Here is a 48,770-nt window from a genome sequence, read left to right on the forward strand (position 1 = left end):
CTGCTCAAGGAGAGCCAAACCACCAGCAGCACCAGGCCTATGGCGATCGATGCGCCGATGGCGAGCCTAAGCCGCAGCGAACGGATCATGCCGGCCCGTCCGGCAAAACGTAGCCGAAGCCGCGCCGGGTTTCGATTGCGCCGCTTTCGGTCTTCTTGCGCAGACGGGCGATCATCGCCTCGACGGCGTTCTTGGCCGTATCGTCATCGCGGCCCTGGACATGGCTCGCCAGTTCCAGCGGCGTAACCACCTGGCCCTTGCGGTCGAAAAAGAGCGCGACCATGCGGTACTCGAGAGGACTGAGTTCGAGCGGCGCTCCATCGAAGGTCACGCGTCGCGTCGCCTCGTCGAGGGTGAAACGTCCGGCGGCCCGCACCGATGTGACGCGCGGGCCGGCACGCCGCAACAGGGCCCTCAGTCGCGCCAGCAGCTCCTCGGCCCGAAAAGGCTTCGGCAGATAATCATCAGCGCCGGCATCGAACCCGTCGACGCGCTCCATCCAGGAGCCACGCGCCGTCAGCACGAGGACGGGCGTCTCCAGCCCCGCCTGTCGCCAGCGCTTGAGGATCGACAGCCCGTCCATGCCCGGCAGACCGAGGTCGAGGATGATTGCAGCATAGTTGCCGCTTTCCCCTCGCTCCCAGATGTCCGGCCCCAGCGCAAGCGTATCGACGCCATAGCCTTCCGCCTCGAGCCTGCTTGTCACGTGGGCTGCGATATTGGGATCGTCCTCCGCCAGAAGAATGCGCATTCCGCCCCTCAGAAACCGAAGATGTTCATGAATTTTCCGGTGCGCGCGTTGATGCGCAGGTTTCGGATCGTCCCTTGCCGGTCACGCGTGCGCAGCCGGTAGACCTCGCTGCTGCCGGAGTGCCTGAGATCAACCGCGATGACCGTGCCGTATTTGTCCTCGTCGACCAGTCGCAGAACATCCTTCAACGGCAGGATATCGCCTCTTTCGACGGCGTCGCGCGCACGCTCCTGGTCGCTGCGGCGACCGCTGCCGCCGCCGCTTGCGTCGTCATCGTCGTCGTCATCATCGCCGTCGTTGCCACCGCCGTCGTTGCCGCGATCGTCGTCGTGGTCGTCATCACCGCCACCGTGGCCGCTGCCACTGTTGTCGCCGCCGCCACCGTGTGAACCGCCGCCACCGCCGGATTCGCCATCCTTTGCCAGAGCCGCAAAGCGATCGGGCTGCGGCGTCAACGAAAGCAGGAGCGAGCAGCAGAAGAGCGCTATCAGGTCTCGTCGTGTCATCGCCATGGCGTCATCCGGTCGCGGTTGCCTCTTCGGTTTGGTTTCAGCGTTCATTTCCTCACCGCGCGCGGGCCCTGCCGTCAAGGCGCAAGCCTACGCCAGGCGCGACCACAACGCCAGCAACGCGCATACCCCCAGCGCCGCTTTGGCACGGGGGCATGCGCTAGCCGGATCGAGCCGCCGGGCGGGCTGATGGCGGTCGACCTTCGCTCCGACGCATCGTGCGGGGGTAATGCGTCGGGCATTTCTGGACAGATTAGGGCGCCGGCCTGATGGAGACGGTGGTAATCGGTCCCGGGTTGCGGCGGAAGTCGCCGCGGTGCGGCTCGACCTTCACGACACGCACACCATGTTCGAATTCCACTTCGACCTCCAGCACACGCCCGAGATCGTCGACGGCGATCAGCGACCCGTCGCGCAGACCGCGAAGGCTTTCCTCGGAAACGCGGAGCTCGATCTCGGGACGGTCGCGGGCATCCCGGAAGTCGTCGTCATCGCGATCGTCATCGTCGTCATCGCGATGGCGGTCGCCGTGGTGACCGCCCTGATCGTTATCGTCGCGGTCGTCGTTGTCCCGACCACCTCGGTCGTCGTTGTCGCGATCATCTCGGCCATCGTGACCGCGACCATCGCGGTCGCCACCGCCATGATCGTCGCCGTCATCGTCATCCGCGAGGGCCGCGGCCGAGAACGGATGCGCAGGACCATTGGCGATGACAGACAGGCCGATCGGCGCGGATACGAGGCCGCAGAGGCCGACGGTGGTAACAAGCAGGGCTTTTCGCAGCGCGGAAGTCATGATCTCCGATCCTTCTCCGGTTGCCGATGCACAGACAATGGCATCCGCCCCCTGACAGATCGCTGAGGCAGGTTGTCAGCATTCTGTCAGGAACGTGCCGGCACGAGCCCGCAACGAAAAAAGCCGCCCAGCAGGCGGCTTTCATCAGGTCTCTTGATCGACGGTAGCGCGGCTTAGCGCGGCGCCAGAACCATCATCATCTGACGGCCTTCGAGCTTCGGCTCGGCCTCCACCTTGGCGATCGCCTGGGTGTCGTCCTTGACCTGAAGCAGGAGCTTCATGCCCAGTTCCTGGTGGGCCATTTCGCGGCCGCGGAACTTCAGCGTGACCTTGACCTTGTCGCCGTCCTCGAAGAACCGGTTCATCGCCTTCATCTTCACGTCATAGTCATGCGTGTCGATGTTCGGGCGCATCTTGATTTCTTTGATTTCGACGATCTTCTGCTTCTTGCGCGCTTCGGCCGCCTTCTTCTGGTTGGCGTATTTCAGCTTGCCGAGATCGAGGATCTTGCATACCGGCGGTTCGGAGTTCGGTGCGATCTCTACCAGATCAAGACCGGCCTCTTCCGCCATGCGGAGCGCCTGGTCGATCGGGACGGCACCGATATTCTGGCCTTCGGCATCGATAAGCTGAACCCGGGGAACCCGGATTTCCTTGTTTGAGCGCGGTCCCTCCTTGACGGGGGCGTCCGTTTTGAACGGTCTGCGAATGGTCGTACTCTCCTCGAGCTGTTTACGGAATATAGTTTAATTCGATCATCGGCGCGATCACATATGAAGCGCCTGAATCTGTCACCGACGGCAATGTGTGAATTGCGACGGGAGAGTCAATAGCACGGCTTGCAAGGAAAATCACCACCTGTCGATACCAAGGCGAATCTGTTTTAGAAAGAAAATCGCCAGCGAAACCGGCCTTTGGAGAGAAATTGCATGCAGGATACGCCATCCGAGACGGAAATCAGCTTCATCGACGTCGGTGCGCCTGCGGCTGAGCGCAGGATCGCGATGCGCGTGCGCCACCCGGAAAAGCCTTCGGAACAGCCGACGCTCGTCTGGCTCGGCGGCTACCGTTCGGACATGACCGGCACCAAGGCGGTCGAGGTCGAGCGTTACGCCATGGAGCGAGGTGCGGCCTGTGTGCGCTTCGATTACTCCGGCCACGGCTCCTCCGGCGGCGCCTTCACCGACGGCACTATCTCGCGTTGGCTCGAAGAGAGCCTTGCCGTCATTGATCAGGCGGCGCCGGGGCGCGTCGTGCTGGTCGGCTCGTCGATGGGCTGCTGGATCGCGCTGCGGGTTGTCCAGGAACTCAGGCGGCGTGGCGACGGATCGCGTGTCGCCGGCCTCGTCCTGATCGCTCCGGCGCCGGACTTCACGGCGGAACTGATCGAACCCAACCTGACGGAAGCGGAGAGGTTCTCGCTTGCCGAACGCGGCTATTTCGAGGAACCTTCCGAGTATAGCCCGGAGCCGAACATCTTCACCCGCGCGCTGATCGAAGACGGGCGCCTCAACCGGGTGCTCGACGGCACGATCACCACCGGCTGCCCGGTACACATCCTGCAGGGCATGCGCGACCCCGACGTTCCCTATACCCACGCGTTGCGACTGATGGAGCACCTGCCGTCGGACGATGTCGTCATGACGCTCATCCGCGATGGCGATCATCGCCTTTCGCGTGAAGAAGATATTGCTAAAATGAAACAGGCCATCGGCACGATGCTCGCCTGATGCCGGGCGGGGACAAGCCCCGCCCCTTCCACCACAACGCGAACCGAAACACGCCCTGCACCGTGGACCGCCTGCGGTGCAACGGTTTGCGTGCGCTCCGCCGCGCTTTTAACCATAAAACCCGATGTCCCGATTCCGACGATTGACTCTGCAGCGCCGACGCTATTAACTCTTTATTAACGATTAGAGCAGCAGCGGGGACGAACCTAAAGAAGCTGCCTTCAACTCAGGATTGCGCGAATACGTCCGGACAGAGAGCGTCCGGCATACCGCGCCGCAGGGGACTTGTATGGCGTCTTGGACTGGGGTTAAGGGAAGTATCGCAGCGCTTTGCGCACTTTTCATTTCAGCAAACACGGCAATTCCTGCACAGGCAGGATCTTCTCCATGGATGCAGACCGGCTCCGCCACTTCTCAGCCGATCGGTCACTATGAGTTCTGCCAGAAGTACAAGAGCGAATGCAATGTACGTTCCAAGGGAACGGTCGCTGTGCGCGTGACTGAACGCGGTTGGGCGACGATCCGGCAGGTGAATGCCGCGGTCAATCGCGAGATCATACCGGTCACCGATCTGGAACTGCATGGCAGAGACGAAGTCTGGTCCTATCCGGACAAGGCCGGTGACTGCGAGGATTTCGTACTCGAAAAGCGCAAGCGCCTGATGAGCAAGGGTTTCTCGGCCAGCGATCTCTTGATCACCGTCGTTCGCAAGCCCGATGGCGAAGGCCACGCTGTGCTGACCGTGCGCACGTCGCAGGGCGACTTCATTCTCGACAATCTCGAAAACGGCGTAAAGCTCTGGACCAACACGCCTTACCGCTATCTGAAGCGCCAGGCCTCGAACCACAGCGGCCGCTGGGTCACCATCCAGAATGGCGCGGAAGTCGTCGTCGGCTCGGTCGGCAACTGATCCAGGGCAAAGCAAAGAGTTTCAAAAGGGCCGGTCACACCGGCCCTTTTTCGTATCTGCCGCTCGCCCGTCACGCGTTGCCGATCAGGATGCCGGCCGCCAGCACCAGGCCGCCACCGAGCACGACCTGAAATGCGGCCCTGAGGAACGGCGTTTCCATGTAGCGGTTCTGGATGAAGGCGATCGCCCAGAGTTCGAAGAAGACGATTACGGCCGCGGTGGCGGTCGCCGTCCAGAAATGCGGGATCAGATAGGGCAATGCGTGGCCGAGACCGCCGAGTGCAGTCATGATGCCGGAGGCCAGGCCCCGCTTGATCGGCGAGCCGCGACCGGAGAGCTTTCCGTCATCGTGGGCGGCTTCGGTGAAGCCCATGGAGATGCCGGCGCCGACGGAGGCCGAGAGGCCGACGAGAAAGGTCTGCCAGGTGTCCTGGGTCGCGAAGGCCGCGGCGAAGATCGGTGCCAGTGTCGAAACCGAGCCATCCATCAGGCCGGCGAGCCCGGGCTGAACGTAAGTCAGGATGAACTGCCGGCGTGCGGTCTGGTCCTCCTCGGCGCGCACGTCCTCGGGCGTGTGCTGTTCGCCAAGCCGGCGGGCGAGCGATTCATGGGTTTTTTCGGCGATCGCGAGATCGCCGAGCAGCTTGCGGGTGGCCGCATCCTGGGTTCGCGCCGCGGCCTCAACATAGAACCGGTGCGCTGCCTCCTCCATTGCTTCGGCTTCCTCGCGCGCCTTTTCGATCGGCATTTCGGCAATCAGCCAGTCCGGCTTGCGCTCGGGGAAGTCACGCACGTGTTCGCGCCGGATCAGCGGAATACGGCTGCCGAAGCGCTGGACATGCAGATCGATCAACCACTGCCGGTGGTGGCTTTCCTCCTCCGCCATTTCCTCGAACACTTTTGCCGAGTGCGGATACTGCTGCCGCAGCGCGTCGGCGTAGGCGAGATAGATACGCCCGTCGTCCTCTTCCGAGGAGATGGCGAGCGCCAGGATTTCCTGTTCGCTTAGGGAAAGAAAGGGCCGTTTGGATCGGGAGAAAAGGCGCGAAAACATCGGAATGAAACCTTCTTTAGAATAATTCTAAAATAGAAATCGAAGAATGCGTCGTCAAGGCCAAAGCCATGCAATCATGCGACAATCTCTCGACAGGGCGTCGCGGCTGAGCCACGATGAAGGCTCCTGCGAATCCCCTTCATTCCCGGAGCGATCGCCTCGATGAGGACCATCTATCCGCTTTCCGAAAGCAAGGACACGTTTCTGGATCGTCTCGGCGCAAGGGTTGCCGCGCGGCTGCAAGCGCAGACATCCGGCTACGAGCCTTATACTCCTTCCGATCAGGAAACCCTGGCGCGCACGCTCCGCCCGGGCGACGTTCTCTTGATCGAAGGCAACCAGAAGGTTTCGGCCGCGATCAAGTATCTGACGCAATCGACCTGGTCGCACGCCGCCTTCTTTGCCGGCGACCAGATGCCGCTGACGCTCGATCAGGCGACATTGCCGGTGATCGAACGGCCGCAGCTCATCGAGGTCAATATCGGCGAGGGCTGCGTCGCGGTGCCGCTGAAGAAATATGCATCCTTCAACACGCGGATTTGCCGGCCGATCGCGTTGACGCCGGATGATCGCACGGCGCTCGTCGGCTTCATGATCTCGCGGCTGGGGATGAAGTATGACCTGAAGAACATTCTCGACATGCTGCGCTACTTCATGCCGACACCGCCGGTGCCGGTGCGCTGGCGCCGCCGCCTGCTAGCCTTCGGCTCGGGCGATCCGACGCGGGCGATCTGCTCGACGCTGATTGCGGCCGCCTTCGAGCAGATCCGCTATCCGATCCTTCCCGAAGTCACGCGCGCGCCCGGGCGGGCCGCGGCCACCTCGACCTATTCCCGCGAGGAGATCCTGCACATCCGGCACCACTCGCTCTACACGCCGCGCGATTTCGACCTCTCGCCGTTCTTCGCGATCGTCAAGCCGACGCTGGAGTTCGGCTTCGACTACAAGCGGCTGCGCTGGTATGCCGCCGATGAGAGCAATCCCAGGAAAAGCGTGTAGCGGTTTTCCTGGGATTGCTCCTTTCTAAAGATTGAGCGCGAGCGCCTGTTCGCGGGCCATGAAGTCGCGCTGACGATCGGTGATGTAGTCGCGCACGATCGGAGCGGCATCGCGCGAGCGCGAGAGCTGCATGTGGAAGACAAGCTGGCTGCCGGTGCGGAACATCATCTCGGCGCTGATCAGGTAGAACTCCCACATGCGGGCAAAGCGCTCGTCGTAAAGGGCGATCACCTTGTCGCGGTTCGCCTCGAAGCGCGCACCCCAGTGCGCAAGCGTCGTAGCGTAGTGCACCCGCAGGAATTCGAGATCGCTAACCCAGAGGCTGTTGCGCTCGACGACCTCGAAGACCTCCGAAAGCGCCGGCGAATAGGCGCCGGGGAAGATGTACTTGCGAAGCCACGAACTGGCCATGCCGGGCGGGCTCATGTGTCCGATCGAATGCAGCACCGCCAGGCCATCATCCGGCATCAGCGCGTTGAGCTTCTTGAAGAACTCGTCATAGTGGTGGACGCCGACATGCTCGAACATGCCGACCGAGACGATGCGGTCGAACGGCCCCTGCACATCGCGATAGTCCTTGAGCTCGAAGCGCACCCGGTCCGACAGGCCCGCCTTGCGCGCCCGTTCGGTAGCAAGCGCCTGCTGCTCCTTGGAAAGCGTCACGCCGAGCACCTGAACATCGGCGAGCTGCGCGAGGTACATCGCAAGATCGCCCCAGCCGCAGCCGATGTCCAGCACCTTCATGCCGGGCTCCAGGCAAAGTTTGGAGGCAAGCAGCCTCAGCTTGTTGCGCTGCGCCGTCTCCAGCGTTTCATTGGGCTCGCGAAAGTAGGCGCAGGAGTAAAGCATGTTCTCGTCGAGGAACAACTTGTAGAATTCGTTGCCGAGATCGTAGTGATGCGCGACGTTCTGCTGCGCCTTGCCCTTGGGATTTGCCTGCTGACGCTTGCGGAAGCGCATCTTCACCGCGCGCAGGAGCTTCTGGATCGGGTAAGAGCCGAGCGACAGCCGGTTGATCGAAAACAGCGTCAGGAAATCCCTGAGGGTCGAGCCCTCTTCGAAGCGCATGGTGCCGTCCATATAGGCTTCGCCGGCGGCGAGCTCCGCATTGAAGACGAGGCTGCGGTAGAGCTTCTTGTCGGTGAGGCGCATCGTCACCTCGGGCCCAGGCGTCCCGGAAAAGACGTGGCGCTTGCCGTCAGCGTCGATCACCGTCAGGCGACCCTTGCGAATGAAAGACTTCATCATATGCGACAGTGGGAACATGCAGGCCCTCTCGTGACACGAAGCAGTGTGACGGCGGCATCCTAGCACCCGTTTTTCGAAATGCGCTCCCTAAATTTGTGGTTGCTGATCGAAGCTGCCGATACGAAAACGGGGACGGCAACTGTCGCTACCGTCCCCGTTCCAAATTGACCTGGCTTATGCCTCAGTCCTTGGCGCGCTCGACGTAGGAGCCGTCTTCCGTCGCGATGACGACGCGGGTGCCGGCCTGGATATGCGGCGGAACGAGCGTGCGAACGCCGTTCGACAGGACAGCCGGCTTGTAGGACGACGAGGCCGTCTGGCCCTTGACGACCGGCTCGGTCTCGGTGATTTCGAGGATCACGTGGCGCGGCAGGTCGATGGCGATTGCCAGGCCTTCGTGGACCGAGAGAATGCAGGCCATGCCTTCCTGCAGGTAGGCCTTGAGATCGCCGATATCGTCCGTGCTCATGACCAGCTGGTCATAGCTTTCCGGGTTCATGAAGTGGAAGCCTTCGGCATCTTCATAAAGGAAGGTGTGTTCGCGGTCTTCGACGAAGGCGCGCTCGACCTGTTCGGTCGTGCGGTAGCGCTCGGAGACCTTCACGCCGTCGGAGATGCGGCGCATGTCGACCTGGGTGACCGGCGTGCCCTTGCCCGGGTGGAAGTTCTGGGCGGTAAGCACGACATAGAGCTTGCCGTCGACGTCGAGAACGTTGCCCTTACGGACAGATGAAGCGATGACCTTGACCATTAGTCTTCCTTGTAACAGAGGTATGCGCGACACCGCGGGCCGGAAACACTGGCCCTGAAGGACGCGAAAATAAGGATTTCGCGCCGCCACTACCCTAATTTCGTGCAAATAGCCAGCCTGAGCCGGCATCTGCGCGAAGAAAGCCTGGACTGAACCGATCATGTCGCATGCCTCACCCTGGTGGACACCCGATGTCCATGCCGACCGGCGCCCGTTTCTTCTCGGCCGCAACCGGATCCAATCGGCATTGCGCCGGTTCTTCGAGACGCGCGATTTCATCGAGGTCGATACCGCGACGCTGCAGGTCTCGCCCGGCAACGAGGCGCATCTGCACGCCTTCGCGACAGAGGCGCTCGATCATGACGGCTCCGGCCACCCGCTCTACCTGCACACTTCGCCGGAATTTGCCTGCAAGAAGCTGCTGGCGGCCGGTGAACAGCGCATCGCCTGCTTTGCCCATGTCTACCGCAACCGCGAGCGCGGCCCGCTGCATCATCCTGAGTTCACCATGCTCGAATGGTATCGCGCCGGCGAGGGTTACGAGGCGCTGATGCGCGACTGCGCCGAGATCCTGGCGCTCGCCGCAGAGACCACCGGGACCAGACAATTCGCCTTCCAGGGCCACATCTGCGATCCCTTCGCCACGCCCGAGCGGCTGAGCGTCGCAGAAGCTTTCGCGCGCTTTGCCGGCATCGACCTGCTGGCCTCGATCGCCGCCGACGGCGAAACCGACCGCGAGAAACTCGCCGCGGAGATGACCGCGGCCGGCCTTCGGGTCGCCCATGACGACACCTGGGCGGATCTCTTCAGCCGCGTGCTCGTGGAAAAGGTCGAGCCGCATCTCGGCTTCGGCCGCGCGACGATCCTCGACGAATATCCGACCGCCGAGGCAGCGCTGGCGCGGCCAGCGGCGCGCGACCGGCGCGTCGCCGAACGCTTCGAGCTCTATGCCTGCGGTGTGGAGCTCGCCAATGCCTTTGGCGAACTGACTGACGCGGCGGAACAGCGCCGGCGCTTCGAGATGGAAATGGCCGAGAAGGCGCGCGTCTACGGCGAGACCTATCCGCTCGACGAAGATTTCCTGGCAGCGCTCGCCATCATGCCCGAGGCAAGCGGTATCGCTCTCGGCTTCGACCGGCTGGCGATGCTGGCAACCGGTGCGTCGCGCATCGACCAGGTGCTCTGGGCGCCGGTGCCGGAGACGCGATCATGAACGTCCATCGCCCGATCAAAACCGCGCGCGAGCTGGTTGATGCCGGCCTTATCGACAGAGCCGAGGAGGCGGCGGTGGCCACCGTCGCCGAGCGCTATGCCGTTGCGATCAGCCCCGTGATCGCCGGCCTGATCGACCCCAGCGATCCCCATGATCCGATCGCCCGGCAGTTCGTGCCCGATGCCGCCGAGCTGACGCTGCTGCCTGAGGAACGCGAGGACCCGATCGGCGACAAGCCGCATAGCCCGGTCACCGGCATCGTCCACCGCTATCCGGACCGCGTCCTGTTGAAGGCCGTGCATGTCTGCCCGGTCTATTGCCGCTTCTGCTTTCGCCGCGAGATGGTGGGGCCGCACGGCCTCGGCACGCTGACACCGGCCGAGCTCGACGCCGCGATCGCCTATATCGCTGCGCATGAAGAAATCTGGGAGGTGATCCTCACCGGCGGCGATCCGCTGATCCTGTCGCCACGGCGGCTCGGCGAACTGATGGAACGGCTGAAGCCGATCCCGCATGTGAAAATCGTTCGTTTCCACACGCGCGTCCCCGTCGTCGAGCCGGCGCGCATCGACGCCGACCTGATCGAGGCGCTGAGGGCCAGTGGCAAGGCGACCTATGTCGCGCTTCACGCCAACCACCCGCGCGAACTGACGGACGAGGCGCGCGCTGCTTCGGCGCGGCTGATCGATGCCGGCATCGTCATGGTCAGCCAGTCGGTGCTCTTGAAGGGCGTCAACGACGATCCGGACGTGCTCGCCGGCCTGATGCGTGCCTTCGTCGAGACGCGGATCAAGCCCTACTATCTGCACCACCCGGACCTCGCCCCCGGCACCAGCCACTTCCGCCTGTCTATCGAGGAAGGCCAGGCGCTCGTCGCCACGTTACGCGGTCGTGTTTCCGGTCTCTGCCAGCCGGCCTATATCCTCGACATTCCCGGCGGACACGGAAAGGCAGTGATCAGCGCCGCGGCGATCGCGGCCGATGGCGGCGGCTGCTACACGGTCACGGATTTTCGCGGCGGCGAGCACAGCTACCCACCGAAAGCCGGATGACCGCGAGAAATCGCGACTCTCAAATTATTGAAACTTCTTCAAAATATTCAGCTCATGCATTTTTCTTCGCGTCCTGCGAGAAAATTCATGGAGCCGCGTCACAGCTGTGCGGCGTCGATCGTCAATTGGTCATAGGCAACACGACAACGATGGAGTTGAGACCATGACCGATACCAAAGCCGTCCGCTACGAACAGGAAATCCCGGATGTACTCGGCGCGCTCGCCGATGTGCACAAGGCCATGGACCTGCACGGGCTCGACCGGACGATCCACAATCTCGTGCAATTGCGCGCCTCGCAGATCAACCGCTGCGGCTTCTGCGTGAAGATGCACACCAAGGAATCCCGCGCCGAGGGCGAGAGCAACGAGCGGCTCGACCGCATCATCGTCTGGGACCAGGTCAATGATTTCTCGCCGCGCGAGAAGGCAGCACTTGCCTGGACCGAGGCGCTGACCGAACTTGAGCCCCGCACCGATTTTTCGCCGCTCCGCGCCGAGCTGCGCCAGCACTTCAGCGAGAAGGAAATCAGCGTCATCACCTCGACGGTGGCGATGATCAACCTTTGGAACCGCATCCAGATTTCGAGGCACTGACATGAACGACAGGCAGCACATGCAGATCTTCGAGGAGGCGCGTCCGCGCCTTCTCGGCCTCGCCTACCGCATTCTCGGCTCGCGCGCCGATGCGGAAGATGCGGTGCAGGACACCTTCCTGAAATGGCAGGAGGTCGATCGGGCATCGATCGACACGCCGGCGGCCTGGCTGACCACTGCCTGCACCCGGCGCTGCCTGGATCTCCTGAAGGCCGCACACCGCAAGCGCGTCGACTATGTCGGCGCCTGGCTGCCAGAACCGATCCACACGGCAGCCGAAGACAATGCCGAAGAAAAGCTGGCGCTCACTTCTTCGCTCACAACCGCGTTCCTGCTGATGCTCGAGCGACTGACCCCGAAGGAGCGCGCGGCCTACCTGTTGCACGAGATCTTCGGCCAGCCCTATGACGAGGTCGCCGAAACCCTGGACATGCAGGAGACCGCCGCCCGCAAGCTGGTCTCGCGCGCCAAGACAAACATCGGGCTCGAAAAGGCCCGTCACCAGACGCCGCGGGAACGCCAGGACGCGTTACTCTCGGCCTTTCACCAGGCGATCCACGGCGGCAGTGTCGCCGGTCTCTCGGCGCTGCTTTCCGCCGACGTGAAGCTGACGGCCGACGGCGGCGGCAAAGTTGCGACCGTGCTCGGCGTGCTCGCCGGCAAGGAGACGGTGCTCGCCTTCATCATCGATCGGCTTACCGAATACTGGGCGCACTACGTCTGGGAGATCGGCGACATCAATGGCGGCCGCGGCATCGTGCTTCGGGACGAAGCGAAAAACGAGATCGCCGCAACCGTCGCCTTCGGCTATGACGGCGACGGAAACGTCAACGACATCTTCATCATGCGCAACCCGGACAAGCTCACGCATTTTGGCGAGGCTGCGCTCCACTGACATAGCGGCACCGCCGAAGCGAGCGCGATTACCCGAAACCGGATCGACCGGTGCGCGTTCGCCGTGGTGTCCCGCGTGAGGTACTGACATGCTTGAAAAAACACCCGCCCCCCAACAGGAAACCGGCTGGCGCGCGCTGCTGACAGGCGATAACGCCGTGCATTCGCTCGTGCTCAGCGGCGGCGTCGCGCTGCACGCGCTCAACGTCTATGTGGTGACGACGATCATGCCGTCGATCGTGCGCGAGATCGGCGGGCTCGAATATTATGCCTGGAGCACGACGGTCTTCGTCGCGGCCTCGATCCTCGGCGCCGCACTGTCGGCACGGCTGCTTGGTGCCGTCGGCGCCGGCCGCGCCTATGCGATCGGCGCACTTGTCTTCGGCCTGGGTACGCTGTTTTGCGCCACGGCCCCCTCCATGACCATCCTGCTTGCCGGCCGTGCGATCCAGGGTTTTGGCGGCGGCCTGCTCTATGCGCTGGCCTATGGCGTGATCCGGCTGGTCTTCCGGCCCGAACTCTGGACCCGCGCCATTGGCCTGATCTCGGCAACCTGGGGAACGGCGACTTTGATCGGGCCTGCGATCGGCGGCATGTTTGCCGAGTTTTCCACCTGGCGCGTCGCCTTCTGGTCACTGCTGCCGCTGACGGCGCTGCTTGCGGCACTCGCCTTCTCCACGCTTCCGCGCAAGGCGGCGAACGATGAAGGGCGTACGCCGCTTCCCCTGCTGCAACTCCTGTTTCTCGTCGGCATCGTGCTCGCGCTATCGGTTGCAAGCACGCGCACCGTCGCCTTCGAGCAGATTGCCTGCGTTGGCGCGGCGGTCCTCCTGTTCCTGAGCCTGCTGTTGGTCGAGCGTCGCGCGGCGGGCAATCTCTTGCCCTCCGGCAGCTTCACCCTCACCTCCCCGCTGGCCGCCCTTTATGCTACGATCACGCTGCTGATGGTGGGCCTGCAGCCGGAAATCTATGTGCCGTATCTGCTGCAGGAACTGCATGGGTTGTCACCGCTGGTGGCCGGCTATATCGCAGCGCTGATGTCGATCGGCTGGACGGCGGGATCGATGACGAGTGCCCATTGGCACGGAGAACGGGCGAAGCAGACGATCTTTGCCGGTCCGGCCCTCGGCTTCGTCGGCCTGGCCCTGATCGCCTTGTTCATGCCGATGGCGGGCGCGGAGTTCCTGGTCATCGCGGCGCCACTCTGCGCAGGCATTGTCGCGGTCGGCTTCGGAATGGGCTTTGCCTGGCCGCATATCGTTACCGCTGTCTACGAGTTCGCGCCGGAGGGCGAAGCGGAGAAGGCCTCGAGTTCGATCACCACTGTCCAGCTCTTTGCCGCCGCACTCGGCGCAGCGCTGGCCGGACTGACGGCCAACCTCGCCGGGATCGAGTCATCGGCAGAAGGCGGCGTGGCGCTGGCGACGACCTGGCTCTTCGGCCTGTTTGCGCTGCTGCCGGCGCTGGCGCTGCTGACGGCCAGGCGTGTACGGCGCGCAAGACGAACGACGGCCTAGGCCATCGACTAATGCGGCCCGCCGAAAACCACGGCGGGTCGCTGCCAGACACAGCGGCACCGCTAGCGCGTTCGACGTGGCGCCGCCGGGAGGGAACGATGGAAGCCGAGGGCATCGGCCTTCATGGCGTGCGGGAAACGCTGCTGATCACGCTCCGGGCGAAGGCTGCGGAAAGCGCGCTGCCCGATTCTCTCCTGCACGACCGCTTCGCCGCCGAGCTGATGCGACGCCTCGACGGCAAGGCGAAGGCGCCCGATGTCGGTCACGACATGACGATCGGCATCGCGATGCGCGCCTATCTGCTCGACCGCTGGACCCGCGCTTTCATCGAGAGCCATCCGGATGCGGTCGTGCTCAACCTCGGCTGCGGCCTCGATACGCGGATCCTGCGGCTCGATCCGCCCTCCTCCGTCGCCTGGTTCGACGTCGACTTTCCCGACGTGATCGCCTTGCGCCAGCAGCTCTTCGCCGATCGTGTCGGCTGCACTACGATCGCCTCATCCATTACCGAGCGGGACTGGATCGACCGCATCCCTGACGACCGGCCGGCGATTATCGTCGCCGAGGGGGTACTGCCCTATCTTCACGACCAGGAAGTGCGCGATCTCATGCGGCGGGTCGTCACCTGCCTTGCCGGTGGCGAGATCGTCTTCGACGCCTATAGCCATCTCGGTATCGAGCTTCTGCGTTTCAACCCGTCTTTGCGCGCGACGGGTGCGGAGTTGCGCTGGGGGATAGAGGACGCAGGGGCGCTGGAACGGGACGTGCCGGGGCTGACGCTGCTCGAAGACATCCACGACTACGATGCCGCGCAGATCGCGCGCATGTCGCCGATGGCGCGAATTGCGGTCCAGTTCGTCAGTGTGATTCCCATGCTGCGCCGCATGGGGCGCCTGCTGCGCTACAGTTTCAAGCAAGCATGAAAAAGGCCGCGCCTTGCGGCGCGACCCTTCGATTGCAGGCGGTCGATCTCGGCCAATCAGGCCTTGATCGGCGCGATCGAGATTTCGACGCGGCGGTTCTGCGCGCGGCCGGCTTCGCTCGAATTGGAAGCGATCGGGCGCTCCTTGCCGTAGCCCATCGCCGACATGCGGCGCTGGTCGACGCCCTGGCCAGCCAGATAGTTGGCAACCGAAGCGGCGCGGCGCTCGGAGAGGCCCTGGTTGTACGAGGCGCTGCCGGTGGCGTCGGTGTGACCGTCGACGTCGATCATCGTCTTGTTGAACTTGCGCAGCACGATCGCCACCGAGTTCAGGGTGTCGTAGAAGGCCGGGATCACCTGGTCGCGGTCGGTCGCGAACGTGATGTTGGACGGCATGTTGAGGATGATGCGGTCGCCGGCGCGGGTGACCGAGACGCCGGTGCCCTGAAGCTGGGCGCGCAGTTCCGCTTCCTGGTTGTCCATGTAGTTGCCGATCAGGCCGCCACCGAGACCGCCGATCGCGGCGCCGACGAGCGCGGAGTCGCGCCGGCCTGCGGCACTGCCGCCGACGAGCAGACCGGTCGCAGCACCGAGACCCGCGCCGATCAGCGCGCCGCCGGCCGTGTTCGACATCTTCTGCTCACCCGTATAGGGATCGGTGGTTGTGCATCCCGAAAGATAGATGGCCGCGACAGCCAGAATGGCGCATTTCTTGATCATGGAATCAGTTGTCCCCATTGGTGCTCGAAAGTGCTTCATACTAGCGATTGCGGCAGGAAGATGAAGAGGCGTCCCAATCACGCCATGGTTTACCGGCAATTGCCGTGTTGCGCGGATTCGGTGTGCCAGTCGGGCCACACTATAACCGATCCTTCACATGCCCTTGATAGGACGGACATCCAGGCGACCAAAACATATAAGCGGCCTTCAGACGCCGCCCATTGATAAGAACGAGGCAATATTTGATGGCAATCGAGTTCGGCGACACGCAACGCAGTCTCAGCGACACGCTCAACGGCATGATTGCCTCTATTCGCGGCGAGACGATCACGCTGCGCGAGCTGATGACCGAGATCGGCGAACAGGGGTTCCTGCTGCTGTGTGCCCTTCTGACGCTGCCGTTCCTGTTGCCGGTGTCGATCCCGGGTGTCAGCACCGTTTTCGGCGCGGCAATCATCCTGATCTCCGTATCGATCACGCTCAACCGGCTGCCCTGGGTGCCACGGCGCATTCTCGACCGCAAGATCGAGACCGAGAAGCTGGTTCCGACCCTGCAGAAGGGGGCAAGCATCGTCTCCAAGCTCGACCGCTATGTGCGGCCGCGCCTGGGCTTCCTGACGCAGGGCATCATGATGAACCGCTTCAACGGCCTGATGATCATGGCCGGCGGCATCCTCCTGATGTTCCCGCTCGGGCTCATTCCGCTGTCGAACACCCTGCCGGGGATCGCGATCCTGCTGCTCTCGCTCGGCATCATCCAGCGCGATGGGCTGATGGTGGCGGGCGGCTATCTCTTCCTGATCGCGACGACCGTCTATTTCACCGTGCTTGCCTATATGGCCTTTGCCGCCGGCCAAGGCCTGTCGACGTTCTTCGTTTCCTGACGCGCGTTCGCACAGACTGCATGAACAGGCCCGGCTGACTGCCTGGCCTTTTCCTTCTTAGGCAGCCAACCCGCCGAAAGCCCGGTAGCTGGCGAAGTCCGTACGGATGCCAAGCGTCTTCATTAGCGCTTCGCGATCGAGACCGAGCTGGCGGTCGAATTCGATGAGCGCGGCTGCGACCTTGGGCGCGACGTCAGCACTCGCGAATTCGATCATGGTGATGAAATCGAACTGGCCGGGACCGGCGTGCTGTTCCAGGAACAGGTCTTTCACATAACCGTCCTGCTTGCGGATGACAGCCAACGTCTTGTCGACCAGTTCGGCGAATTGCTGCCGTGCTTCCACCGGCACGGTGTATTTGTTGATGCGGTAAAGTGGCGCCACGCGATTTGACTGATTGCTCATAGCTCTTTTCCTCTCATCTCTTTTTGAACGAGAGCAGTCGTACGACCTCAAGTAAGGTTGAGGTCAATAGCGGTAAACGCATTTTCCGATTGCCTGATCCCTAGCTGGAAATGCCAGTCAGCACATTGGCGACGTTGAGGCCGATTTCCGGCACGCCGTAACCGCCCTCCATGCAGACGACGACCGGCAGGCCGGCACGCTTCAACGCTTCGCCCATGCGCAGATAATCGTCAGACTTCAGCCGAAAGAACGAAATCGGGTCGCGCTCGAAGGTATCGACGCCGAGCGAGACGACCAGGGCCTCGGCACCGAACGCCTCGATGCGGGACAGCGCGTCGGCCATCGCCGCCGACCAGGCGTCAAACCGCGTGCCGCGCGGCAGCGGATAGTTCCGGGTCGTGCCCAGCCCCTCGCCGGCGCCTTCCTCATCGGCAAATCCGAGGAAATGCGGGAAGGCTTCGACCGGGTCGCCATGCAGCGAGGCGAAGTAGACGTCGCCGCGCTCGTAGAAGATATCCTGGGTGCCATTGCCATGGTGGAAATCGACGTCGAGCACGGCGACCTTCTGCGCGCCGTGATCCCTTAGGCGTTGGGCGGCGCAAGCAGCGTTGTTGATGAAGGAATAGCCGCCATAGAGATCGATCGCCGCATGATGCCCGGGCGGGCGGCAGAGCGCGAAGGCGGCATGGTTGCCGGCGTGGATGTGGTCGGCGGCCGAGATGGCGCAATCCACCGCCGCACGGGCGGCGGCATAGGTCCCCTCGGTGATCGCCGTTTCCGCCGCAAAGGAATAATAACCGAGCGCACCGTCGATATCTCTCGGTGGATGCTGGCGCATACGCCGCGCCGGGAAACAGGCCGGGATCGCCTCGCCGCGGTAACCGTCGGCAACCCAACGGGACCAGGCGGTTTGGAGAAACGCGAGATAGTCAGGCGCATGCAGTTTGAGCGCGACCTCGAGATCGTGGCGCTCGGGTGCTGCAACATCGTGGAAGCCCGCTTCCTTTACTGCTGCCAGGATCCACTCGGCGCGAAACGGCGCTTCGAAGGGCGGTACGAGTTCACCGCCGAAAAGCTCGGTCTTGGCGTCGCGGAGCTTGTGGTCCTCTGTGTAAAAGATGCGCATGGGGGGTATCCTGAAGAGGCAACAGATGGGTGCCGGTACCCTACCCCAGGTTTTAGGGTTGGCAACCGGCCCTCGTCCGGCCTGCCGGCCACCTTCTCGCCGCAGAGCCGGGGCGAAGGAGCGGTGACCGCTCGCCTCGACAACAGGACCGTTGAAGGGCCATAGCTCCGCTCGGCAGCGTTGCGAACGGGCACGTCCCCTCTCCCCGCGAGCGGGGAGAGGGTTAGGGTGAGGGGCATCGTGAGACGCAATAGATGCCGCTAAGCCGCAATGCGCTTGTAAAAGAACGTGGTGGCGCAGAGGCCGCCTTCCGGCCACATCGCATAGTCGGGGATAACGCCGACGCGCTCCCAACCCAGGCGCGGATAGATCGCCTCGGCATCGCTTCCCGTCGCCGTATCGAGCACCAGCAGCGTCTTGCCGCGCGATGCGGCCTCGCGCTCGACCGCCTCCATCAGCCCGCGCGCCAGGCCCTTGCCACGCGCGTCGCGATGCACGAGCAGTTTCTTCAGGTCGCCGCGGTGCGGCTGGTTCGGCATCTGCGCGACACCCACCTGCACGGTGCCGAGGATGCGGCCGGCCTCCTCCGCCACCATCAGCAGCGTTTCGTTCGCAGCGACGGCCTCAACGACACCGCGCCAGTAGGCAAGCGCGCTTTCCGGCGGATAGGGCTGCATGAAGCCGACCGATGCGCCGCCCTCGACGCAATCGGAAAGCACCTCGGCAAGCGCCGGCATGGACTCGCGGGCTTGGGCTTCATCGAGCAGACGGATCTGAATATCGGACATGGTCAAACCTTGGTGCGGCAGAGGACGACGGCATAGTGAGCCGGCTCATCGTGGGGGTTGTGGAAGATGTGGCCGTGTTCCAGCCCCATGAACAGGCAGTCGCCTGGCCCAAGGGAATGGGAGCCGGATTCGGTCGTCATTTCGAGTCGCCCGGAGAACAGCCAGAGATGCTGGGTGATGCCCCGGTCCGATGGCTGCCGCTCGAATACCACGCGGGCGCCCGGCGGAAACTCGACCTCGACGATATCGACAGGCGAGCCGAGACCGTCCGGCGAAACGGAGCGACGCAGATAGCCGGATTCCGGATCGCGCCAGAGTCGTTGTTCCGCACGCCTTGCAAGCGGCGACGCCTCCTGCGTTTCGAAGGCGAAAAGCGCGGAGAGCGTGGTTGAGAGCGCGCTGCAGAGCTTGGCGAGAAGCTGGGCTGTCGGGCTCGCCTCGCCGCGCTCGATGCGCGAGATCATAGCCCGACTGACGCCGGAACTGGCGGCGAGCTCGTCCAGCGTCAGGTTCTGTTGGTTGCGCAGAGTGCGAATGCGCTCGCCGATGGCATGTTCGAGGGGGTCGATAGCGTTTTCCATTATTTGAGATTGCATTTCTCATATAATGGAGTCAAGACGCAGACAGACTGAAAATACGGGCATGCGATGCCGCTTTGGCGACAGCGCGACACAGGGCTTTCGGCTATCGTGGCTGTTTCGCGAGCACAAACGAGAAAAGCTTACACTTCAATACTTTAGATAGTTCTCATCGATCACGCCCAGTGCACCTATCCCGTGCGCCTCCATCGACAGGTTGGACATGACTAAGCAGCCCTCCTCGCTGACCTCGATCGCCAGCATCGTCGCCTCGATGACGGCGGTGGCGATCGGCAACGGCATGATGCTCGCCTATGTGCCCTTTGCGCTGACGCGTTCCGACGCACCGGACTGGGTACCAGGTGCCGCCGTGACGATGATCGCCTTCGGTGGATTGGTCGGCTGTGTCATCGCCGGACCGATGATCCGTCGCGTCGGCCATGCCCGCGCCTTCTCCTGCTCGATGGCACTCGTCATCCTGTCGGCCCTGACGATCGCGCTCGGCATGCATCCGCTTTTGTGGGTGCTTGCCCGCGGCCTTTATGGCGCGTCCGGCAACACCAACTTCATCATCGCCCAGAGCTGGCTCAACCATGCGAGCGAGAACCACTGGCGCGGTAAGGCCATGGCTCTGTTCTACATGGCCTATGTCATCGGGCTCGGCACCGGTGCCTGGCTGTTCGGGCAGATTCCGGCCGATGGCAACCTGCCACCGCTCGTCACCATCTTCTTCACGGCACTCGCGCTCTTGCCGATCGGGCTGACGCGGCTGCCGACGCCACCGGCCCCCGCCAAGGTCAGCATCGACATCCCCATGGTCTGGCGCAATTCCCCCGTCGCCTTCATCGGCGTGCTCGCCGCCGGCGGCCTTTCGATGGTGGTACAGGGCTTCACGCCGATCTATGCGGCCGCCAACGACGTCAGCCAGAGCGACGTCGCCAACCTGATGTTCGTCATGCAGTTCGGCCTGATCGCCATCCAATATCCGATGGGAACGCTGTCGGACCGGATCGACCGCCGCCTGGTGCTGATCGGCACCTGCCTGCTGATCCTTACCGCCGGCTTCTTCGCGCTTTCGGCGTCGTTCAGCAATCTGATCCTCTTGATGCTGGTCTTTGCGCTGTTCGCCGGGGCGGTCGAGACCGTCTATTCGATCGCCAATGCGCATGCCAACGATCGCACGGATCCCGCCGATTTCGTGCCGCTTGCCAGCACCATGCTGGTCGCCTGGTCGATCGCCGCGACCGTCGTGCCGATGCTGGTAACGCTGCTGACACCGGTCTTCGGACAGCGCACTTTCATCTATGCGGCGATGGTCGTTGCCGCCCTTTATGCGTTCTTCGTGCTCTTGAGACTGAGGAAACGTGACGAGGTGCCGGCGGCCGAGCGCGAGAGCTTCGAGATCAGGAGCGCGCAGGTGCCGAATGCCGGCGCGCTCGTCGATGCGGAAGCGAGCGCCGAATAGGCCGATTTATAGTGAACGAAGCCTTCATTTCCCGCTTTGCGGCGGTTGAAGGCACTGCTATATGCGGCCCATGAGCACAACATCTTCGAAAACGCCCCTTTCGCATATCCGCAACTTCTCGATCGTGGCCCACATCGACCACGGCAAGTCGACGCTTGCCGACCGGCTGATCCAGTCCACCGGCGGTCTCGCCGAACGCGAGATGTCCGAGCAGGTGCTCGACAGCATGGATATCGAGCGCGAGCGCGGCATCACCATCAAGGCCCAGACGGTGCGCCTGCACTACAAGGCCAATGATGGCGAGACCTATGTGCTGAACCTCATCGACACCCCCGGCCACGTCGACTTCGCCTACGAAGTCTCGCGCTCGCTGTCGGCCTGCGAAGGCTCGCTGCTCGTCGTCGACGCGTCCCAGGGCGTGGAAGCCCAGACGCTCGCCAACGTCTACCAGGCGATCGACAACAATCACGAGCTCGTCACCGTGCTCAACAAGATCGACCTGCCGGCGGCCGAACCCGACCGCATCAAGGAGCAGATCGAGGAAGTGATCGGCATCGACGCTTCGGACGCGGTTTTGATTTCGGCAAAGACCGGCCTCGGCATTCCCGATGTGCTCGAAGCTATCGTCACCAAGCTGCCGGCGCCGAAGAGCGAGGGCGGCGACGCGGCGCCGTTGAAGGCACTGCTCGTCGACAGCTGGTACGACACCTATCTCGGCGTCATGGTTCTCGTGCGCATCATCGACGGTACGCTCAAGAAGGGCATGACCATCCGCATGATGGGCACCGACGCCAAGTACACGATCGAGCGCGTCGGCGTGCTGACGCCGAAGATGGTGGCGATGGATGCGCTCGGCCCGGGCGAGATCGGCTTCATCACCGCCTCGATCAAGGAAGTGGCCGACACCCGCGTCGGCGATACCATCACCGAGGACAAGCGCCCGACCGCCAAAGCCCTGCCGGGCTTCAAGCCGGCCCAGCCTGTCGTGTTCTGCGGCCTCTTCCCGGTCGATGCCGCCGACTTCGAGGACCTGCGCTCGGCCATGGGCAAGCTGCGCCTCAACGACGCGTCGTTCTCGTTCGAAATGGAATCCTCGGCAGCGCTCGGCTTCGGCTTCCGCTGCGGCTTCCTCGGGCTGCTGCACCTCGAAATCATCCAGGAACGCCTGGAGCGCGAGTTCGACCTCGACCTGATCGCGACGGCCCCTTCGGTGGTCTACAAGCTGTTCATGACCGACGGCTCGGAGCGCGAGCTGCACAACCCGGCCGACATGCCCGACGTCGTCAAGATCGCGGAAATCCACGAGCCGTGGATCCGCGCGACGATCCTGACGCCCGACGACTATCTCGGCGGCATCCTGAAGCTCTGCCAGGACCGTCGCGGCATCCAGATCGAGCTGACTTACGTTGGCACCCGCGCGATGCTGACCTACGACCTGCCGCTCAACGAAGTCGTCTTCGATTTCTACGACCGACTGAAGTCAATCTCCAAGGGTTATGCCTCGTTCGACTACCAGATCACCGAGCACAAGGAAGGCAATCTTGTGAAGATGTCGATCCTCGTCAACGGCGAGCCGGTCGATGCGCTGTCGATGATGGTGCACCGGATGGCGGCGGAAAAGCGCGGCCGCGAAATGTGCGAGAAGCTCAAGGAGCTTATCCCGAAGCACATGTTCAAGATCCCGATCCAGGCGGCGATCGGCGGCAACGTCATTGCCCGCGAAACCATCTCGGCGCTCCGCAAGGACGTGACCGCCAAGTGCTACGGCGGCGACGCCACCCGCAAGCGCAAGCTTCTGGAAAAGCAGAAGGCCGGCAAGAAACGCATGCGCCAGTTCGGCAAGGTGGAGATCCCGCAGGAAGCCTTCATCGCCGCGCTCAAGATGGGCGACGAATAAGCGCCGGAGCACACCTCTACGTTTGAAAGGGCGGCCCTCGGGTCGCCCTTTTTGGTTTGGGTTTGCGTTGCATATCGCTTTGCGGTCGACGAAGGCCCGCCCTGCCGTACCAGACAATGCCCGCCGACTGCCTGGGGGCGGCGTTCAAATACCGGGGCGTCGTTGCCCGGTCCGGGATTGGATCCTCCGATCAAGCCTGACAATAGCAACTGGGTGGAGGTGACGCGTCAGCGAGTGCTTGCGCGCCCGTCAAAGCACATATTGCTTCGAGATTCGATCCACCGGCCGGCCATCGGCCAGCGGCACGGCCTTGTCGACCTTGTAGTCGGTGAACCCCATCTTGCCATAGTAGGTGAGGCCGCCCGTATTGTCGGCGCGGATGGTGGCGTTGAGCGCCTTGAGGCCGATCGAACGGGCGTAGTCGCAAGTGGCTTCGAAGAGCGCGGTGCCGGCGCCGCGCACCTTGTTGCCGGGGCGCGAGAAGGTGCCGATGTCGGCCCAGTCCGCGGGTATGCCGTCCCAGCGGTCCAGCGCCTGGAAGGCGCAGGGCGCGCCGGTTTCATCCTCGGCGACGAAGCAGGAAACGAAGCCTGGGCCGGCGAGATAGTGCGCCACGAAGCTCTCCGGCGTGAACGGCGTCTGATGGGCAGTGGTGCCGCCGATCTCGATGATCTCGTTCAGGAAGGCTGTGAGCGCCGGCGCATCGTCGGGCCGCGCCGGGCGGACATGGATCGCTCTCGTCGCATCGGCCATATGAGAAATACTCCTTGAAAAGGTCTAAAGCATTGAGTTCGCTGCCCGCGGCAGCAGGCGGGCCGGATTGCCGGCAACGACGGCGCCGGCCGCCACGTCCTTCGTCACCACCGAGCCCGCACCGACGATCGCGCCATCGCCGATCGTCACGCCGCCGAGGATGATGGCGCCGCCGCCTATCCAGACATCGGCGCCGATCGTCACCGCCTTGGCAACCTCGAGGCCCTGGCTGCGAAGCACCGCATCCCTGTGGTGATCGGCGCAGTAGATTTGCACGTTCGGACCCAGCATGGTGCCGTCGCCGATCGCCACGCGGCCGCTGTCGAGAATCGTGCAACCGGCGTTGAGATAGACGCGGGCGCCGAGGCTTGTGTTGATGCCGTAGGAACAATGGAACGGCGCCTCGATGAAGACATCATCGGCAACCGCGCCGAACAGCGCGCGCAGCGCCGGCGCCATGCTTCCGCGCTCGGCTGGCGCCACGGTGTTGTGCTGGTGCACCGCGACACGCGCGATCAACCGCAGCGCCTCCAGTTCGGCGTCGAGGCACGAATACCATTGCCCGGCCGCCATCTTGTCGCGTTCGCTCGCGGTCACGCCCCAGCCCTTGCTTCTGCCGCTTCTCGCCGCGCCAGGCTTTCGGCCGGCCACATCGTCTTCATGTCGTAATAGATCTCGAAGGCCGGGGCGCCGCCTTCGAGCGACAGCCACTTAACCTTGGAGCGGGTGAAGATATGGGCGTCCGGCGGGAAATCCGATGGGCGGTCAAGGCTCGCGATGCGGAGGAAGGAGAGCCAGCCACGGCGGCCATAATCGCTCCAGAGCGCCGTCTGGCAGGCGGCACAGCGATAGACGTCGTGCGGGCGGCCACTGTCGGTGGGGAGCGTGACGACGACTGGCTCGCCCTCGACAAGCTCGATGTTGTCGCGCTCGATGACGCCGTTGACGACGAAGGCGCTGCCGACCTGGCGCTGGCAATCGCTGCAGTGGCAGCAATTGACGAACATCGGCGCCGCCTTCAGCCGGTAGCGAATCCTGCCGCAGAAGCAGCCGCCGTTGAATGCTTCGCTCATCCGTCCATCTCCTCCAGTACCGGATCCGCGGTCCTCGATGCGCCATCCTGGCGGACGATCGTCGCGACCCAGGCGCGCGCCAACGCCAGGCCCGCGGCATCGGCCTCCCGGCCGTGGCGGGCGGCGTGCTCGCGATAGCGGGCTAGCCAGGTGGGGTCGAGCCGGTTGATCGTGTCCGGGAAGGCCCGGTTCCAGTCCTCGACGAGGTGCGTGTCCGCCTCGAAATGAAACTGGGTGCCATAGGCGGCGCGGCCGATGCGGAAGGCCTGATGCGTGGTGACGGCGTTTTCGGCGAGATGAACGGCGCCCTCGGGCAGGGTGAAGGTATCTCCGTGCCACTGGAAAATCGGGAAGCTGTCGCCGACGCTGGAAAGCACCGGGTCCTCAGCGCCTTCGCGGCGCACCTCCACCCGGCACCAGCCGAACTCCTTGGCGGCGCCCAGCAGGTTTTCCGCGCCATAGGCGCGCGCAAGAAGTTGGCTTCCGAGGCAGATGCCGAGCACCGAGCGCCCACTTTCGCCGAAGGCGCGCATCAATGCGGCGAGATCGGGCAGATAGGGATAGGCGGCATCGTCGAGCGCGCTCTGTTCGCCGCCAAGCACGACGAGCCCATCGTAGCCGTCAGGCGTTTCAGGCACGGGATCACCCAGATAGGCGCGGTGGATCTCGATCTGCGCCTTGACTTCGCGAAGTGCCGTGCCGACCTGGCCGAGTTCGGTCTTCGCCATGTTTTCAACCACCAATACGCGCATCGTCACCTTCCCATTGCCGTCGCAAATCGAGATTGACCACGAGCGCGGCCGTCGTTCAAGAGGCGCGATGATCCGCCCTGCGCTTTGCCGCGTCCGCCGCGGGTCTTGACTTCCCGGCCAAACTTTCCGACTTTCGGGGCATCATGATGTCGACGACTTCTTCATATCACTGCTTCCGGGTGTGCCCGATCGCAGGAACCTGACCCCAGCCCGGACGTGTGCGCTCTCCGGGTAAGGGGAGCCTTTCGCGTCCGCAGAAGAAATTTCTGAACGCGGCTGAACGAGCGCCGAATTCCCAGACAATCTATTCCGAGTGCGCCCGTGGGCGCCACGGCCGAACACGGCCGAACACGGCAGGTCACATCATGACGGCATCCCGCAAGAAACTTCCCTCCATCATCATCAACGCTGAGGACCACAAGCGGCTGACGGCGCTGGCTTCCTCCGCGCTCGACCGCGTGCCGGACGTGGCCGAAGCGCTGCTCTCCGAGCTCGACCGGGCCCGCACCGGCGCGCCGGACGCACTGCCCGCCGACAGCGTGCAGATGGGCTCCACCGTCGCCTTCGAGGCGGACAATGGCTTTGCCAAGCAGGTAACGCTCGTCTACCCCGGCGAGGCCGATATCGAGGCCGGACGTATTTCGGTTCTGACGCCCGTTGGCGCGGCGCTGATCGGCCTTTCCGTCGGCCAGTCGATCGACTGGCAGGACCGGTCGGGCAAGGTCCATCGCATGACTATCCGCAGCGTGACGGCGAAGGAAAGCGCCTGAAGACAGGCCGGCGGCGTGGGCATACCATGGCGCAATACAAAACGGGGAGGCCGGTTTCCACCGCCTCCCCGTTTCCCTGACAATCGTTCGATCGATCAGAACTGCTTGCCAAGCTTGGCGTCGACCGACTGGCTGTTGGCGCCGCGGATGGCGAAGAAAAACAGGATCGCCGCCCAGAGAATGGACTTCTCGGCGCCGAAAAGCCCCTCACCCTGCACGATGCCGTGGAAGTAGACGGTGACGAGCAGAACGATCATACCGGCAAAGGCAGCCGGGCGCGTCAGCAGGCCGATCGCAATCAGAATGCCGCCGAAGAATTCTGTCGCGGCGAGCAGCGGCGACCAGAAGACGCCAGGATAGAAGCCGAGGCCCTCGACCATGCCGATCGCACCAAAGGGATCGGTGATCTTGCCGAACCCGTGAACCGCAAGCAGCACACCGGCAAGCACACGCAGCAGCGTTTCGGCTGATGTGTCGAGCGGCAGATAGATCTTTTCCAGAGCCGGCAGGATGGAACGCGGGCGGGAACTGGAAGCGGTGACGTCGGTCATGAATGGCCTCTCCGGCGGTTGGGTGCGACAATTTGTGCAATGCCGCATTCTCTCGCCGCGGCGCGTTCTCAAAGCAAGCTGCAGGCCGATAAAAACATGACTAAATAAGTTGACAATTATGTGAGTACGGCGTGAGCGCGTGAGGCGCGACGACGCAGTTGTTTCCGCCCGGCGCCGCCGGTATGGTCGCCGCCCGACACACGTCCGAGACCAATCCGATGGACCAGAAGCCGCGCATCACCATCCTCTATTGCACCCAGTGCAACTGGCTCCTGCGCGCCGGCTGGATGGCGCAGGAACTGCTGCAGACCTTCGGGCAGTCGCTCGGCGAAGTGGCGCTCATTCCCGGCACCGGCGGCAACTTCGAGATCCGCGTCGATGGCGCGCTCATCTGGGAACGCAAGCGCGACGGCGGTTTCCCCGGCCCCAAGGAACTGAAGCAGCGCATCCGCGACATCATCGAGCCGGAGCGCGATCTCGGCCATACGGACAGGAGCTGATCCTGGATTTCGGAATTCTTGCCGGCGTTTTTTCCGCCGCATTCCTGTCAGCGACGCTGCTCTTCGGCATGTCGGAAGCCGCAGTCGTTGCTGCCGCCTTGCACGGAGAGACCGGTCGCCCCGCGCTCTTCGTTGCGGCGACACTCGGCAACGTGCTCGGTGCCGTCGTCAATTTCGCGCTGGGGCGCTTTCTCATCCGGTTCGAAGGGCGGCGCTGGTTTCCGGTTTCCGCAGCAAACCGTCAGAAAGCGGAGGCGCTTTTTGCCCGCTACGGCCAACCGGTGCTGCTGCTCTCCTGGCTGCCCGTCATCGGCGATCCGCTAACGCTGGTCGCGGGCCTGTTGCGCATGTCGCTGCCGCTGTTCCTACTGTTCGTCACGATCGGCAAGGCGGCGCGTTATGCCGTCGTTCTGTACATCACGCCCTGACACCCGCGCGAGCCGAGGCCAAGCGAAGCCATCACGAAATCGCGCTCACGGACTAGCTGTGAGCGAAGATGTCCGTCTCGTCCCAGCCAAGCAGGTCGAGCTTGCAACGCGTCGGCAGGAAAGCGAAACAGGCATCGGCGTGCTCCATGCGACCATCGCGGATCAGGCGTGCCGTCAGCTTGTCGCGCAGCGCGTGCAGGTGCAGGACATCGGAAGCCGCATATTCGAGCTGCGCCGGCGACAGGATATCCGCCGCCCAGTCGGACGACTGCTGCTGCTTGGAAATGTCGACGTCGAGCATTTCCTTGAGATTGTCCTTGAGGCCGTGGCGGTCGGTATAGGTCCGCGTCAGCCGCGAGGCGATCTTGGTGCAGAAGACCGGAGTCGTCGTCACCCCGAAGGTGTGGAACAGCACGGCAATATCGAAGCGGCCGAAATGGAAGATCTTCTGGCGGGCCGGATCGGCGAGCATGGCGACGAGGTTCGGTGCCTCCTTCTGCCCGGCGGCGATGCGGATCACATCGGCCGTGCCGTCGCCCGGCGAAAGCTGCACCACACAGAGACGGTCACGGCGGGGGATGAGACCAAGCGTTTCGGTGTCGATGGCGATCGCGCCTCGATAGCGCGCGGCATCGGCTGCGGAAATGTCGCCTTCATGGACCCGTATTGCATTCGGCATCGAAAATCCCCAGATCAAACGAAGTGGTGTGGCCTATAGCGCAAGTTTGGCGCCGGCGATACCGTTACCGTATCCCGCCCGACGGTCGCCCGTTCGAAAGTCCTGCAATGACCTCTCTTCGCCCCGCCCTCGCCCTTTCGGCCCTCACGCTGACACTGGGGCTCTCCGCCATCCCGGCACCGGCACAGAGCTACCGGGACCTGCCCGGCGTGCGCCAGATGGATCCGTTGAATGGCGGCAACGACCAGACGGTCTGCGAACAGACCTTCGTCGACCGCAACTATCCGTTCGAATCGTCAGCGCGCGGCGGTCCCGTCTACGACACGATCTACAATTGCCGCCGAGGCGATGGTCCGGTCTTCCAGGGCAGCGGTCTGCCGCCGTCGCTCTACCGCCAGAAACGCGGTCTCGGCTATTGAAGAGGCGCGCCAAGGCGCCTGGCGGGCTCCTCGCGAGCCTGCCGCCTTGAGGACCATGCCGCCTGGCGAGACGCGAACTTGTTCCCAGTCTGACCGTACAAGCGGAGGGGCCTCCGACCATAGCGCCGCGTGACGTGCTCAGGCGTGCAAAGGTTGCTGCAGCACCTTGAATTGCTGCGTGTCTTTATCCTTTGATCGGCTAGGATTGAGGGAAACACGCCGTGGGAGGAACCATGCCCGATACGAGACCGCTTGCCATCAGCGCGCCCGCGCCACGCACGCTCGACCTCATCTTCACGCCGGAAGCACTGAAGGAGTTGCACCAGCGCTACCGGATCGTCGAAGCCGACCCGGACGATATCGCCGGGGTCGGCGACGCGGTTCTGGCTGAAGCGCGCTACATCATCGGCCAGCCGCCGCTCGATCACGCTACGCTCCAGCGCATGGGCCAGCTCAGGGCGATCCTCAATGTCGAGAGCAACCTGATCAACAACATGCCCTACGAGGTGCTGTTCGAACGCGGCATCCATGTGGTGACCACGGGCCAGGTCTTTGCCGAGCCGGTCGCCGAACTCGGCCTTGCCATGGCGCTCAACATCGCCCGCGGTGTCGTCGACGCCGACCTTGCCTTCCGCGAGGGGCACGAACTCTGGGGCGGCGACGGCAACCGCTCGGCGCGGCTCCTCTCCGGCTCAGACATCGGCATCATCGGCTTCGGTGATCTCGGCAAGGCGCTGAACCGCGTGCTCTCCGGTTTCCGTGCCAGGATCCGCGTCTTCGATCCCTGGATGCCGGCCTCGATCCTGAGGGACAACGGCGTCGAGCCCGCGTCGCTCGATACGGTTCTCGGCGACAGCGACTTCGTCTTCGTCGTCGCCGCGGTCACCAGCGAGAACGAAGGCTTCCTCGGCGAAAAGGCCTTTGCCCGCATGCGCCCTGGCGCCGCCTTCATCCTCCTGAGCCGGGCCGGCGTCGTCGATTTCGATGCACTGATGGCAGCCGTCGCACGCGGCCATATCGTGGCGGCCAGCGACGTCTTTCCGCAAGAGCCGCTGCCGCTCGACCACCCGGTTCGCCGCCTGCCGGGCTTTCTGCGTTCGGCCCATCGCGCCGGCGCGCTCGACAGCGCCTTCAAGAAGATGGGCGAGATGGTGCTCGAGGACATGGATCTGATGGACCGCAACCTGCCGCCGATGCGCTGCAAGCGGGCCGAGCGAGAAACCGTCGCGCGCATGCGCTCAAAGCCTGTGACGGTGAACTGAGCCACCGATTTTTTGCGGCGGATGTCGGCGGGGCGTGCATCCCGCCGATTAACGTGTTTTATGGGATTCGCATTTAACTTTCCTTGCACATGCGACCATCCTTGCACGTTAAGGTCGTCGTCAGTTGATCGGTACGGACCAGAGAACCGCAATGGCAGACACGACGCCCGACACTCGACGAAGCAGAACGCGCGAAGGCTGGAACAGCTCGCTGCGATCGCTGTTCAGCCTGGTCATTGTTGCCATGCTGATCGTCGTCTCCGCCACGCTCGTCGGGCTTGACTATCATCGCTCGCGCAACGCCGCGATCGCCGACGCCGAGGCCAATATGCGCGGTTTCATGAACCGCCTCGTCGACCGGCTGGGCGTGCTCTCCGGCGATACCTCGGCCCTCGTCAACCTCGTCTCCTCGGTCGCCAATTCCTTCCTGGTGCCGCCACCAGAGCGCATGAACGACAAGGTGGCGGTCCTGCGCGAGGGCATCACCCGCTCGCCGCATATCGACGGTGTCTATGTCGGCTATCCCAACGGCGCGTTCTTTCAGGTGGTCGACCTCAAGCAGATCGCCTGGCGCATGGCACTCGACGCGCCGCGTGGTGCTGCCATTGCCGTGCGCTCGATGGAAAAGGATGCAAACGGCAAGCCTCTTCAGCGCGTGCTCTTCCTGGACAAGGACGGGACGCAATTTTCCGAGCGGCGGCTTCCGCCTTCCAGCTTCGATCCGCGGACCCGTCCGTGGTACCGGGCGGCCGTCAACGGAAAGGCCGCGGTCTCGACCGGCCCTTATGAAAGTGCCACGACCGAAACGCTTGGGATGACAATCTCGCAGGCGCATCGCGGCAATCCTCAGATCGTCATCGGCGCGGACGTCATTCTCGATACTATCACCGATTTTCTTGCCCGCGAGCGGCTGACGACCGGTTCCGTCTCGTTCATCCTCGATGCCGTCGGGCGTCCGATCATCCATTCGGACCGGGTGATGATGCGTCGCATCATGGCGGCGAAGGGCAAGGATAGCCCGATCGTGCAGGCCGATAGCGACCCGCTGATCCAGAGTATCCGCCTCCATCCGCCCGAGCCCGGCAAGGCAGACTTCGTCGAGGTCGGAGACCGAACCTATCTCGTCATGGTGACGCCGCTCGAATCCGCACTGCTTCTCTCCGGCAACCGCGCCGTGGTGGCTGCACCGCTCGACGAACTGATGGCAGAGGCGAACCAGACGCTCGTGCAGGGGCTGGCGATTTCCGGTTCGGTCGTGGCCCTCGCGGTGCTTGCTTCGCTGGTGCTCGCGCACCTGATCACAAAGGGGCTCAACCAGCTGACCGCCAGCGCCAACCGGCTGCAGGATCTCGACTTCACCACGCCCATCGACGTCTCCTCGCATGTCAGCGAGATCTCCACACTCGGTGGAGCCATGAACCGGGCACGGGACGCGATCTTCACCTTCGCTCTCTACGTGCCCAAGGAACTGGTTCGCAAAGGCATCGAGTCCGGCCAGTTCAGCGGCCGCTCCGCCTGGCGACAGGAGGTGACGGCGGTCTTCACCGACATCTACGATTTCACCACGCTCAGCGAGAAGTATCCGCCCGAAGAGGTCGTTGCGATGCTGTCGGAGTATTTCGACATCTTCAGCGAGACGGTGGGAGAACACGACGGAACGATCATCCAGTTCCTCGGCGATTCGGTCTTTGCGATGTGGAACGCGCCGGCGCCGGACGAAAGACATGCCGAACATGCCTGTCGGTGCGCGCTGGCGGTCGAGGAGCGCTTGCGCGTCTTCAACGAAGCCCAGCGCCAAAAGGGGCTTCCGGAGTTTCGCACCCGTTTCGGCATCCACACCGGTACCGCCGTCGTCGGCAATGTCGGCGCCAGGGAGCGGCTGCAATATACGGCAATGGGCGACACCGTGAACGTCGCCTCCCGCCTGGAAGGCATGAACAAGAACTACGACACCACGATCATGGCAAGCGGCGCGGTCGTCGCCCAGGCCGGCAAGACCATCCGTTTCCGGCCGCTCGGTTCGGCGCAGGCCAAGGGCCGCGCCTCTGCGCTCGAGATCTACGAGGTGCTGGGCGCCGAGCCGGAAGAACCGGCGTCGGCGGATTCTCGGCCGACAATGCCCGACAATGCTTCCGGTGGCGCGAAGGACCGCGTGTAGGGCTCAGGACCGGAGGCCGCGCTTCTGACGCGTTACCCAGCGAATGCCACCCACCACGGCAAAGGCGAGCAGTGGCCAAACGGCCCAGAACACGCCGCGCCAGGTCAACAGATTGATGGTGAGAAGCACCAGCCCGGAAAGCGCCAGCACGCCGATACCGCGGTCCACCCACCGGTTGGTTCTGAGCCACGCAAGGCCCGCCAGGATGCCAAGGCCGAGCAACGGCCAGACGGCCCACAGCACGCCGTTCCAGGTGAGCAGGTTAAGAGCGACCAGCCCGGCAGCGATGACGGCCAGGACGGGAAGCGATCCTGTCTTGATCGCGGCAATCAAGCCGCCCTGGTCTGGCTTGGGATGGGCGCGCCCGTCGTCCGAAGCTGCCCCGTCGCCGGGACGCCCAAAGGTTTCGCTCCTGAACGCCGGGCGGGTATCCGCCATGCCGATGCGCACCGCATAGCTCGGCACGCCGCCATCGATGTTCTTCACCTCCAACGGCCCAAGAAAATCGAAACCGACGGCGACCTTGTTGCGCACCTGGTCGTAGACTGTATTCGAAATGACGATGCCGCCCGCAGGAGCGGAAGCCTGCAGGCGTGCTGCGACATTGACGCCGTCGCCGTAGAGGTCGTCGCCCTCGGCGATCACGTCGCCGAGATTGATGCCGATGCGAAACAGCATCTGTTCGTCGGAGGGGCAGTTCTCGTTGCAGCCTGCCAGTTCGTTCTGCACGTCGACCGCGGTGCGCACGGCTTCAACGACGCTCGGGAATTCCGCGATGAGGCCGTCGCCCCAGGTGTTGACCACGCGGCCCTCATGCGCCTCGATGAGCCGCCCCATGGAATCGCGATAGCGCTTCAGAGTGGCGAGCGTGCCCTCCTCGTCGGCACGCATCATCCGGGTGTAGTCCTGGACATCCGCGGATAGGATTGTCGTCAGCTTGCGACGCGTCTCAGACATCGCCTCATCCTCGCTCAAGTTCCGCCATTCCGGCGGACGATTGCATGGTGCCGCGTTCGCACGGTCCGCACGCCCCCTGCGTTGCGGATAGAATATCAATGCTGGAGATCGAAGCTTCAAGGCACGTCGCGCGAAAATAACGACGGCGCGCAACCATTTTAAAGCAAGCGTGCGTGCCGCTCGGCGGAAAATCGTGTCGAATTCCGGCCAAAATCCAGAAACGAAAAAACCCCGGCAAGCCGGGGTTTTTCAAAACCAAATCAACGATTTGGCTTGGGAATTTGGTGCCCAGAAGAGGACTCGAACCTCCACACCCTTTCGAGTACCAGCACCTGAAGCTGGCGCGTCTACCAATTCCGCCATCTGGGCGACGAGCGGGGGTGTAAAAGGCCCGGGCTAAAGTGTCAACAGGCTTTTTGAAGTTTTCGTGTCGGATTGCAAAAAACTCAACTCGAAGCGGTTTCCGTCCAACGGCGGATTGTGGATAGACCTCTTGAGAGCAGCATTTCGGCAGCTTCCGGCGTCTCCGCTTCGACATAGCACCGCATCTCGGGCGCATTACCCGACGGCCGGAAATGGATGATTCGGCCATCGTCGAGCGTCACGCGCAGCCCGTCAATGTCACTGACCGCAGCGACGCCGCCGATCGGCGCCAGGAATTGCGCAAGATTTGCTTCGTCTGCGCGCAGAAATGTCATCAGCCGGGCGCTCGTTTCGACCGGGAAGTTTTCGAGCCGATCACTGAGCGCCACCGGAAGCCGGTAGGACGCGGCGAGCGCAGAAAGCGACAGCTTGGCCTCAGCGGCCGCTGCCAGCGCCGCAACGATCGGCAGAAAGCTATCGCGCGTGGGCAGCGCTTCGAGCGTTGCGCCATTGACCGCGAAGGCGCTCGCAGTCAGCGTGCCGCCATTGGCCTCGAAGCCGGCGACCTTCTGCGCGCCGTCCTTCAATGCCTGCTGCATGCCCGCGATCACGAAGGGCGAGCCCACGCGAGTGCGCTGGACAGCGAGCCCTTCCCTGCCGTCCAGGCCGGAGTTGGAGGTTACCGGAGTGACGGCAAGTCTTGCGCCGAGAAAACCACAGGCCATCAGGCCGAGCAGATCGCCGCGCAAGGGCAGCCCGTTCTCGTCGGCGACCAGGGGCCGGTCGCCGTCGCCATCCGCCGACACGATCGCATCGAGGCGGTGTTCGCGCGCCCATTCCTGAAGCCGCTCGATCGTCTCCGCCGATACCGCTTCGGTATCGACCGGAATGAACTGTTCGGACCGCCCCAGGGCCTCGACGTCGGCGCCAAAGTAAGCCAGCAGTTCGGCAATCAGGTCGCGCGCCACGGTGCTGTGCTGGTACACGCCCACCTTGAGGCCGGACAACGCGCCGGCGGACAGCAATTGCCGGTTCCTTGCCATGAAGAGTGCGGCGACCCGGGTTGCGTGGTCTTCCCCGATCCCGGCATCGGCGACTGGCGCGATCTGGTGCGCAATCCCGTCGGCGATGCCGCTGATCGCCACCTCATCCTCCTTGTCGATCTCGCCGTCGGGACGATAGAACTTGATGCCGTTGCGGTCGGCCGGAATATGGGAACCGGTGACCATCAAGGCCGCGGCCTTGTTGGCGAGGCCATAAAGCGCCAGCGCCGGGGTCGGCACCGCACCGCAATCGAAAACGCGCAGCCCCTCGCGCGCCAGCGCAGCGGCGCAAACGGCCGCAATCTCAGGGCTCGAATCGCGAAAATCGCGAGCGATGAGAATGGCGTCACCGGGCCGGCTGTGGCCGGACGCCACGAGGTGTCGGGCAAAGGCCGTCGCATAGCGCGCGGATGGCTCACCCTTCAGTTCCTCGGAGAGGCCGCGCAAGCCACTGGTGCCAAACTTCAATTGCATCGCGTACCTCGCTGACGGGGGGGAAGGATCGGAAAAGAACCGCAGTGACACGACCGAAGGATAGGCGCATCGTACAGTAGAGGGCAACGGGCGGAAATCCAGCGGTTCCCGCAACTGCGCAAAGCGCCCGGCGCCATGAATAAACCAAGAAACACAAACGTAATACAGGCAGGGACACAACCGGAAGGCATGGCCTTCTGAAAGTGAGGAAAAAATGACGGGATTTCGCGATTTCGTTATCGGCTGCAGCTTGGCCGCCACCTCCCTGATCACCCCCATCGGGCCTGTCCAGGCAATGCCTATCCAGGCACCCGATCTCCAGATCAAGGCACAGGGCGACGTCCAAAATGTGCAGTACTACCACCGGCGCTACTGGGGCGGCGGGTGGGGCCACGGATGGGGTGGACCCTACTACCGTCACGGTTGGGGCGGACCGTACTACGGCTCGGGGCTGAGCTTCTCTTTCGGCTCGGGCGGCTACTATGGTGGCGGCTACTATGGTGGCGGCTATTATGGCGGCTACTACCCCCGCTATGGCGGCTACTACCCCCGCTACGGTTACTACCCCCGCTACGGCTATTACCCGCGTCGCTACTATGGCGGTAACTACTACTATCGCGACCGATATGTTCACGGCGGCTCACATGTTAGCTGGTGCATGTCGCGCTACCGCTCTTACAATCCGGCAACCAACCGGTTCTTGAGCTATGGCGGCGCCTACAAGGTCTGCTATTCGCCCTACCGATAGGCGAGACCTGCTGCGCGACGCCGTATGAAGGCAAAGGCGCCTCATGTTTCTCCGCGCGCAAGCGTGGAGATGGCGTTCCGTGTGTCCGATCGGTCCCGACTTGTGGGAGACTTCGGTTAAGCCGGCATTAACCGCGACGGCCTACCGTTCCGGAAAGCGCCACGATGCTGTCCGGGGATGAAACATGCTGCTTCCGACTCAGCAATCGACTGCCACCGCAACGACCAGCCTGGTCGGCTCGATCCTCAAGGACATCGAAAAGCGGCAGGCGGAAGAAGAGGAAAAGGCCAAGGGCACAAAGGACGACAAGGTCCTGAAGGCGCAGGTCCAGTCCGATGGCGCCCGCAAGGCGGCCAACGACAAGATCAACGCCCATTTCTTCGACCGCACCCACAACGACCCCAACAGCAATCGCGCCGCGCTCATCCGTCAGGTCGGAGCGTTCTTCGAGCTCGACCGCGAGGCGTTCAAGTCTGATGCCGCTTTCGCACGGGCCGTCGACAACCAGATCAAGGCGCTTGAGCCAGGGGACGTCGCCAAGGTCGAAGAGCGGCTTGGGCTGGACAAGCTCGGCGTTACGCTCGCCGAATTGACCCAGGCGCTCAAAAATCCGGGCGGCCGGGAGAACCAGATACTGAAGGCGGCGCTCGGCGAGAAGAGCGACAAGAGCGCTCAAAGCCAGGCACAGGCTGCAAAGGCGGTGGATCGCCTGAAATCGGCGACGGAATCCGGATCGGCCGAGGAGGCCCAGGTCGACAGTCTACGCAACGATCCGACGCGCAGCACCGACAAGCAGTCGCTCGACGAGCAGGAGGAACGCGTGCGCGGACTCCAGCTCAAGGACGAGTTGGAGTCCATCGCCGACCAGCAGGAGGCGCGACAGGCAAAGCTCATCCGCTTCGACGAGATCGGCCTTTACAGCCTCGCCAGCCAGAGCTTTGGCTGATCATTTCTTGCGCACGATACCCAGGCGCGCCATGACCTCCTTGGGGATGCCATAACGAAGAACGGCGTCGCGGCTGTCCCGCAGCCCGCAAATCTCGCGCTGAATGAAGAACGCCCAGACAGCGTCGGAGGCGTCATCGAGTAGTCGCTCGCGCAGATCGGAGGTGGCTTCCGGCTTGAGCGCCGCGAGCGCGGCAAGCGCCTTTTCCACCTTTAGGCCATGGCGGCCGAGCGCATCGGCCCGCTCGGACATCAATTCGTATTCGAGCACACTGAAGGCGCCGTTGGTCGAGAAGGTCGGGCTCAGGGCTTTTGGGGGACGAACGGTCATCCGGAACTCCTCGGAAGCCCTGAAGATGGCGCTGCGGTGGGCGGCAGGCAAGGGGCGCGGATCGTTGCCGCCATCGAAACATGGTTAAGATTTCATAAACCTCTTTCACCTAACCTCGGACATCATGCCGATTCCCCTATCCGCGACGGTGTCGCGGCTGTCCGGCCATTGGCCGAGACGCGCATGAGGCGCCAACCCGTATGTAGCGAAGCGAACTATCCGCACGCGAGCCGGAAATCGGTCCGTGCCCTAGCGTGCACCCGCGTTTCGTCGGTCAACGACGACTGGTCAACCCGAGGTCAAGCGAGATGGAGACCAGAATGCTGATACCCATCCAGACGGCCCGAGCCGCGGCCGCTACCGCAGAAGACACGAGCGCCAAAGCGCAGCCGCAGACAGCCTTGTTGCCCGCCGGCCAACGCGGCGAAGCCATCCAGAAGATCCTGGACGCACTGACCCGGCATCTCTCGGGCCGTGAAATCCTCTCCAAGGACGCACTGGTGCGGCTGATGGAGGATCTGGCGCGTATCCTGAAGTTCCCTCCCCTGCCCCAGGAAGGTGGACGGGATTTCGTACGCCGCCTCGTGGCCTTCCTCGAATCGATGCCAGCGTCCGATCGCCTGTTGCTCGAACGCCAGCTCGGCGGGCGCAACCTTTCCATCCGGGTTGGCTTGCTTGCCGACCTACCGGCGATCCGCAACGGCGCGAACGCGCCGAGCAGCACGGCAACACCGATGCCTGCCCAGGCGCGCGACGTCATCCTGCGCAATCCCTCCCTCCAGCCGGCCATGCCGTTCAACCCGGGCGCTACGCGCTTGCCTGCCGCCGGCGAGGTCGCGCTGTTGCAAGCGGTGCTGCGAAAAACCTTCGGGGCCGGCGGCGACAGCGACCTGCTCGAGCCGCAGGGCGACGACCTCGACCAGGGCGGAACGACCGAGGCGCCTTCGAAAGGTCGGACCGGCGTACCGGCCGAGCGAAACGAAACGCGCGCAAGCACGGGGAAGCCCGCTGCAGCAGACGGCACGCCGATCCAAAGTGCCGCTGCCCTTCTCACCGGCGAAGGCGAAGTCGAGGAAGCAGCGCCGCAGCCCCCGCTCGGGCCCGAACCCGAAGAAACCGCCAATAGCGGGCATGTCGAAATCGAGGCATCGACCAGCGAGGGCACAGCGGTACCGGTCGATGCCGAATCCACCGAGGATGTGGACCCAGACGGCACCTATGGCCCGATGCCCGATGCCGAGGAGGAGAGCGACACCAAGACCACCGCCGCGGCCAGTCGCGCCAATCCGGAAGCCAGGCCTATGCGGGTGCTCTTCGAGGCGATCAAGACGCTCATTCGCGACAGCGTGGTCCCGCCTGGAACTGCCGGCACCGAGACCAAGCCGACCACCGCGCACGCCGATGGAGCGGACGCGTCAGCACCGGTCCCGGACAAAGAAACCGCCATGCCAGCGCGCGCGACCGACGCCGCAGCACGTATGCGTGAGACGCCGGATGGCGGCAACACCCTGCCGTCCCTGCTTGACGACAAGTCCGAGGACGCGAAAGCGGCCCAACGCATGCCGGCAGACATGCGGCCGCAACGGGCAGCCGACGAACAGACGATGCAGCAGGTCATCGCCAGGCTGGTGGAAAACGGCCTTCCGCGCGAAGCCATTCCCTTTGCCATGATCCCCTACCCGCCGGTCGCCAACGATGCGGTGGAGACCGAAAACCTCAGTCACGAAATGCCTGGCGGATCGGAAGACGAAGCATCGGACGAAGACCAAAGCACAGACGAAGGCGAAGACCAGGGCCAAGGGGACGGAACAGAGCCAACGGACGACGCCGTGCCCGAGGACACGACGCCGGACGCACCCGACGCCTATGATCTCTACCGCAGACTTGGCGGCCTTGGCTGAGGCGGCGAGACGGACACTATTCGACCAAAGAAAAACCCGCGGAGATCGCTCTCCGCGGGTTTTCCAGTTCAGATGTCAGGCAACGATTACTCGTTGTTCTGGCGGTTCTTCAGAGCCGCGCCGAGGATGTCGCCGAGCGAAGCGCCCGAGTCGGACGAACCGAACTGAGCAACGGCTTCCTTCTCTTCAGCGATTTCCAGAGCCTTGATCGACAGCTGGATCTTGCGGTCCTTCTTGGAGAAGTTGGTGACGCGAGCGTCGACAACCTGACCAACCGAGAAACGCTCCGGACGCTGTTCGTCGCGGTCACGCGCGAGGTCAGCGCGGCGGATGAACGAGGTGATGTCTTCGTGGTTGACGAGCTTCACTTCGATGCCACCATCGTTGATCGCGATGATTTCGGCCGAAACAACGGCGTTCTTGCGCAGTTCGCCGGAAGCGGCGGCATCGCCGACTGCATCCTTGCCGAGCTGCTTGATACCGAGCGAGATGCGCTCCTTGTCGACGTCGACGTCGAGAACAACAGCGCGAACGACGTCGCCCTTGTTGAACTCTTCGATGACCTGCTCGCCCGGACGGTTCCAGTCGAGGTCGGAAAGGTGCACCATGCCGTCAACGTCGCCGTCGAGGCCGATGAACAGGCCGAATTCGGTCTTGTTCTTGACTTCGCCTTCAACTTCGGTGCCAGCCGGGTGGCTATGCGCGAATGCCTGCCACGGGTTCTCGAGCGTCTGCTTGAGGCCGAGCGAGATACGACGCTTGGTCGGATCGACTTCGAGAACGACAACGTCGACTTCCTGGCTCGTGGACAGGATCTTGCCGGGGTGTACGTTCTTCTTGGTCCAGGACATTTCGGAGATGTGGATCAGGCCTTCGATGCCCGGCTCCAGCTCGACGAACGCACCGTAGTCGGTGATGTTCGTGACGGTACCGGAGATCTTCTTGCCGACCGGGTACTTCGCACCGATGCCATCCCACGGATCCGACTCGAGCTGCTTCATGCCGAGCGAGATGCGGTGGGTTTCCTGGTTGATGCGGATGATCTGAACCTTGACCTGCTGGCCGATGTTCAGGATCTCCGACGGATGGTTCACGCGGCGCCATGCCATGTCGGTGACATGGAGCAGACCGTCGATGCCGCCGAGGTCGACGAACGCACCGTAATCGGTGATGTTCTTGACGACGCCTTCGACAACCTGGCCTTCTTCAAGGTTCTGAACGATTTCAGAACGCTGCTCGGCGCGGGACTCTTCGAGAACCGTACGACGCGACACGACGATGTTACCGCGGCGCTTGTCCATCTTGAGGATTTCGAAGGGCTGCGGGTTGTGCATCAGCGGAGTGACGTCGCGGATCGGACGGATGTCGACCTGCGAGCGCGGAAGGAAGGCAACGGCGCCGTCGAGATCGACGGTGAAGCCACCCTTGACCTGGTTGAAGATGATGCCTTCGACGCGTTCGCCGGCTTCGAACTTCACTTCCAGGCGCTGCCAGCTCTCTTCGCGGCGAGCCTTCTCGCGCGACAGAACAGCTTCGCCGAGCGCGTTTTCGATGCGCTCAACGTAGACTTCGACTTCGTCGCCAACCTTGAGCGAGCCGTCCTTGGCCTTCGCGCCGAATTCCTTCAGAGCGATGCGGCCTTCGACCTTCAGACCGACGTCGACAACGGCGACGTCCTTTTCGATGGCCGTAACGATGCCCTTGGCAACATAGCCTTCGGCGAGATCGGTCTTCGCGAAGGATTCTTCGAGAAGGGCGGCGAAATCGTCACGGGTAGGATTGGTAGCAGACATGGAATCTCCTGCATGCATCTCATACGAGACGCACATGCGCCGGGGGCTGGTGTTGAACAGGCCTGAACCCAGTCCGCCCCACCAAAGGGGCAATCCGGCGCGTGGACGGAATTTCAGGCTTATGCAAGAAGAGCGATCCTGACCAAGTCGGGGATGGGCTCTTCTTCAGATCTTCTTCATCAGAGCCGCATCGATCAAAGTCTTCGCGGCCTGAAACGCCGCCTCTATACTCATTTCAGACGTATCAAGCAAGTGCGCGTCTTCGGCGGGACGCAAGGGACTGTCGGAGCGACCCATGTCGCGTTCGTCGCGCTTCTTCACGTCCTCGAAGATGGCCGCATAATCAGCCGGTTGGCCATTGCCGACGATCTCGTCGTAGCGGCGCTTCGCCCGCACTTCCGGCGAGGCGGTCACGTAGAGCTTCACTGGCGCATCCGGGCAGACGACCGTGCCGATGTCGCGGCCGTCGAGGACGGTTCCGGGTTCGCGCTGCGAAAAGGCGCGCTGCGCCTCGACCAGCGCCCGACGCACCGCCGGTATGACGGCGATCTTCGACGCCGCCTCGCCGATTGCGTGGGCGGAAAGCACCGAACGGTCGAGTCCGGCCAGCTCGACATCGTGGGCCATCTTCTCGGCGACCGCCTCGTCGTCGAGCGGCAGGCCGCTATCCAGCAACGCCTTGGCGGTGGCCCGATAGGTCAGGCCCGTATCGAGATGATGAAAGCCGTATTCCTCGGCGATCTGGCGCGACAGCGTACCCTTGCCGGCTGCGGCCGGCCCGTCGATGGCGATGGTGAACGTCATTTTCCAACCTGCATATGTAAATGGTCGTCGTGCCTGGCGGCTCTGCAACCCTGAAACCTAATGGACTCCGCCTGAACGCCAAGTCTTTGCGCCAGATGCGGCTCCACGAATATCTTCTCGATACCGAAACTGCTCCCCTCCCCGGAGAGCCAGCGCAGCGCCTCCCCGGTGCGACTTTCCTCCAGCGGCAAGGGCGGCCACAACGACTGCAAGAAGTCCAAGTCCCATCGCAAGGTCAAGAGATCTTCGCGATCCCGGCACGGAAGAATACTATCCGGCCGAGGCTGCTCGAAGGCGAAATAGCCGATCGGCGAGCGAGTCGTCTCATCCAGATAGCTGCCATCGGCATTCTGATAGAAAAACGCGACATCCAGCTTGCGGCCGTCCGAATGGGACAGATGCGGGAACAGTGGAAAGCCGCTGAAAAAAGGAAAATTGGCGTCGAGCGCCAAGGTCGTCGTTCCGGGGAACGCCTGATCCATGTGCCTCGACAAGGCGAGAGCCGCTTCCTTCAGTTCCGGAACGACATATTGGCGGTTCAGGACGCAGAAGAAAGGCGACTGCATCTTGAGCCGCGATGTGCCGTCGTCGAAACAGGGAAGCGAAACCCGGCCGAAGATCGGTGCCACCGTGTAACCAAGCGCACTACCGGCGGCATAAATGCCAAGAAAAAGTGCAAGATAACCGCAAGCACCTGTTTTGCATCGGCGAGCAAGACCGACAGCAACGAGCCAGACTACTCCACCAATCTGCGTCAGTAGCGTCAGGAGAACTACGACTGCAATCGTGGGCAGCCATCTCATGCTTACCGCGAGTGCCGTGATCTTCACACGATCCTCGCACCAAGCTCTGTCATCAAATCCATGAACGCTGGAAAGCTCGTTGCAATCAATCCCACGTCGTCAACCTGAACCGGATGTTCCGAAGCAAGTCCCATCACGAGAAAGCCCATGGCAATCCGATGATCGAGATGGGTCTTCACAGCGGCACCGGAAGCATTTCCAAGGTCCCTTCCACCGGGACGCCCGCGCACCACCAGCGAGGACTTGCCCTCATCGCAATCGACACCGTTGAGTTTCAGGCCTGCCGCGGTGGCGGCGAGGCGATCGGATTCCTTTACGCGCAGCTCGTCGAGGCCGCTCATCACGGTCGCGCCTTCGGCAAAGGCGGCGGCGATGGCGAGAGCGGGATACTCGTCGATCATCGAGGCCGCCCGCCCTTCCGGGACCGTCATACCTTTCAGTTCGGAATGGCGCACCCTCAGATCCGCCACGTCTTCTCCGCCGACCTGCCTGATGTCGACCGTCTCGATATCGCCGCCCATCTCCTGCAATGTTAGGATCAACCCAGAGCGGGTCGGGTTCATCAGCACGTTGCGGATCGTGACGTCCGAGCCCGGAACGACGAGCGCCGCAACCAAGGGGAAAGCCGCCGAGGACGGATCGCCGGGCACGTCGATCTCCTGGCCGACGAGCCTGCCGCGCCCTTCGAGCCGGATGGTTCGGACACCGGTGGCATCGGTCTCCATCGAGAGTTCGGCGCCGAACCCGCGGAGCATGCGCTCCGTGTGGTCACGGGTCATCACCGGTTCGATGACCGTGGTAATGCCCGGCGCATTGAGACCGGCAAGCAGAACGGCGGACTTCACCTGCGCGGATGCGACCGGCACTCGATAGGTGATCGGCGTCGGCGTCTTTGGTCCACGCAGCGTCACCGGCAGCCGGTCACCGGTAGCGGCCTTCGCCTGCACACCCATTTCGCGCAAGGGATCGAGCACCCGCGCCATCGGCCGTCGATTGAGCGAGGCATCCCCGATGAAGGTCGTTTCGAAATCATAGACGCCGACGAGACCCATGGTGAGGCGGCAACCGGTGCCGGCATTGCCGAAATCGAGCGGCGCTTCCGGCGCGAGCAAAGCACCATTGCCGACGCCATTGACGATCCAGGTGTCGCCTTCCTTGCGAATCCTGGCGCCCATGGCCTGGATGGCCCGGCCGGTCGCAATCACGTCCGCGCTTTCGAGCAGGCCGACGATCCGCGTCTCGCCGGCAGCAAGGCCACCCAGCATCAACGACCGGTGCGAGATCGACTTGTCGCCGGGAATGCGGACCGTGCCCTTGAGGCCGTCGGATTTGCGGGCAGTGGCAGGGCTTTGGCCCGCTCCATGGGACATGCGGTATCCTCGAACCGTGACAGTGGCGGGCGCATTTTGAAACGCGCCAAGGTCGCTTTAGCACTTTGGACGGCTGTCTGTTTCCATTCTTAGATCGGATGGGATCCAAGAAAGTCCTGCAGCCGCCCCCAGGGCATCCTAGCGGGCCGGCACCCGCTTTCAGCGACACCCCTACCACAACCCCTGCTGCATGCTCCCATAAATCGTCACCGGAAGGCATTCCTGCGAGCGCGGGAACGCCCGCGACACAGGGGCTTGCACGTTTTGTCTTTGACAGATGCTATCAAGATGATTATGGGGACCGGCTAATCATCATAAGCTTGATACCCTTTCCACCCGCCGGTTTTCCGGCAAGAGCCGGCACGGCCGGCCATTCAAGAGGCTTTGACTGTGGCAAAACCGGAACTTGGAACAAAGCGCATCGACCCGGAAACGGGGCGCAAATTCTACGATCTGAACCGTGATCCGATCGTTTCGCCTTACACCGGCAAGTCCTACCCGCTGTCGTTCTTCGAAGAAACCTCGGTCGCCAAGGTGCTCGAGAAGGAAGAAGAAGAAGACGTCACGGAAGTTGATGCAGAGAACACCGAAGTCGAACTCGTTTCGCTCGAGGATGCCGATGACGAGGCAGCGGGCGGCGACGACCTGCCGGATCTCGGCGACGACGATGTCGAGATCGACGGTGACGACGACGACACCTTCCTCGAAGCCGACGAAGACGAAGACGACGACGACATGAGCGGCCTCATCGGCGTGTCCGACGAAGACGAAGACGTCTAAGCGCTTCAAATGACATGGTAATGCTCCCGTCCTCGGCCTTTACGGCCCGGACGGGAGAAAATCGGCCCGGACTGAAAATAAATCCACAGGCCACGCATTTTTCGGCTTGCCATCCTCAAAAAGGGGAAGTAATAAGCCGCCACTCGCCGAGCACAACAGCCCGGCGAACTTCCCGGACCGGCCTAGCCGGAACCCGATATGGGGCTATAGCTCAGCTGGGAGAGCGCTTGCATGGCATGCAAGAGGTCAGCGGTTCGATCCCGCTTAGCTCCACCAAATTTTCCCTTCGACTGATCAGAATTAACTCCTCAAGGCCCGCCGCTGCTTTCCAGTTCGTCCAGCGAATCTAGGATCATCGTCAACAATCGGATGATATCCGCAGACTCGAGCAGGGCGTTGCGGATTTCGCGTTCCGATCGATTGGGCGCAGAAGCGGCGATGTCCAGCAGGACGTTGGTCACATCGGGCGCTTCGGTGTTCGGCTCCATGCCGGTTTGCTCGCGCATGCAGCGGATCAGCGCCACTGCGCCTTCGAGCAGCCGCTGTGCCTGCAACGGGGTAAGTTCATGAACCTCATTGGCGGCACGAAACAGCTGGGATCTGAAGCCCGATATCGTGGTCATCTCCCGGATGATACTCCTTTCGGCTTCAAATGAAAGTGGTGGGATGGGGCCCATCTGCAACGCGCAGATGCGCGCAACGCGACGCGGTTCGCCGCCAAAGTAAACGCGCCACCGCGCACGATGCATTGACGCTTTGTTAAGCATCGAAACGCAGAAGCTGATGCCATGTTCCTGATCTCGAAAATCTTCTGGCTGGTCGCACAGCCGCTGTCGTTCTCGTTCTTCGCCGCTTTTGCCGGGCTGCTGGCGACGGCGGCGGGCTTGCGCCGCATCGGCGGCCTCCTTGGCGGGCTCGGCGCGCTGGTGCTCTTCCTGAGCCTGTTCACGACCGCGGGGCCTTACGCGCTCCAGGCGCTCGAAGATCGTTTCACACGCCCCTCGCCACCGCCTGCGACGCTTTCCTGCATCATCGTGCTCGGCGGCGCCTTCGAGAATGAAGTGATGGCGGGACGGGGTGGCACCGAGTTCAACCAGGCGGCGGACCGCTTCATCGAGACGGTGACGCTCGCCAAGCGCTATCCCGAGGCCCACATTCTCGTTTCCGGCGGCGATGGTTCGTTCAGCGGCGCCTATGCCGGCGATGCCCAGGCATCGGAAAGTTTTCTCGCCGCATTCGACGTCGGTGGCGAGCGGCTGATTCGCGAGGAGCAATCGCGCACGACCTTCGAGAACGCCCGCAACACCCGCGAATTGCTGGCGGCGCACGGGCTTTCGAATTGCGCGCTCGTCACCTCCGCCTTCCATATGCCGCGCTCGGTCGGGCTCTTCCGCGCCCTCGACATACCCGTCATTCCCTGGCCGACGGATTACCGCACCAGCGGCAAGCTTGGCCTCGGCTTCGACTTCACCCAGCCATCGCTGAATGCCCAGCTGACGACGACGGCCGTGCGCGAATGGATTGGCCTGCTCGCCTATCGCCTCGCCGGTCGGACACCCTCGATCCTGCCGGCGCCCTGACGCAGTTGACGCCGGGGTACGAGATGGCCCAGCTTCAAGCCGAACCGCCGAATCTTACCCGGAGCGCCCATGCCCATCCTCGAAATCCTCGACTATGCCGGCGTGGCCGTCTTCGCAGCGACCGGAGCGCTCTCGGCCTCGCGCAAGCAGCTCGACATCATCGGCTACCTCTTCCTCGCCTCGGTGACCGGGATCGGCGGCGGGACGATGCGCGACGTTGTCCTCGGCGCGACGCCGGTCTTCTGGGTCACCAACCCGACCTATCTCCTGGTCTGCGCCACTGTAGCGGTCGTCGTGTTCTTCACCGCCCACCTGTTCGGTTCGCGCTACCGGGTCCTTGTCTGGCTCGATGCGATCGGCCTATCGGCCTATTGCGTCATGGGTGCTGCGAAGGGATTTGCGGCCACGGGTTCGCCGGGCGTCGCACTCGTTACCGGCATGCTGACGGCCACCTTCGGCGGTATCCTGCGCGACCTGCTCGCCGGGGAGCCCTCAGTGCTGCTGCGGCCGGAAGTCTATGTCACGGCGGCGCTGATCGGCGCCGGGGCCTTCGTGCTTGCGACGATGGCGGGCCTGCCGCTGGCGGGGGCGTCGACGCTCGGCGTCATCTCTGCCTTCGCCGTGCGCGGCGGCGCGCTCAAGTTCGGCTGGACGCTGCCGACTGGCAAGGCGCAGCCGGGCAGAAATCCTGACGATGTGATGTGAATGGGGCTTCTGCGCCTGATCGGCCCAGCGTACGCGTGATCAACTTATTTTGAGCATCGCCCTGCGGGACCGATTCAGTCCCGCAATTTCGCGCGAAACCGCGTTCCGCGCCTTTCCCGGAATGGTGCCTGGATCAGCGGCCGTTCTTGCGGCGCAGGCGGATCACCACGTCGACATGCGCAATCTCCATTCCCTCCGGCGGCTCCGGGAGGTTGTCGATCTGGATGTTGCTGACGGGGATATCGAGAACCTCGTTCTGGCCCTCGACGAAGAAGTGATGGTGATCCGACACGTTGGTGTCGAAATAGGTCTTGGCGCTCTCCACCGCCAAGACACGGATCATGCCGGCCTCGGTGAACTGATGCAGCGTGTTGTAGACGGTTGCGAGCGAAACGGGCACCCCGGCCATGACAGCCTCCTCGTGCAGTTCCTCGACGGTCAGGTGACGGTCACCCTTGGCGAAGATCAAATCGGCGAGGGCAACGCGCTGACGGGTCGGACGCAGGCCTGAGTGGCGCAGCCTTTCTTCCGAACTCACTTCTGTTGCTTTCGTCATCAAGGGTCGTTCCATGTATCCCGGCGAAATTCACAATACTTCCGTTGCGATATAACTTTTGCGCCCGGCGCTTTCAATAGATTCTCGGCCAGACATGCGTTGCAAAGCCTGAAAAACCGGTCAAACTCGGGGAAGGCTGGCAATTAACTCTGGTCGCGCCCACATTGATCCTGTAAGCGACGGCGGAACGAAAATGCCATCTGAGGCGACGCTATCCTGGCCGGAAACGAGAAGGTCCGGGTTCGCCACGCTTCATTTCAAGCCGAACTTGCTCTAAAGCAGATCGGACAACACGTTAAGTCATTCGGGGAAGCATCTATTCATGACCACCAAACAATCCAGCTTCAGCTACGAAGAAATCCTGGCCTGCGGCCGTGGCGAGTTGTTTGGCCCTGGCAACGCGCAGCTGCCGCTGCCGCCGATGCTGATGGTTCATCGCATCACCGAGATTTCCGAGACGGGCGGCGCCTTCGACAAGGGCTATCTGCGCGCTGAGTACGACGTGCGTCCCGACGACTGGTATTTCCCCTGCCACTTCCAGGGCAATCCGATCATGCCTGGCTGCCTCGGCCTCGACGGCATGTGGCAGTTGACGGGCTTCTTCCTCGGCTGGCTCGGCGAGCCGGGCCGCGGCATGGCGCTGTCAACCGGCGAAGTCAAATTCAAGGGCATGGTTCGTCCTGAAACCAAGCTGCTGCAGTACGGCATCGACTTCAAGCGCGTCATGCGCGGCCGGCTCGTGCTCGGCACTGCCGATGGCTGGCTGAAGGCCGACGGCGAGACTATCTATCAGGCAACCGACCTGCGCGTCGGTCTGTCGAAGGAAAAGGCCGAGTAAGTCCAGGCCTGCCTGCACCGAACGAAATAAAGAAAAGGTCAGTATCATGAGACGGGTTGTTGTCACGGGCCTCGGCATCGTTTCCTCGATCGGAAACAACGCGGACGAAGTCACGGCGTCGCTGCGCGATGCAAAGTCGGGCATCACGTTTTCTCCCGATTTCGCGGAAAACGGCTTCAAGTGCCAGGTCTGGGGTGCCCCGTCGCTCGATCCGACCGAACTCGTCGACCGTCGCGCCATGCGCTTCCTGTCGCAGGGCGGTGCCTGGAACCATGTGGCGATGAAGCAGGCGATTGCCGACTCCGGTCTTGAGGAGTCCGTCATCGCCCGCAACGAGCGCACCGGCATCATCATGGGTTCGGGCGGCCCGTCCACCCGCACCATCGTCGAAGCTGCCGACATCACCCGCAAGAATGTGAGCCCGAAGCGCATCGGCCCGTTCGCTGTTCCGAAGGCGATGTCGTCCACGGCGTCGGCGACGCTCGCGACCTGGTTCCAGATCCACGGCGTCAACTACTCGATCTCTTCGGCCTGCTCGACCTCGGCGCACTGCATCGGCAATGCTGCCGAAATGATCCAGTGGGGCAAGCAGGACGTGATGTTTGCCGGCGGCCATGAAGATCTCGACTG

General features: G+C 63.2%; 53 protein-coding genes and 2 tRNA genes. 28 read left to right on the top strand and 27 right to left on the bottom strand.

Annotated features, from left to right (window positions below; genetic code table 11):
* Window positions 1–85: 85 nt before the first annotated feature.
* Window positions 86–751, bottom strand: coding sequence for a response regulator transcription factor (locus I8N66_RS09890; RefSeq protein WP_113538908.1), 666 nt, complete (start codon window positions 749–751; stop codon window positions 86–88).
* A gap of 8 nt (window positions 752–759) precedes the next feature.
* Window positions 760–1,263 carry a hypothetical protein gene (locus tag I8N66_RS09895; protein ID WP_291152974.1) on the bottom strand — a complete coding sequence of 168 codons (504 nt, stop codon included), beginning with the start codon at window positions 1,261–1,263 and terminating at the stop codon, window positions 760–762.
* A 313-nt stretch (window positions 1,264–1,576) separates the two neighbouring features.
* Here I8N66_RS09895 and I8N66_RS09900 point away from each other — a divergent pair, with 313 nt between their 5' ends.
* On the top strand, window positions 1,577–2,122 hold the full coding sequence (locus I8N66_RS09900) for a hypothetical protein (protein WP_291152977.1): 546 nt from the start codon (window positions 1,577–1,579) through the stop codon (window positions 2,120–2,122).
* Window positions 2,123–2,229: 107 nt separating this feature from the next.
* Here the strand turns inward: I8N66_RS09900 and infC are convergent, their stop codons facing one another.
* On the bottom strand, window positions 2,230–2,766 hold the full coding sequence (infC, locus tag I8N66_RS09905) for a translation initiation factor IF-3 (RefSeq protein WP_057247869.1): 537 nt from the start codon (window positions 2,764–2,766) through the stop codon (window positions 2,230–2,232).
* Between the two features lie 219 nt (window positions 2,767–2,985).
* Between infC and I8N66_RS09910 the strand changes: the two genes are divergently transcribed.
* Together I8N66_RS09910 and I8N66_RS09915 are read left to right on the top strand one after the other, a co-directional pair.
* Window positions 2,986–3,786, top strand: coding sequence for an alpha/beta hydrolase (locus tag I8N66_RS09910; RefSeq protein WP_223726131.1), 801 nt, complete (start codon window positions 2,986–2,988; stop codon window positions 3,784–3,786).
* Window positions 3,787–4,075: 289 nt separating this feature from the next.
* Window positions 4,076–4,696: a transglutaminase-like cysteine peptidase gene (locus I8N66_RS09915; RefSeq protein WP_291152982.1), complete on the top strand. Its 621-nt coding sequence runs from the start codon at window positions 4,076–4,078 to the stop codon at window positions 4,694–4,696.
* A 70-nt stretch (window positions 4,697–4,766) separates the two neighbouring features.
* Here I8N66_RS09915 and mbfA read toward each other — a convergent pair whose 3' ends face one another.
* The gene (mbfA, locus tag I8N66_RS09920; protein ID WP_113538904.1) at window positions 4,767–5,750 is read right to left on the bottom strand and encodes an iron exporter MbfA; all 984 of its coding nucleotides are present in this window, start codon (window positions 5,748–5,750) and stop codon (window positions 4,767–4,769) included.
* 162 nt (window positions 5,751–5,912) lie between these two features.
* On the opposite strand from mbfA, the gene I8N66_RS09925 reads away from it, so the two are divergent.
* Window positions 5,913–6,749, top strand: coding sequence for a lipo-like protein (locus I8N66_RS09925; protein WP_291152986.1), 837 nt, complete (start codon window positions 5,913–5,915; stop codon window positions 6,747–6,749).
* Between the two features lie 24 nt (window positions 6,750–6,773).
* Here the strand turns inward: I8N66_RS09925 and I8N66_RS09930 are convergent, their stop codons facing one another.
* Together I8N66_RS09930 and efp are read right to left on the bottom strand one after the other, a co-directional pair.
* A complete protein-coding gene (locus I8N66_RS09930; protein ID WP_291152989.1) occupies window positions 6,774–8,015 on the bottom strand; it encodes a cyclopropane-fatty-acyl-phospholipid synthase family protein in 1,242 nt (413 codons plus the stop codon).
* Window positions 8,016–8,178: 163 nt separating this feature from the next.
* Window positions 8,179–8,748: an elongation factor P gene (gene efp, locus I8N66_RS09935; RefSeq protein ID WP_291152992.1), complete on the bottom strand. Its 570-nt coding sequence runs from the start codon at window positions 8,746–8,748 to the stop codon at window positions 8,179–8,181.
* A 160-nt stretch (window positions 8,749–8,908) separates the two neighbouring features.
* On the opposite strand from efp, the gene epmA reads away from it, so the two are divergent.
* The 6 genes from epmA to I8N66_RS09965 all read left to right on the top strand — a co-directional run bounded on the left by epmA (window position 8,909) and on the right by I8N66_RS09965 (window position 14,942).
* The gene (epmA, locus tag I8N66_RS09940; RefSeq protein ID WP_291152996.1) at window positions 8,909–9,961 is read left to right on the top strand and encodes an EF-P lysine aminoacylase EpmA; all 1,053 of its coding nucleotides are present in this window, start codon (window positions 8,909–8,911) and stop codon (window positions 9,959–9,961) included.
* The gene (locus I8N66_RS09945) at window positions 9,958–11,013 is read left to right on the top strand and encodes a lysine-2,3-aminomutase-like protein (protein ID WP_291152999.1); all 1,056 of its coding nucleotides are present in this window, start codon (window positions 9,958–9,960) and stop codon (window positions 11,011–11,013) included. The genes epmA and I8N66_RS09945 overlap by 4 nt, the downstream gene beginning before the upstream one ends.
* 163 nt (window positions 11,014–11,176) lie before the next feature.
* On the top strand, window positions 11,177–11,608 hold the full coding sequence (locus I8N66_RS09950; protein ID WP_113538899.1) for a carboxymuconolactone decarboxylase family protein: 432 nt from the start codon (window positions 11,177–11,179) through the stop codon (window positions 11,606–11,608).
* A gap of 1 nt (window position 11,609) precedes the next feature.
* A complete protein-coding gene (gene sigJ, locus I8N66_RS09955) occupies window positions 11,610–12,503 on the top strand; it encodes an RNA polymerase sigma factor SigJ (protein WP_113538898.1) in 894 nt (297 codons plus the stop codon).
* An 88-nt stretch (window positions 12,504–12,591) separates the two neighbouring features.
* Window positions 12,592–14,019 carry an MFS transporter gene (locus tag I8N66_RS09960; RefSeq protein WP_291153005.1) on the top strand — a complete coding sequence of 476 codons (1,428 nt, stop codon included), beginning with the start codon at window positions 12,592–12,594 and terminating at the stop codon, window positions 14,017–14,019.
* A gap of 98 nt (window positions 14,020–14,117) precedes the next feature.
* Window positions 14,118–14,942: a class I SAM-dependent methyltransferase gene (locus I8N66_RS09965; RefSeq protein WP_291153008.1), complete on the top strand. Its 825-nt coding sequence runs from the start codon at window positions 14,118–14,120 to the stop codon at window positions 14,940–14,942.
* A 56-nt stretch (window positions 14,943–14,998) separates the two neighbouring features.
* Here the strand turns inward: I8N66_RS09965 and I8N66_RS09970 are convergent, their stop codons facing one another.
* On the bottom strand, window positions 14,999–15,661 hold the full coding sequence (locus I8N66_RS09970; RefSeq protein WP_113538895.1) for an OmpA family protein: 663 nt from the start codon (window positions 15,659–15,661) through the stop codon (window positions 14,999–15,001).
* 245 nt (window positions 15,662–15,906) lie between these two features.
* Between I8N66_RS09970 and I8N66_RS09975 the strand changes: the two genes are divergently transcribed.
* Entirely contained in the window at window positions 15,907–16,545 is a 639-nt protein-coding gene (locus I8N66_RS09975) for an exopolysaccharide biosynthesis protein (RefSeq protein ID WP_291153011.1), read from the top strand.
* A 57-nt stretch (window positions 16,546–16,602) separates the two neighbouring features.
* On the opposite strand, the gene I8N66_RS09980 is transcribed toward I8N66_RS09975, so the two are convergent.
* The 4 genes from I8N66_RS09980 to I8N66_RS09995 all read right to left on the bottom strand — a co-directional run bounded on the left by I8N66_RS09980 (window position 16,603) and on the right by I8N66_RS09995 (window position 19,445).
* A complete protein-coding gene (locus tag I8N66_RS09980) occupies window positions 16,603–16,950 on the bottom strand; it encodes an antibiotic biosynthesis monooxygenase (RefSeq protein WP_291153013.1) in 348 nt (115 codons plus the stop codon).
* Window positions 16,951–17,050: 100 nt separating this feature from the next.
* On the bottom strand, window positions 17,051–18,076 hold the full coding sequence (locus I8N66_RS09985; RefSeq protein WP_291153015.1) for a histone deacetylase family protein: 1,026 nt from the start codon (window positions 18,074–18,076) through the stop codon (window positions 17,051–17,053).
* A gap of 260 nt (window positions 18,077–18,336) precedes the next feature.
* The gene (locus I8N66_RS09990) at window positions 18,337–18,864 is read right to left on the bottom strand and encodes a GNAT family N-acetyltransferase (protein ID WP_291153018.1); all 528 of its coding nucleotides are present in this window, start codon (window positions 18,862–18,864) and stop codon (window positions 18,337–18,339) included.
* Between the two features lie 2 nt (window positions 18,865–18,866).
* Complete coding sequence (locus I8N66_RS09995; protein WP_291153021.1) at window positions 18,867–19,445, bottom strand: helix-turn-helix domain-containing protein; 579 nt, start codon at window positions 19,443–19,445, stop codon at window positions 18,867–18,869.
* A gap of 220 nt (window positions 19,446–19,665) precedes the next feature.
* Here I8N66_RS09995 and I8N66_RS10000 point away from each other — a divergent pair, with 220 nt between their 5' ends.
* Entirely contained in the window at window positions 19,666–20,907 is a 1,242-nt protein-coding gene (locus I8N66_RS10000; protein WP_291153024.1) for an MFS transporter, read from the top strand.
* Between the two features lie 61 nt (window positions 20,908–20,968).
* Window positions 20,969–22,804, top strand: a complete 1,836-nt coding sequence (lepA, locus tag I8N66_RS10005) for a translation elongation factor 4 (protein ID WP_291153027.1) — start codon at window positions 20,969–20,971, stop codon at window positions 22,802–22,804.
* A 249-nt stretch (window positions 22,805–23,053) separates the two neighbouring features.
* On the opposite strand, the gene I8N66_RS10010 is transcribed toward lepA, so the two are convergent.
* Genes I8N66_RS10010 through I8N66_RS10025 form a run of 4 tightly spaced genes read right to left on the bottom strand, consistent with a single transcriptional unit; the run spans window position 23,054 to window position 25,382 of the window.
* Complete coding sequence (locus I8N66_RS10010; RefSeq protein WP_291153029.1) at window positions 23,054–23,557, bottom strand: GNAT family N-acetyltransferase; 504 nt, start codon at window positions 23,555–23,557, stop codon at window positions 23,054–23,056.
* Window positions 23,558–23,581: 24 nt separating this feature from the next.
* The gene (locus I8N66_RS10015; RefSeq protein ID WP_291153031.1) at window positions 23,582–24,154 is read right to left on the bottom strand and encodes a sugar O-acetyltransferase; all 573 of its coding nucleotides are present in this window, start codon (window positions 24,152–24,154) and stop codon (window positions 23,582–23,584) included.
* Window positions 24,151–24,630, bottom strand: coding sequence for a GFA family protein (locus I8N66_RS10020; RefSeq protein ID WP_113538886.1), 480 nt, complete (start codon window positions 24,628–24,630; stop codon window positions 24,151–24,153). Before I8N66_RS10020 ends, I8N66_RS10015 begins: the two co-directional genes overlap by 4 nt.
* On the bottom strand, window positions 24,627–25,382 hold the full coding sequence (locus tag I8N66_RS10025) for a type 1 glutamine amidotransferase (protein WP_291153034.1): 756 nt from the start codon (window positions 25,380–25,382) through the stop codon (window positions 24,627–24,629). Before I8N66_RS10025 ends, I8N66_RS10020 begins: the two co-directional genes overlap by 4 nt.
* Before the next feature lie 365 nt (window positions 25,383–25,747).
* Between I8N66_RS10025 and rnk the strand changes: the two genes are divergently transcribed.
* On the top strand, window positions 25,748–26,152 hold the full coding sequence (rnk, locus tag I8N66_RS10030; protein WP_113538884.1) for a nucleoside diphosphate kinase regulator: 405 nt from the start codon (window positions 25,748–25,750) through the stop codon (window positions 26,150–26,152).
* A gap of 95 nt (window positions 26,153–26,247) precedes the next feature.
* Here rnk and I8N66_RS10035 read toward each other — a convergent pair whose 3' ends face one another.
* On the bottom strand, window positions 26,248–26,703 hold the full coding sequence (locus tag I8N66_RS10035) for a DoxX family protein (protein ID WP_113538883.1): 456 nt from the start codon (window positions 26,701–26,703) through the stop codon (window positions 26,248–26,250).
* 218 nt (window positions 26,704–26,921) lie between these two features.
* On the opposite strand from I8N66_RS10035, the gene I8N66_RS10040 reads away from it, so the two are divergent.
* The gene (locus I8N66_RS10040) at window positions 26,922–27,203 is read left to right on the top strand and encodes a SelT/SelW/SelH family protein (protein ID WP_113538941.1); all 282 of its coding nucleotides are present in this window, start codon (window positions 26,922–26,924) and stop codon (window positions 27,201–27,203) included.
* 68 nt (window positions 27,204–27,271) lie between these two features.
* Window positions 27,272–27,631: a YqaA family protein gene (locus I8N66_RS10045; protein ID WP_113538882.1), complete on the top strand. Its 360-nt coding sequence runs from the start codon at window positions 27,272–27,274 to the stop codon at window positions 27,629–27,631.
* Window positions 27,632–27,683: 52 nt separating this feature from the next.
* On the opposite strand, the gene I8N66_RS10050 is transcribed toward I8N66_RS10045, so the two are convergent.
* Window positions 27,684–28,310, bottom strand: coding sequence for a ribonuclease D (locus I8N66_RS10050; RefSeq protein ID WP_113538881.1), 627 nt, complete (start codon window positions 28,308–28,310; stop codon window positions 27,684–27,686).
* A 107-nt stretch (window positions 28,311–28,417) separates the two neighbouring features.
* On the opposite strand from I8N66_RS10050, the gene I8N66_RS10055 reads away from it, so the two are divergent.
* From I8N66_RS10055 to I8N66_RS10065, 3 genes are all read left to right on the top strand, one after another.
* Entirely contained in the window at window positions 28,418–28,729 is a 312-nt protein-coding gene (locus tag I8N66_RS10055) for a hypothetical protein (RefSeq protein ID WP_113538880.1), read from the top strand.
* Between the two features lie 233 nt (window positions 28,730–28,962).
* Complete coding sequence (locus tag I8N66_RS10060) at window positions 28,963–29,991, top strand: hydroxyacid dehydrogenase (RefSeq protein ID WP_113538879.1); 1,029 nt, start codon at window positions 28,963–28,965, stop codon at window positions 29,989–29,991.
* A gap of 151 nt (window positions 29,992–30,142) precedes the next feature.
* Window positions 30,143–32,149, top strand: coding sequence for an adenylate/guanylate cyclase domain-containing protein (locus tag I8N66_RS10065; RefSeq protein ID WP_113538878.1), 2,007 nt, complete (start codon window positions 30,143–30,145; stop codon window positions 32,147–32,149).
* A 3-nt stretch (window positions 32,150–32,152) separates the two neighbouring features.
* Here the strand turns inward: I8N66_RS10065 and I8N66_RS10070 are convergent, their stop codons facing one another.
* From I8N66_RS10070 to I8N66_RS10080, 3 genes are all read right to left on the bottom strand, one after another.
* Window positions 32,153–33,106: an adenylate/guanylate cyclase domain-containing protein gene (locus tag I8N66_RS10070; RefSeq protein WP_291153044.1), complete on the bottom strand. Its 954-nt coding sequence runs from the start codon at window positions 33,104–33,106 to the stop codon at window positions 32,153–32,155.
* Window positions 33,107–33,388: 282 nt separating this feature from the next.
* Window positions 33,389–33,475 (bottom strand) — tRNA-Leu (locus I8N66_RS10075).
* A gap of 77 nt (window positions 33,476–33,552) precedes the next feature.
* A complete protein-coding gene (locus I8N66_RS10080) occupies window positions 33,553–34,986 on the bottom strand; it encodes a phosphomannomutase (RefSeq protein WP_291153047.1) in 1,434 nt (477 codons plus the stop codon).
* A gap of 214 nt (window positions 34,987–35,200) precedes the next feature.
* Here I8N66_RS10080 and I8N66_RS10085 point away from each other — a divergent pair, with 214 nt between their 5' ends.
* Both I8N66_RS10085 and I8N66_RS10090 read left to right on the top strand, forming a co-directional pair.
* Complete coding sequence (locus tag I8N66_RS10085; RefSeq protein WP_291153050.1) at window positions 35,201–35,734, top strand: BA14K family protein; 534 nt, start codon at window positions 35,201–35,203, stop codon at window positions 35,732–35,734.
* A 184-nt stretch (window positions 35,735–35,918) separates the two neighbouring features.
* A complete protein-coding gene (locus I8N66_RS10090; RefSeq protein ID WP_291153053.1) occupies window positions 35,919–36,680 on the top strand; it encodes a hypothetical protein in 762 nt (253 codons plus the stop codon).
* Here I8N66_RS10090 and I8N66_RS10095 read toward each other — a convergent pair whose 3' ends face one another.
* Window positions 36,681–37,010, bottom strand: a complete 330-nt coding sequence (locus I8N66_RS10095) for a DUF6665 family protein (protein WP_113538873.1) — start codon at window positions 37,008–37,010, stop codon at window positions 36,681–36,683.
* Between the two features lie 320 nt (window positions 37,011–37,330).
* Here I8N66_RS10095 and I8N66_RS10100 point away from each other — a divergent pair, with 320 nt between their 5' ends.
* Complete coding sequence (locus I8N66_RS10100) at window positions 37,331–38,911, top strand: hypothetical protein (protein WP_291153056.1); 1,581 nt, start codon at window positions 37,331–37,333, stop codon at window positions 38,909–38,911.
* 86 nt (window positions 38,912–38,997) lie between these two features.
* Here the strand turns inward: I8N66_RS10100 and rpsA are convergent, their stop codons facing one another.
* From rpsA to aroA, 4 genes are all read right to left on the bottom strand, one after another.
* Window positions 38,998–40,704, bottom strand: coding sequence for a 30S ribosomal protein S1 (gene rpsA, locus I8N66_RS10105; RefSeq protein WP_223726102.1), 1,707 nt, complete (start codon window positions 40,702–40,704; stop codon window positions 38,998–39,000).
* 165 nt (window positions 40,705–40,869) lie between these two features.
* A complete protein-coding gene (gene cmk / locus I8N66_RS10110; RefSeq protein ID WP_113538871.1) occupies window positions 40,870–41,508 on the bottom strand; it encodes a (d)CMP kinase in 639 nt (212 codons plus the stop codon).
* Window positions 41,505–42,338 carry a hypothetical protein gene (locus I8N66_RS10115; RefSeq protein WP_291153062.1) on the bottom strand — a complete coding sequence of 278 codons (834 nt, stop codon included), beginning with the start codon at window positions 42,336–42,338 and terminating at the stop codon, window positions 41,505–41,507. The genes cmk and I8N66_RS10115 overlap by 4 nt, the downstream gene beginning before the upstream one ends.
* A complete protein-coding gene (aroA, locus tag I8N66_RS10120; protein WP_291153065.1) occupies window positions 42,335–43,681 on the bottom strand; it encodes a 3-phosphoshikimate 1-carboxyvinyltransferase in 1,347 nt (448 codons plus the stop codon). Before aroA ends, I8N66_RS10115 begins: the two co-directional genes overlap by 4 nt.
* A 390-nt stretch (window positions 43,682–44,071) precedes the next feature.
* Between aroA and I8N66_RS10125 the strand changes: the two genes are divergently transcribed.
* A complete protein-coding gene (locus I8N66_RS10125) occupies window positions 44,072–44,461 on the top strand; it encodes a TIGR02300 family protein (protein WP_113538869.1) in 390 nt (129 codons plus the stop codon).
* Between the two features lie 200 nt (window positions 44,462–44,661).
* A tRNA-Ala gene (locus I8N66_RS10130) sits at window positions 44,662–44,737 on the top strand.
* Window positions 44,738–44,769: 32 nt separating this feature from the next.
* Here the strand turns inward: I8N66_RS10130 and I8N66_RS10135 are convergent.
* Window positions 44,770–45,084: a hypothetical protein gene (locus tag I8N66_RS10135; protein WP_291153068.1), complete on the bottom strand. Its 315-nt coding sequence runs from the start codon at window positions 45,082–45,084 to the stop codon at window positions 44,770–44,772.
* 165 nt (window positions 45,085–45,249) lie between these two features.
* On the opposite strand from I8N66_RS10135, the gene I8N66_RS10140 reads away from it, so the two are divergent.
* Both I8N66_RS10140 and I8N66_RS10145 read left to right on the top strand, forming a co-directional pair.
* Complete coding sequence (locus tag I8N66_RS10140) at window positions 45,250–46,041, top strand: YdcF family protein (protein ID WP_291153071.1); 792 nt, start codon at window positions 45,250–45,252, stop codon at window positions 46,039–46,041.
* A 69-nt stretch (window positions 46,042–46,110) separates the two neighbouring features.
* Window positions 46,111–46,746 (top strand): trimeric intracellular cation channel family protein, encoded by a 636-nt coding sequence (locus I8N66_RS10145; RefSeq protein WP_113538866.1) that lies wholly within the window; start codon window positions 46,111–46,113, stop codon window positions 46,744–46,746.
* Between the two features lie 133 nt (window positions 46,747–46,879).
* Here the strand turns inward: I8N66_RS10145 and irrA are convergent, their stop codons facing one another.
* Entirely contained in the window at window positions 46,880–47,302 is a 423-nt protein-coding gene (gene irrA / locus I8N66_RS10150; protein WP_057247827.1) for an iron response transcriptional regulator IrrA, read from the bottom strand.
* Between the two features lie 322 nt (window positions 47,303–47,624).
* On the opposite strand from irrA, the gene fabA reads away from it, so the two are divergent.
* Window positions 47,625–48,140 (top strand): 3-hydroxyacyl-[acyl-carrier-protein] dehydratase FabA, encoded by a 516-nt coding sequence (gene fabA / locus I8N66_RS10155; RefSeq protein ID WP_113538865.1) that lies wholly within the window; start codon window positions 47,625–47,627, stop codon window positions 48,138–48,140.
* Window positions 48,141–48,186: 46 nt separating this feature from the next.
* Window positions 48,187–48,770, top strand: a 584-nt coding sequence (locus I8N66_RS10160) for a beta-ketoacyl synthase N-terminal-like domain-containing protein (protein ID WP_291153075.1), incomplete at its 3' end; no start/stop codon positions are given.

Source organism: Ensifer sp. SSB1 (assembly GCF_016652895.1).
Taxonomy (GTDB): domain Bacteria; phylum Pseudomonadota; class Alphaproteobacteria; order Rhizobiales; family Rhizobiaceae; genus Ensifer.

Bases quoted from the DNA above. Each gene is read 5' to 3' on its own strand.
- fabA (WP_113538865.1), top strand. From the start codon at position 47,625: ATGACCACCAAACAATCCAGCTTCAGCTACGAAGAAATCCTGGCCTGC.
- aroA (WP_291153065.1), bottom strand. From the start codon at position 43,681: ATGTCCCATGGAGCGGGCCAAAGCCCTGCCACTGCCCGCAAATCCGAC.
- I8N66_RS09975 (WP_291153011.1), top strand. From the start codon at position 15,907: ATGGCAATCGAGTTCGGCGACACGCAACGCAGTCTCAGCGACACGCTC.
- I8N66_RS10095 (WP_113538873.1), bottom strand. From the start codon at position 37,010: ATGACCGTTCGTCCCCCAAAAGCCCTGAGCCCGACCTTCTCGACCAAC.
- I8N66_RS09985 (WP_291153015.1), bottom strand. From the start codon at position 18,076: ATGCGCATCTTTTACACAGAGGACCACAAGCTCCGCGACGCCAAGACC.
- I8N66_RS10050 (WP_113538881.1), bottom strand. From the start codon at position 28,310: ATGCCGAATGCAATACGGGTCCATGAAGGCGACATTTCCGCAGCCGAT.
- I8N66_RS10140 (WP_291153071.1), top strand. From the start codon at position 45,250: ATGTTCCTGATCTCGAAAATCTTCTGGCTGGTCGCACAGCCGCTGTCG.
- I8N66_RS10145 (WP_113538866.1), top strand. From the start codon at position 46,111: ATGCCCATCCTCGAAATCCTCGACTATGCCGGCGTGGCCGTCTTCGCA.
- I8N66_RS09925 (WP_291152986.1), top strand. From the start codon at position 5,913: ATGAGGACCATCTATCCGCTTTCCGAAAGCAAGGACACGTTTCTGGAT.
- epmA (WP_291152996.1), top strand. From the start codon at position 8,909: ATGTCGCATGCCTCACCCTGGTGGACACCCGATGTCCATGCCGACCGG.
- I8N66_RS09995 (WP_291153021.1), bottom strand. From the start codon at position 19,445: ATGGAAAACGCTATCGACCCCCTCGAACATGCCATCGGCGAGCGCATT.
- I8N66_RS09965 (WP_291153008.1), top strand. From the start codon at position 14,118: ATGGAAGCCGAGGGCATCGGCCTTCATGGCGTGCGGGAAACGCTGCTG.
- I8N66_RS09990 (WP_291153018.1), bottom strand. From the start codon at position 18,864: ATGTCCGATATTCAGATCCGTCTGCTCGATGAAGCCCAAGCCCGCGAG.
- sigJ (WP_113538898.1), top strand. From the start codon at position 11,610: ATGAACGACAGGCAGCACATGCAGATCTTCGAGGAGGCGCGTCCGCGC.
- rnk (WP_113538884.1), top strand. From the start codon at position 25,748: ATGACGGCATCCCGCAAGAAACTTCCCTCCATCATCATCAACGCTGAG.
- I8N66_RS10010 (WP_291153029.1), bottom strand. From the start codon at position 23,557: ATGGCCGATGCGACGAGAGCGATCCATGTCCGCCCGGCGCGGCCCGAC.
- I8N66_RS10065 (WP_113538878.1), top strand. From the start codon at position 30,143: ATGGCAGACACGACGCCCGACACTCGACGAAGCAGAACGCGCGAAGGC.
- I8N66_RS10000 (WP_291153024.1), top strand. From the start codon at position 19,666: ATGACTAAGCAGCCCTCCTCGCTGACCTCGATCGCCAGCATCGTCGCC.
- efp (WP_291152992.1), bottom strand. From the start codon at position 8,748: ATGGTCAAGGTCATCGCTTCATCTGTCCGTAAGGGCAACGTTCTCGAC.
- I8N66_RS09895 (WP_291152974.1), bottom strand. From the start codon at position 1,263: ATGGCGATGACACGACGAGACCTGATAGCGCTCTTCTGCTGCTCGCTC.
- lepA (WP_291153027.1), top strand. From the start codon at position 20,969: ATGCGGCCCATGAGCACAACATCTTCGAAAACGCCCCTTTCGCATATC.
- cmk (WP_113538871.1), bottom strand. From the start codon at position 41,508: ATGACGTTCACCATCGCCATCGACGGGCCGGCCGCAGCCGGCAAGGGT.
- I8N66_RS10070 (WP_291153044.1), bottom strand. From the start codon at position 33,106: ATGTCTGAGACGCGTCGCAAGCTGACGACAATCCTATCCGCGGATGTC.
- I8N66_RS10055 (WP_113538880.1), top strand. From the start codon at position 28,418: ATGACCTCTCTTCGCCCCGCCCTCGCCCTTTCGGCCCTCACGCTGACA.
- I8N66_RS09945 (WP_291152999.1), top strand. From the start codon at position 9,958: ATGAACGTCCATCGCCCGATCAAAACCGCGCGCGAGCTGGTTGATGCC.
- I8N66_RS09950 (WP_113538899.1), top strand. From the start codon at position 11,177: ATGACCGATACCAAAGCCGTCCGCTACGAACAGGAAATCCCGGATGTA.
- mbfA (WP_113538904.1), bottom strand. From the start codon at position 5,750: ATGTTTTCGCGCCTTTTCTCCCGATCCAAACGGCCCTTTCTTTCCCTA.
- I8N66_RS09890 (WP_113538908.1), bottom strand. From the start codon at position 751: ATGCGCATTCTTCTGGCGGAGGACGATCCCAATATCGCAGCCCACGTG.
- I8N66_RS10090 (WP_291153053.1), top strand. From the start codon at position 35,919: ATGCTGCTTCCGACTCAGCAATCGACTGCCACCGCAACGACCAGCCTG.
- I8N66_RS10020 (WP_113538886.1), bottom strand. From the start codon at position 24,630: ATGAGCGAAGCATTCAACGGCGGCTGCTTCTGCGGCAGGATTCGCTAC.
- I8N66_RS10035 (WP_113538883.1), bottom strand. From the start codon at position 26,703: ATGACCGACGTCACCGCTTCCAGTTCCCGCCCGCGTTCCATCCTGCCG.
- I8N66_RS09915 (WP_291152982.1), top strand. From the start codon at position 4,076: ATGGCGTCTTGGACTGGGGTTAAGGGAAGTATCGCAGCGCTTTGCGCA.
- I8N66_RS09980 (WP_291153013.1), bottom strand. From the start codon at position 16,950: ATGAGCAATCAGTCAAATCGCGTGGCGCCACTTTACCGCATCAACAAA.
- I8N66_RS09970 (WP_113538895.1), bottom strand. From the start codon at position 15,661: ATGATCAAGAAATGCGCCATTCTGGCTGTCGCGGCCATCTATCTTTCG.
- I8N66_RS10060 (WP_113538879.1), top strand. From the start codon at position 28,963: ATGCCCGATACGAGACCGCTTGCCATCAGCGCGCCCGCGCCACGCACG.
- I8N66_RS10085 (WP_291153050.1), top strand. From the start codon at position 35,201: ATGACGGGATTTCGCGATTTCGTTATCGGCTGCAGCTTGGCCGCCACC.
- I8N66_RS10100 (WP_291153056.1), top strand. From the start codon at position 37,331: ATGCTGATACCCATCCAGACGGCCCGAGCCGCGGCCGCTACCGCAGAA.
- I8N66_RS10025 (WP_291153034.1), bottom strand. From the start codon at position 25,382: ATGCGCGTATTGGTGGTTGAAAACATGGCGAAGACCGAACTCGGCCAG.
- I8N66_RS10135 (WP_291153068.1), bottom strand. From the start codon at position 45,084: ATGACCACGATATCGGGCTTCAGATCCCAGCTGTTTCGTGCCGCCAAT.
- irrA (WP_057247827.1), bottom strand. From the start codon at position 47,302: ATGACGAAAGCAACAGAAGTGAGTTCGGAAGAAAGGCTGCGCCACTCA.
- I8N66_RS10045 (WP_113538882.1), top strand. From the start codon at position 27,272: ATGTCGGAAGCCGCAGTCGTTGCTGCCGCCTTGCACGGAGAGACCGGT.
- I8N66_RS09960 (WP_291153005.1), top strand. From the start codon at position 12,592: ATGCTTGAAAAAACACCCGCCCCCCAACAGGAAACCGGCTGGCGCGCG.
- I8N66_RS10080 (WP_291153047.1), bottom strand. From the start codon at position 34,986: ATGCAATTGAAGTTTGGCACCAGTGGCTTGCGCGGCCTCTCCGAGGAA.
- I8N66_RS10040 (WP_113538941.1), top strand. From the start codon at position 26,922: ATGGACCAGAAGCCGCGCATCACCATCCTCTATTGCACCCAGTGCAAC.
- I8N66_RS09910 (WP_223726131.1), top strand. From the start codon at position 2,986: ATGCAGGATACGCCATCCGAGACGGAAATCAGCTTCATCGACGTCGGT.
- I8N66_RS09930 (WP_291152989.1), bottom strand. From the start codon at position 8,015: ATGTTCCCACTGTCGCATATGATGAAGTCTTTCATTCGCAAGGGTCGC.
- rpsA (WP_223726102.1), bottom strand. From the start codon at position 40,704: ATGTCTGCTACCAATCCTACCCGTGACGATTTCGCCGCCCTTCTCGAA.